This is a genomic window from Calidifontibacter terrae (genome assembly GCF_054778835.1).
This window is the reverse complement of sequence record NZ_BAAGZF010000001.1, coordinates 227,630-285,300: the sequence shown is the minus strand read 5'-3', so window position 1 is coordinate 285,300 and position 57,671 is coordinate 227,630. Positions and strand designations below refer to the sequence as shown.

Genomic DNA, 57,671 nt, shown 5'->3' with positions numbered 1-57,671 from the left:
CGCAATCGATCTTCAGGCTGAGCACCGGGCGATAGCCGCCCTTGTCGTCCCGCTGATAAGCGTTGCTGCGCAAGGTCGCTCGGATGGTGCCCCGGAAGGCTCGCAGGATGCGGTCCTGGTCGAGGCTGGCAACGTCGCCCAGCGCCTCGTCGATCTGGGCGTGGATCGACTCCTGCTCGGCCGCGCGGTCACCGGCGCGGGCCGGGTCGTGGCGGGCCTGGAAAAGTTCGACCAACAACCGGGTGATTCCGACGTTCGCCGTCAGCGCCTGTTCGACGTATTCCTGGCTGAACGGCAATCCGACCTGACGCTGATAACGCGAGATGGCGCGCAAGATCGTCAACTCGCGAGTGGTCAGTCCGGCGCGTAGCACCAGCGCGCCCAGACCATCGCTCTCTGCCTCGCCTGCCCAGACGGCGCCGAAGGCCTCCTGGAAACGTTCGCGGATCTCAGCGGCCTCGTCACCCTGACCCCACCACGCCGCGTCGGGGGCCCGGAGCCCGAAGTCGTAGATGTGGATGAGTTCGCCGTCGGCGCGATGCATCGAGTAGGGCCGCTCGTCGGTGACCTGAACGCCCAGGTCGGTGAAGATGGGCATCACATCGGTCAGGACCACAGCCGACCGGCGGAACAGCTTGAACCGGCGCTCCTTCGGGTCAGCGTTCGGTTCGCGGTAGAGCGTCAAACGCGTGTCATCAGCGCCGGCGAGCGCCTCGATGTGGCGCAGGTCGGCCACTCCCTGACGCGCGCCGAAGTCCTCCTTGTAGGCCTCCGGGAACGCATCCGCGTAGAGGCTCATGACACGCGCGGACGCGTCGGATCCGTCCTCGTCACGGGAGAACTGGCCCAACTGCTCCGACCACGTCTGTGTCGACTGAAGGAGGTCACGACCGAGCTTGTCCTGGTCGATCAATGACAGTTCGGTGCCGGGCATCACGCGCACGACGAAGTGAATCCGGGCCAGCTCAGCATCGGTGACGTTGGTGGCGTATTCGACCGAGTCGGAGTTGTAGGCCCGCTCCAGGATCGCCGCCATGGCCAACCGCGCCCGCGTGGTGTAGCGGTCGCGCGGGATGTACACCATGAAGCTGGCGAAGCGGCCGTATTCGTCGTCGCGGTGCAGGACGTACGGGGTGCGGCGCTCCTGCACCCGCATCACCGTCGTCACGACCGACTTCAATTCGTTGGTGCGGATCTGGAACAGCTCGTCCCGTGGGTAGGTCTCCAGCACCTGCAGCAGGTCTTTGCCGGAGTGGCTGTCCGGCGCGAAGCCGGAGTCGGCGAGCACAGCCGCCGCACGTTCGCGCAGGAGGGGCACCCGGCGTACGGACTCGACATAGGCAGTCGAGGAGAACAAGCCGAGGAACCGGCGTTCACCGATGACCTTGCCTTGGTCGTCGAACACCCGGATTCCGATGTAGTCCAGGTAGGCGGTGCGGTGGACGGTCGCGCGCGAGTTCGCCTTGGTGATGGTCAGCAGGTGCGGTTCACGCGCTGTACGACGTGCCTGCGGGGTCAGCCGACTGAACGACTGCGACTCCGGAGTGTCATAGCGCAGGATGCCCAGACCCGACCCGGCGACCGGCCGCAACACATCCTCGCCATCGACGACGTCGAGCGTGTATTCGCGATAGCCCAGGAAGGTGAAGTGTTCGTCGGCGAGCCAGCGCAAAAAACCTTGGGTTCGCTCGATGATGCCGCGTGGAACGGTCGCCGGGGGCGACGCTTCGAGGTCGGCGATCACGGCCTCGCAGCGGCCGCGCATCCGTTCCCAGTCGCCGACGGCGTCGCGGACGTCGTCGAGCACTTCGTGCAGGGCGGCGACCAGTTCGTCGTCTTCACCGGCGTCGACGCCCAGGTCGATCTGCAGGTGCATCCACGATTCGGCGATGGCATCCATCGCGGCAGGATCGTCGGCGCGCTGCTCTTCGATGTCGAGAACCTCGACCAACTCGCCGGCGGCATCGCGGCGAACCCAAATCTGCGGGTGGACGATCAGGTGAACCCGGCGCCCGCGCCTGGCCAGTTCGGCGGTGATCGAGTCGACCAGGAACGGCATGTCCTCGGCGACGATCTGCAACACCGGATAGCTGCAGGACCAGCCGTTCTCCCCGCGCGGGTGAAGCAACTGGATGTTGGCGGTGCCCTGCGGGCGGACTTTGGCAAGATCCTGGTGGGACAACAGGATTCCGCGCAGATTGTCCGGGCCCATCTCGGCCAGGTCGTCGTCGGCGAGGTGTTTGTAATAGCGATCGAAGAACCACTCGGGACACCCCCTCGACGCCTCGGCTCGGGCAGCGCTCTCGCGCAGGATGTCGTTCCGGAGTTGACCAGACATGACTTCGAAGAACCTCGTGGGTGCGTCGGTATGACGCACGTCGTTGTGCGCCATTTCTGACTGTAGCGCCCGGCCCGGAGCGCCTCCATCCGACCTCGTCCTGTGCGAACACCGACCAGAGCTCCGGCTCGTCGTAACCTGTCCCTCATGCCCGCGCCCCCGTTGCACGACGACGTCCGCCGCCGGTTGGTGTCGATCGTGCCGACGATGCTGGCCGTCCACGCGGAAACGGTGACTGACACCACCACCCGAACCCTCGCCATGGCGGTCGAACATGTCGCGGACGGGCTGCTGGCTTGGCATGACGCGCTGATCGGTGGAACACCACCACATCTAGCGCTGGCTGCCGGCATGGACACCGTCCCCACCACGTTCCGCCCGCTCAACGCCGGCGCTTACGTGACCACCGAACTAGCTGGCGCGAGTCTCGACCTGCGCCGCTGCGGAGAGTTGCTGCAGAGCGTGGTCGACCAGGTCAGCGACGACACGTTGCGTCCCACCGGCCAGGCGCTCGCCGATGTAGTGCGCTCCATCTCCGAGCTGCTTCAAGTGCACGTCGAGGAACTACGCGCTGTGCTGCCAGGGCGCGGTGACGTCGGCGGCGCGGCCAAGGACGTCCGAGCGGCGAAGGTCGCGCGAGCAGAACGCGTGCTGCAGCGCCGGCTCATCGCTACGCTGCGCGGATGAAGATCGACCGCGACTGGACCCTCCCCGCCGACGCCGACACGGTGTTCGCCATGCTCAGTGATCCGGAATACCAGCAGCTCAAGACCGACGCGACCTCGACCGACGGTGGGTCGATCGAGGTCACCCCGACCGACTCCGGCGCCGACATCACTATCCGCCGACTGCTTCCCACCGATGCCTTCCCGGAGAACATCCGGGCCATGGTCGGTTCGACGATCACCGTCGTCGAGACGCAGCAGTGGGGTGCTCGCGCCGACGACGGCAGCCGCTCGGCCGCCCTCAAGGTCGTCGTCCGAGGCACCCCCGCCTCCATGAGCGGCACCATCACCCTCGCGCCGGTTTCGGCAGACGAAGCGCGCATCGCCATGGCCGGCGACCTGAAGGGCGGCATCCCGATCATCGGACGCAAGATCGAAGAAGCCGCCGCTCCCTCGTTCAAGCAGGCGCTCTCGAACGAGGAAGCGGTCAGCCGGAAGTGGATCGCCTCCCACTGAGGCTCACCACGCGCTCACCCCGCATTCACCCCATGTGCGGGTAAGCGTGTTCGGTCGGGGGAACGAACGTTTCCTTGATCGACCGTGCACTGGTCCAGCGCATCAGATTCTGCGGCGCGCCCGCCTTGTCGTTGGTGCCACTGGCCCGCCCACCGCCGAAGGGCTGTTGGCCGACCACCGCGCCGGTGGGCTTGTCGTTGATGTAGAAGTTGCCGGCCGCGAACCGCAGCCGGTGACTCGCATCGGCGATGACCCGACGGTCGGTGGCGAGGATCGATCCGGTCAGCGCGTAGGGCGCCACCGACTCCAACTGGTCCAAGACCTTGTCGTACGACCGGTCCGGGTAGACGTGGACGGCCAGGATCGGGCCGAAGTATTCGGTCGAGAACACCTCGTGGGCCGGGTCGGTGACCTCTAGGACGGTCGGGCGCACGAAGTAGCCGACCGAGTCGTCGTAGGTTCCGCCGGCTAGCACCTCAATGCCGCTGTCGGCGTGGGCCCGGTCGATCGCATCCTTGTGTTTGGCGAAGGCCCGGTCGTCGATCACCGCACCCATGAAGTTCGACAGATCGGTGACGTCGCCCATCGGCAGGCCGTCGGTGATCGACACCAGATCTGCCTTGATCTTCTTCCAGAGGCTCGCCGGAACGTACGCGCGTGAGGCCGCGGAACACTTCTGCCCTTGGAACTCGAACGCGCCGCGGATCATCGCGGTACGCAGGACGTCCGGGTCGGCCGAGGGGTGAGCCAGGATGAAGTCCTTGCCACCGGTCTCCCCCACCAGCCGCGGGTAGGTGCGGTAGTTCGGCAGGTTCGCGCCGACCTCCTGCCAGAGGTGCTGGAAGGTCGGGGTTGAACCGGTGAAGTGGATGCCGGCCAGATCGCGGTCGGCGAGTGCGACCTTGGACATGTTGAGGCCGTCGCCGGTGACCAGGTTGATGACGCCCGGCGGCAGACCTGCCTCCTCGAGCAACTCCATGGTCAGCTGAGCGGCTCGCTGCTGAGTCGGCGAGGGCTTCCACACCACGGTGTTGCCCATCAGCGCCGGGGCGGTCGGCAGGTTGCCGGCGATGGCAGTGAAGTTGAACGGGGTGATCGCGTAGACGAACCCCTCGAGCGGGCGGTGATCGGTGCGGTTCCAGACGCCACGGGAGTTCGCTGGGGGCTGATCAGCCAGGATTTGGCGGGCGTAGTGAACGTTGAAGCGCCAGAAGTCGATCAGTTCGCAGGAGGCGTCGATCTCGGCTTGGTAGGCGGTCTTGCTCTGCCCCAGCATGGTGGCCGCGTTGATGCGCGCCCGCCACGGTCCGGCCAGCAGATCGGCCGCCTTCAGCAGGATCGCTCCACGGTCGTCGAAGCTGAGATCGCGCCACCCGGGAGCGGCATCCTTCGCCGCCTGCACCGCTGCCTGCGCGTCGGCCACCGTTGCATTCTTGAGAGTGCCCAGAACCTTGCGGTGGGCGTGCGGTTGACGCACCGCGATCGCGCGGCCACCGCCCATCACGCGCTTTCCACCAATGGTGTGGGGCAGGTCCACCTGGTCGGCGGCCAGCTCAGCGAGCGCGACCTCGATCCTGGCTCGCTCCGGGCTACCCGGCGCATAGTCGAGCACCGTCTCGTTGATCGGGGTGGGCGTGGTGGTCACTGCGTCCATGAAAGGGGGCTCCTTGTGGGTGCGGATGGACAGAGGTCGTGTCCACCATCGTCGCAGAGCCGAACGTCAGTGCGCGCTCAGCAGGCCACGCAGCAGGTTCAGTTCTGTCGCGTCGAACCAACTCAACTCGATCTCCGCATCGGGTTCCGACTCGTACGCAGCCAGATCGATCAGGTGAAAACTGGCGAATCGAGCTAACGGAAGGGGCCCGCGAATCTCGACTTGGGCATCACCGGTGTCGGCCAGCACGGCCGCGGTGGCCAGATCCGCGGCACCCACCACGAGCACGCCATGACCGATGGCGTAGGCGGCCGCCTCCTGGCAGGCCGCGAACTCGTGCACCTCGACGTCGTCACCACCGACGGCGGCACGCACCGCCTCGGTCACCGCGAACGCTCCCAAGGGCGGACTCGGCAGCTGCCGGTCACTGGCCAGCGCGGCGAGGGCCGCGTCGTCCAACGGCAGGTAGATCCGTTCGGTGGTCATGGTGATCTCCTCAGCTGTCCGCGACGAGTTCATTGACGGCCTCGACGATGCATTGGCCGAGCATCTCAACGTCGGACATCGCATCGCGGTCGGCGGTCAGACCGAAGAACATCCGACCGTTGTACGACGTCAGCCCGATCGCCAGAGCCTGCCGCTTCGCCAGCGGGATGACCGGGTAGGACTCGGTCATCTTCGCGTCGGCGGCATAGAGGTCATGCTGCGGGCCGGGAACGTTGGTGATCACCAGGTTGAACATCCGACGCGACATCGCGCCGCCCAACCGGGCGCCCAGGGAGTGGATGGTCGCCGGAGCGAAGCCAGCCAGGCTACTGAGCGACCGCGCCGACACCGCCGAACGCGAATCGACCTGCTGCTGCATCGAGTAGGCGACCTGATGCAGGCGCATCCGCGCATTGGGTTCCCCGACCGGGAGGTCGACGAAACAAGCAGTCACCTGCTCCTGCTCGGCGGACGAACCGGCTGCGGCGTCGCGGTGGATGCTGACGGGGACCATCGCGCGCACGGTCGCGCCGGTGTCGACGGCTTCTCCCCTGGCCAGCAACCAGGCGCGCAGGCCGCCGGTGATCGCGGCGAGGACGACGTCGTGGACGGTGACGTGTTCGTTGCTGTTGCCGCGGGTCACGTTGTTGCGGACCCGTTGATACGCGGCGAGGTCGGTTTCGAGCATCACGTAGCGCCGGTAGGCCCCGACATGGGCGCGTAGCGGGCTGTCCGGCGCCGGCCGGGCGGCGCTGCGCGCGAGGGTGCCGACCACGTCGACGGCTCCGGTGACCACCCGTCGACCCAAATCATCGACGTTCGTGACCACCTTGGCGGTGTCGCGCACGACCTGTCCCGGCCGGCGTACGAGCGTCAGGACATTGTCGGCGAGAAGTTCCAGCGCGGTGGGCGCGGGTCGCGGCTTCCAGGTGTGGGGAATCTCGTCTTCGCGCCCGGCCCCCAGGTCGACGATCACCTGACCGATGTCGATGGCGTTGACCCCGTCGACCAGCGCTTCATGGGTTTTGGTGACGATCGCGAAGTTGCCGCCGCTCAGACCCTCGACCAGGTAGAGCTCCCAGAGTGGACGGTCGCGATCGAGGGCGCGGGACTGGATCCGGCCGACGAACTCCTCCAACTGAGCGGGGGTTCCCGGCTTCGGCAGGGCGGACCGCCGCACGTGATAGGTGATGTCGAAGTTCTGGTCGTCGACCCAGAGCGGGTTGCTGATCCGCACCGGAGCCAGCTGGACCCGCTGCCGATAGCGGGGCACGAACGCAATACGGTTCGCGACGAGCTTCAGCAGGTTGTCGTAGTCGAAACCGCCCTCGGGCGGCTCGAACACCATCACCGACCCGACGTGCATCGGCGTGGTGGCGTCCTCCAGATATAGGAAGGACGCGTCGAGGGAACTCAATCGGTCGGCCACGCGCGCCAGTCTCTCACCCGGTGCGCTGCCATCGCCCTGAGCGCCGGATACCGGTCTGCGCCGGTGGCCTTCCACCGAGCTGACGGGCCAGCGTTGCGATCGCGCGCAACGCCACTGACCCAGGCGCGTGTTCGTGCAGGGTGCGCCCCTCCAGCAGGGCAGCGCCCAGGGCGTCACGGTCGTCCGGGACCAGCAGCGGGTCGACCCCGGCAAACCGAGCCAGCGCATCGCGTACGGCGGATTCGGCGCCTCGGCCGGACGCTGCACGCCCGACTTTGGTCACCACGATCGTCGGCTCCACTGAGGTCATCCCCGGCAAGTCCTCCAAACTGCGCACCAGCCGGGTGAGTCCGATCGGGTCCGCGGCGGCCACGACGACGACCGCGTCGGCTTGCTCCACCACGGTTCGGGTGGCCATGTTGCGTTGCGGGGCGAGGGTGTCGTAGGACAGTTCCTCGTCGGTCTCGATCGGGGGCGCGAGGTCCACCACGATGTGGCGGTGCAGGGCCCGCGCGGTCGACAACACGTTCTCCAGCGCCGCCGCTCTCAGCTCCGGCCAGCGGTCGGCGCGCGGCAGGCCGGTCAGGATCCGCAAATGCGGGGAGACCAGCGGCGCGACCCCGGCGAAGGAAATTGTGTCGAGGCGACCCGCTTCGGCCAGCCGCGTCGCGGCAGCCACTCCCGGCGCCTCGTCGAGCACGCCGAACAATTGGGCTTGGCTCGCACCGTACGTGTCGGCATCGAGCAGCAGCGTATCGTCGCCGCCCGCGGCCAGCAGGGCAGCCAGGTTGGCTGCGACGACCGAGCGTCCGGGAGCGCCACCTGTTCCCCAAATAGCAATGATCCGGCCGCGATCGTCCGCCGTGTTCTGGTCTTGGTCGTCCCCCGGCTCCCGCAGACCAGGCGTCGAATCGACCGGTTGGGCCAATGCTGCTGGAGCCGACGAAGCGGCGCGCACCACCGCGGCCACCAATTCCTCGCCCGCTACCGAATCGAGCAGGACATCGGACACACCCCATTCGCGCAGTCGCCGCTCCCCCGCTTCATCGGAGTGGACACCGAGGAGGGCGACACCATGCCGACGTACGTCCTGGATGCTCGAGCGATCCAGGCCGGGCAGGTCAGCAGAGACAAGCGCAACGTCGGCATGACCGGCCGCGCAGACGGCAACGACCTCCGCCAGGTCGACGCAACGACGCACCAGACTCAACTCGACGGACCCGCCGAGCAACGCCGCCAGTCGGGCCTCAGCCGCCGCTGTGACACCGGTGATCACCGCGATCGTCATCAGTCACCCTTCATCGGCGACCCGGCGGCCGGCACCAGGGTGATCCGCGATCCACCGTTCATGGCGGCAATCAGCGACGCCACTTTGCTCTCTGGGACCAGCACCGACACTTGGTCGCCACCGGCGGAAACGCTGAGGCCGGAGCGGTCACCTGGGACCCGTTGCACCATCGCCCGCTCGACCTCCCGGCTGGGTGGCCGGAAGTCGTCCGTTGCTGTGCTGCCCGGGGTCTTGGCGGCGATCCATACGTCGACGACCGAACCTCGTACGAGGGCGGCGGCTCCCGATCCGCCGACCGGCAGCGCGATCGAACGCACACCAACCGAAGCCACGGAGCCGACGGCACTGCGCGGCAGCAGTTCGCCCGCACGCACCTCGCGCAGCACGGTTCCGCCGGGGCGCGCCGCACCGACGAAGTAAGCCTGTCGTCCGGTGTCGAGTCGCACCTTGACGACCTCGACGTCGTTGACCCCCACGGTGTCGCCTGGCAATAGGACGTGTTTGGCGCGAACAACTTGCACCGAATCGTCGAAGTGGGCCAGCGTCAGCGCTCCGGCGAGCATCGCGACCAACACCATGATGACGCCGGCCACCAGCCGCCCGTCTCGCCACGACGGCCGTCGCATCCGGTTTGCCACGCGGTTGCCGCTGGGTTCGTCCTTGTCGGTTCGTCGTTCTGCCATGTTGTTCCTCCCATGCCCGGCCCGCGGCCGAAACTCCCGCGCACATGATGAGTGCAGTTCCACGGCGTACGGGGAAATGCACAGGTAAAGAGTTCGCCAAGTCGTCCCTGCCGTCGCATGAGTCACAATGGACGCGTCACCCCCCGCGCCGGCTCACCACCGACACCCGTGAACACCGAGAGGAACGCCGTGCCGACCCGCTTTCTGCAGATCACCGATGTCGCCGAAACCCTCAACGTTTCGGCCCGGCAGGTCTACGCACTGATCAACAGCGGTGAACTCCCGGCGATCAAAGTCGGCAAGTCGTGGCGTATCGAAGCGGCCGAGCTGGAGTCCTACATCGATCGCGCCTACGCGGACACCCGAACGCGTGTGGAGTCCGGCACCCTCACCGAATCTGACTGAGCCGAATCTGACTGAGCCGAATCTGACTGCGCTGCAGCGCGATTCCTGCCCATTAACGGTCAGGAGATGCGGCGAACGACCGCGATCGACGCCCACGGGATCGTCTGCCGACTGGTCACCACAGCCGTCCGGCGTACGGCGTCGGCAGGATGCAACGCCACGTCCAGGTGATCAGCGCCCACCAGGTCAATCGTGCCGATCCACACTCCGGCGTCAACGTCGTGAACTGCGACGACGCTGCGGTCGCGAGAGATGCCGCGCAGGGCGACTCCGAGGCCGAACGATCGGGTGATCCCGCCACCGGCATCAACCCGGCGCGGCAGGTCGCTGACGCCGCGGATCGCGGCGGTGGGCAACACCGCGGCGCCCCGCCCAGATTCCTCCACCGCGACCCAGTCACGCCCGACGTCCGTGAGTTGGCCGGTTACCTGACCGGCCTTGGTGTGCAACACCACCGACTTCCCCAAACCGGACGCCAATCGGTCGACCCAGCCGATCCCCGCCCGTTCGGAGCGCACCAACTCGGCGATTTCCGCGGCCCGTTCGCCACGGGCGGCCTCTTGAAGTTGGGCCTCAAGGTCGGCGAACAGGTCATCCCAGCGCATGGCGGGAAGGGTATCCCGCCACATCCGCCAAAATTCGATCCTGTTAATCCCCGTTTCTGCTCCGTGATGACGTTTAGTGTCGCTTTATGACCTCTCACGACATACTCCGCCGACGGGCGCGCAGCCTCGCCCGGCTGTTGACGGCCGGAACGGCCGTGGTGCTGATCGTTCTGGCGCGGGTGCCCTTGCCCCTGCCAACAGACGGGCCGACCGGAGTCTGGGTGACCGCGCTGCGGTGGGCGTTGGTCGTAACCCTCATCTGGGCCGTCGCCACCTGTGCGAGCGCCGCCCACCATCTGCGCGAAGAGCGTCGCCAGGCTCCTGCGTCGCAAATGACGGGGCGCCTCGTCGCACTGCTGCTGGTCGTTGCCGGATGGACGATGAACGGATCGGCCCAGGCGACCACCAGCGCGGCGCCGGTCGCGGCTGTTCGAGTCTTGCCCGCACCCGTCGACCCGCTGATGGGACCGATGGCACCGATTCCGCTACCAGCCCAGCAGCCTGCCAACTGCGCACAACCGAGTCCCGACTGGTTACCGGCCAAGCCACCGGCAGTCCGGCCGGCCGATCGCGACCCCCTGATGATGTCTTGCACGCGAGACTCCGACGAGCCGGCGACAGTCGTCGTACGCCGGGGCGACACGCTCTGGTCGATCGTTGCCCGCCACCTCGGACCAGGGGCCGACCCCGAGACGATCGCCGTCGCCATCCCCACCTGGCATGCCACGAACCGCGCGGTGATCGGCGCCGACCCGAATCTGCTGCTGGTGGGTCAAGTGTTGAGCGTCCCGGCCGCCGGGGGCGCGTCATGAGCGCCATCCCCGCCGTCGAGCCGGCCCCCATCTTGCTGCCGCCCATCGCGACTCGCCCAAGCCATCTGCGCCTGGTGGGCCAAAGCGCCCTGGCGGTGGACTTCCGTTGCCGAACCGAGGATCCGGAATTCGGACCACAGGGGACGCCCACTGCCGCCCTCCCCGATCCGGCGCAGTGGTCGCATCGAATGCTGCTCGGCTTCCTGGAGGTGTGGAGTGGCCTGCGGCCGCCGAACCAGATCGAGGCCTGCTTCGGCCTGGAGATGCGCGAACGAATCCGGCGCGCCCATGCCACTGCTGCCCGTCGCGGCGCCAGCCGAGCCCATCCCAGCAGGGTGCTCCGCATCCGAGTCTGCGAGCCGGCCGACGGCGTGGCCGAGGTGTCAGCGGTCGTGCAGGATCGGGGCCGGGTGCACGCGATCGCGATGCGCCTCAACGGATGCGATGGTCGCTGGCGGGTGACCCTGCTGGAAATGGCATGATTGCAAACACTTCTTTGCAAATGTTTCTTTGCGGTCTACCCTGGTGCCATGACCGACCACCAATTGCGGCCCGACGTCGCTCAGTTGCGCGCCCTTGGCCATCCGGTCCGACTTCGCATCATCGGTCTGCTGCGCAGCGATGGTCCGGCGACCGCAACCGGCCTGGCCACCCGGCTCGGGCTGAACAGTGGCGCCACGTCGTATCACCTGCGGCAACTCGCCCAGGCCGGGTTGATCGAGGACGACCGCGATCGTGGCGATGGCCGCGACCGCTGGTGGAAGGCCTCCCACGACCGCACCTACACCTCCAGCGCAGGGGTCCAAGATCCCGCGGCACTCGCGGCCCTGCGCGGCTACCACAACACGGTTGTTGCGGCGATGCAGGGCCACGTCGATGAGTCGGTGGCCGAACGGGCCGACCTCCCCCTCGCCTGGCAAGACACGCTCGACGCGAGCGACTGGCGCATCACGCTGACCCCGGCTCAGGCCGACGAGGTCTCCGAACGCCTGCACCGAGTGCTGGATGAGGCGATGGTCGAGTTCGCCGACCAAGAACACAACCAACCCGACGGCGAGCCCGACGACCTCGCGCCGATCGTGTTCCACCTCCACGCCTTCCCGGCACCCGGAGCGATCACCGCTCCCGGAGCCGATAGATGAGCCGCCGCCCGTTCGTCGGACTCGTGATTGCCGAGGCATGCTCGGTGACCGGTTCCCGGCTGGCCCAGATCGCGGTGCCCTGGTTGGTGCTCACCCTCACCGGATCGGCCACCTGGACCGGCGCGGCCGGCTTCGTCGAGATGCTTCCCTATGTCGTCGGGAAGGCGCTCGGCGGACCAATCATCGATCGAATCGGCGCGAAACGCGTTGCGGTGTGGTGCGATTCGATGAGCGTGCCGCTGATCGGCGCCATCCCCTTGGTCCACGCCACGGGTCACCTCGGGCTTCCACTGATCTCGTTCATCGCCGCGCTCGTCGGCACCGTACGAGGCCCGGCCGACGGCGCGAAATCGGCATTGGTCCCGGCGGTAGCCCGCGATGGTGGCCTGCCACTCGAACGTGTCACCGGTGTGCTCGGCACCGTCGAACGACTTGGCAGCAGCCTCGGCGCCGCGTTCGCCGGCGCCCTGATCGCGGCCATCGGCGCCGCCCCAGCCCTTGCGCTGGATGCTGTCGCGCTCGCGCTCTCGGCCCTACTGGTCGCGCGTACGGTCCCGGCTGCTGAACCCGCCACCACGCACGAGCCGTACGCAGCAGCCTTGCGCGGCGGTTGGCGTTTCCTGCGTACGGACGCGGTGTTGGTCGGGATCTCGACGATGGTCGCCCTCACCAACCTGCTCGATCAGGCCTACTCCGCGGTGTTGCTGCCGGTCTGGGCGCGCGAGACCGGCCATTCGGTCGGCACCGTCGGGCTGCTGTTCGCCGTCTGGTCGGCCGCGTCGGTCGGCGGGGCCATCATCGCCGCGCTGACCGGCGAGCGACTACCGCGCCTGCCGGTCTATCTGGTGGCTTTCCTGTTCGCCGGGCTCCCCCGCTTCGCCGCGCTGGGCAGTGGCGCTGGCCTGCCCATCGTTCTGGGCGTCCTGGTGATCGGCGGGTTCGCTTCCGGGTTCATCAACCCGATCCTGTCGGCGGTGGTCTTCGAACGAATCCCGGACCATCTCCTGGGCCGGGTGAGCACCCTCAATACAGCGCTGTGCTGGTCGCTGATCCCGTTCGGTGGCCTGCTCGGCGGCCAGCTGATCAACACCGGAGGCGTGCGGAGTGCGCTCTGGGTGGTCGGCGTTGCCTACTTCGCGGTGACCCTGCTGCCCCTGGTCCATCACGGCTTCCGCGGTTTCAGCAGTCGTCCCCTGGCAGCTGCAACGCCGAAGTCCGCGTGAATTGCTCACGCGGACTTCGTCGTTGATCTGAACCCGGACCTGCCGGGCGCTCACGTCACTTCTTGGTCTTCTGCTTCTTCTTGGCCTTCGCCCGGGCTCGGCGCTCCGCGCGCGGCAGGCCGCCGTCCTCGTCGAGCATCCGACCCTCTTCGTCGACGGCGTGAGAGTGGGCTTGGCCATCTTCGCCGGGCGCGGTCAACGTCATCTTCTCGCTCGAACGCTGGGGCAGATTCGCCTTGACCTCGTTCGGGTCGACATCGACATGGAAGAGGTTCTGCACCGCTTCCTCCTTGATGCCGTCATTCATCGCCGAGAAGAGCTGGTAGCCCTCCCGCTGATACTCGACCAGCGGGTCGCGCTGGGCGAACTGGCGCAGGCCGATGCCCTCCTTGAGATAGTCCATCTCATAGAGGTGCTCGCGCCACTTGCTGTCCAGCACCGACAACACCACGCGCCGCTCAACCTCACGGGTGACCTCCTCGCCCCAGGCCTGCTCGCGCGCGTCGTAGGCGTGCTGGGCGTCGGAACGAATCTCCTCGGAAAGGACGTCGGCGGTCAGGCCGCCACGGCCACCCACTTCGTCCTCGATCTCCTGGATCGTCAACGTGATCGGGTAGAGCTCCTTCAACGCGCTCCAGAGCTGGTCGAGATCCCAGTCGTCGGAGAATCCGGCAGCCGTGGCACCGTCGACGTAGGCGTCGACGACGTCGTTGATGAACCGACGGACCTGGGGCTCGAGGTCTTCGGTGCCCTCAAGCACCTTGCGGCGCTCGTCGTAGATCGTCTCGCGCTGGCGGTTGAGAACGTCGTCGTACTTCAGCACGTTCTTGCGGATCTCGAAGTTCTGCGCCTCGACGCTGGTCTGCGCGGAGGCGATCGACCGGCTGACCATCTTGGATTCGATCGGAACTTCGTCTTCGATCCGGGCGCTCTGCATGAACCGGTCGACCAGGGCCGCGTTGAACAACCGCATCAGGTCGTCCTGCAGCGACAGGTAGAACCGACTCTCGCCCGGGTCACCCTGACGGCCGGCGCGACCGCGCAGCTGGTTGTCGATACGGCGCGACTCGTGACGTTCGGTGCCCAGAACGTAGAGGCCACCCAGTTCGAGCACCTCGGCATGCTGCGCCTCGACCGACTTCTCGGCCTTGGCCAGCGCCTCATCCCATGCGGCTTCGTATTCCTCAGGGGTCTCGACCGGGTCGAGACCCTTGCGCTTGAGCGCCGACACCGCGATGTGTTCGGGGTTTCCACCGAGCATGATGTCGGTGCCTCGACCGGCCATGTTGGTGGCAACAGTGACGGCGCCCTTGCGGCCCGCCTGGGCGATGATGTTCGCCTCCTGCTCGTGGAACTTCGCGTTCAGCACCTCATGCGGGACACCCTTACGGCGCAACTGCTCCGAAAGGTATTCCGACTTCACGACCGAGGTGGTGCCGACCAGGACCGGCTGGCCCTCCTTGTGTCGCTCGACGATGTCGTCGACGACCGCTTTGAACTTGGCTTCCTCGGTGCGGTAGATCAGGTCCTGCTGGTCCTTGCGGATCATCGGCTTGTTCGTCGGGATGGTGACGACGCCCAGTTTGTAGATCTGGTGCAGCTCGGCGGCCTCGGTCTGGGCCGTTCCGGTCATGCCGGAGAGCTTGTCGTACATCCGGAAGTAGTTCTGCAAGGTGACCGTGGCCATGGTCTGGTTCTCGTTCTGGATCTCCACACCCTCCTTGGCCTCGATCGCTTGGTGCATGCCCTCGTTGTAGCGGCGACCGGCCAGCATGCGGCCGGTGTGTTCGTCGACGATCAGGATCTCGCCGTTCGCGACGACGTAGTCCTTGTCCTTCTTGAACAGCTCCTTGGCCTTGATGGCGTTGTTCAGGTAGCCGATCAAGGGGGTGTTCGAGGCTTCGTAGAGGTTCTCGATGCCGAGGAGATCCTCGACCTTTTCGATCCCCGACTCCATGATGCCGACGGTCTTCTTCTTCTCGTCGATCTCGTAGTCACCGTCGCCCGGCTGGTTCTCGCCGGCCTTGTTCGGCGCGCAGTCGAGGTGCTCGACGATCTTGGAGAACTCGACGTACCAGCGGGTGGCACCGTCGGCCGGACCGCTGATGATCAGCGGGGTGCGGGCCTCATCGATCAGGATCGAGTCGACCTCATCGACGATCGCAAAGCTGTGGCCGCGCTGCACCAGTTCGTCGGTCGACCACGCCATGTTGTCGCGCAGGTAGTCGAAGCCGAACTCGTTGTTGGTGCCGTAGGTGATGTCCTTCAGATACTCGGCCCGGCGCTGATCGGGCGTCATCGACGACAGGATGCAGCCGGTCTCCAGGCCCAGCAGTCGGTGGACACGACCCATCAGTTCGGACTGGTATTCGGCGAGGTAGTCGTTCGTCGTGACGACGTGGACTCCCTTGCCGCTCAACGCATTCAGGTAGGACGGCAGAGTCGCGACCAGGGTCTTTCCCTCACCGGTGCGCATCTCGGCGACGTTGCCGAGGTGGAGCGCCGCTCCACCCATCAGCTGCACGTCGAAGTGTCGCTTGCCAATCGTGCGGACGCTCGCCTCCCGGACGGCGGCGAACGCCTCCGGCAGCAGGTCGTCAAGGGTTTCCCCGTCGGCCAGTCGCTTCCTGAACTTGTCGGTCTCTTCGCGCAGTTCTGCGTCGGTGAGGCCCTTGAAGTCGTCCTCCAGCAGGTTGACCTGCGTCGCGAGGCCCTGCAGTCGCTTGACGGTGCGACCTTCTCCGGCCCGCAGGACCTTCTCGACAACCTTCGGCACTTCTTGCTCCTCCGTAGTGGACAGACCCATCAAGACTAGACGCCCAGCGTGGGCCGGCAGACCAACGGCCCTCGGGCGGCCAGGGTTCCCGCTCGTTATTGAGTCGCGCTTCGGCGCTGGCTCTGATTGGTTGGCAGTATGCAGGCTGCCCAGATTCCGCTGCTCACCGACGGTCTCGTACGGCTGCGCGCCCACCGCGCAGACGACGCCGCCGGACTCATCGCCTTCGCGAACGATCCGCGAGCCATGCGCTGGGTCCCGCTCCCCCACCCGTACGGGCCCCAGCAGGCCGGCGAATTTCTACAGCGAACCCGCGCTCACTGGGCCGATGACCCGGCTCACCCGGTGTGGGCGATCGAGGTCGACGGGCGATTCGCCGGGGGTATCAACCTGCACCCACGGGGGCCCGGCAGCTACGAGGTTGGTTTCTCCGCGACGCCGGAGGTCCGAGGCCGCGGCATCGTCGGCCGGGCAGCAGCGTTGGTTTGTGACTACGCGTTCGCAGAACTTGGCGCGAAGACCGTCACCTGGCGCGCTGCCCGCGGCAACTTCGCCTCTTGGCGGGTGGCCTGGTCGGCCGGATTCGCGTTGGACGGGTGGGTTCCGGCGATGCACCACGACACCTTGGGTGAGCACCTTGATGGGCTCTGGTTCGGTCACGTACATGCCGAGGAGCCGCGCTCTCCGCGACATCCGTGGTGGGAACCGGCGGGGCTGAGCGGCGAGCGGGTGGTGCTACGCGCTTGGCGCGACGACGACCAGATCGAGGCAGGGCCGGCCAGCGACGTCAGGATGACCGCGCAGGACCTGCCGACCGCCGCGACCTTTGCGGACTGGCTGCTCGACCGGCGTGAAGACATAGCTGCTGGCCGTGCCGTGCACTGGTGCATCGCCGACCGGGAAACCGACGGTGCGCTCGGCCACCTGCAGATCGGTCAGCTCAACGAGGAGTTCATCCGTGGCAGCGGCGCGGTCGCGTATTGGCTGTTACCGGCCGCGCGCGGTCGCGGCCTCATCCAGGAGGCCCTCGACCTGGCGATTCCGCATGCCTTCGCCCCTCGCACTGATCTGGCGGGCATCACCGGTCTGGGCCTGCGCCGGCTGCAGGCCGGCATCGACAGTCGCAACCGGGCCTCTCGGCGCACCCTGCTGCGAGCGGGCTTCCGGTTCTGGGGCTCTGAGCGTGAGGTGCTGGGCTACGACAGCGACCACGGCCACGACGCCGAGTCGTTCGAGTTGCTCGCCAGCGATGACCGAGACGGTCAACGCGTCACTCCGCTCGAGGTGCCCGAACTATGCACCGAACGGCTGCTGCTGCGCGCCTGGGGTCCAGCCGACACCCCGCGCCCCGACCAGGTCACCGATCCCGACGCGCGGCGCTTCATGTCGAACGAATTACCCACTGCAGCAACTTTTCCGGCCTCGCTGCGCCGCCGTGAGCAGGCCTCAGACCGGGGCAACCAACTCAGCTGGTGCATCACCGATCGAGCGACGGGCGACGTGCTGGGGAATGTCGCACTGTTCTCGATCGGCGATGGCACGGCCGGAAACGCCGAGCTGGGTTATTGGTTGTGGCAGTCCGCGCGGGGCCGCGGGATTGCGGCCGAGGCGGCGGCCGCGGTGGTCGAGCATGCCAAAGGTGCCATGGGGCTGACGCGGCTACATGCGGAGACCGACCTGGCGAATATCGCCTCCCAGCGCATCCTGCGGCGGCTGGGCTTCGAGCAATGGGGCACCGACCATGCCGCCTACACCAACGCCGACGGGTCGGTCACCGATGGCGCCCACTTCGAGTTGCTCGACCGGGAGTAACTCCGGCTCAGCCCTTCAGGGCGGCCTCGATATCGGCGACTAGCTCTTCGGGCTTGGTCGTCGGCGCATAGCGGGCGATCACCTGACCATCGCGACCGATCAGGAACTTGGTGAAGTTCCACTTGATCCGGCCGCCGAGGAGGCCACTCTTGCTGGCGCGCAGCCAGGCGTAAAGCGGGTGGGCATTCGCGCCGTTCACCTCGACCTTGGCCATCATCGGGAAGGTGACGTTGTAGGCGGTGCTGCAGAAGGTGGCGATCTCCTGCTCGTCGCCCGGCTCTTGATGACCGAACTGGTCGCACGGGAATCCGATGACCGCCAGGCCACGCTCACTGAACTGTTGGTGCAGCTGCTCCAAGCCTTCGTATTGCGGGGTGAAACCGCACTTGCTGGCGGTGTTGACGACCAGGACAACGTCACCGAGGTAAGAGCCGAGGTCCACGGGTGACCCGTCGATGGTGGTCGCGTCGAAGTCCGCAATGGTTGTCATGTCAGCCACGCTAGCCCCGTCCGATCAGGTCGGGTCAGGCACTGCCGGCTCGAGCTCGGCCACCGGCTCGCCGATCTTGACCAGAACCACACCGGCGAGGATGAGCAGGCCGCCGGCCAGCTGCACCCAACCGGGCTGCTGGCCCAACAACAGGCGGGCGTAAGCAAGCGAGAAGAGAACCTCGAGCAGCGCAACGAAACTCGACACTCGCGAACCAAGCGCCCGCGAAGCGGCAATTCCGCTGACGTAAGCCAGCGCCGCAGTGACGACGCCGAGAGTGAGAACAACGACCCACCACGGGGTGGTCATGCCCTCAAAGGCGACCGCGGAACCCGACGTCGAAAACGGGGTCAGGCCCAGCAGGCAGGTGATCGCTAGACCAATCGACCCCACCCACAGACCCCCACCGGCCAAGACCAGCGGCGGCAGAGTCGATTCCTTCGCGCCCAGCACGAAGTAGGTCGCGGCCCCAACCATTGCCCCCAGCGCCCACAGCATCCCGACGACGTCTGCCGACGCGCCGGACACAAGGTCCAGCACCAGCACCAACCCCACGATCGCGACGAGCGCACCGCCGGTGGTGAGGGCGCTGGGGCGTTGCCCGTGACGAACCCAGAGGTAGCCGACGACCACGATCGGTGCGACATATTCGACGAGCAGCGCCATCGCGACCGGCATGGTTCGTACGGCGTAGAAATAGGTGACCTGGCAACCCGCCACCGCGACGACGCCATAGGCAACGACCAGACCGGCGTTGTCGCGCAGCAGCCCCCACCGGCCGTGCAACGCGATCGCCGAGGGCACCGTCAACACCACCGACGCCACGGTGATCCGCAGCAGTACGGCGGCGGCCGGCGACCAGCCGGTATCGAGCAGTCCCCGCGCGAGGCTGCCAGACATGCCGAACGACGCGGCCGAGATCAGGGCAAAAAGCAGGCCCGCCCGGGCCGGGTTCGCAACCCGCGCGTCATGAGTCACAGCAGCCATGACACATGACGCTAGGGCGATCCTCGGTAAGGTGTCAACATGCGCTTTGCTCATGACACCGAGCCCGCCCTGCGGGCCGCCGTGGTGCTGGTCAATTCGGCATCCGACCCCGACACGATGAGCTCGCTCGAGCAGTTGCGGGAGTTCTATCGCGCCGAGGGCTACACGGGTCGACCGCCGCGAACGAACGCGGACCTCGACGGCGTACGGCAGGCGCGTCCGCGGCTGCGCGCGCTGCTCACCGCGCAACGTGACGAGGCCGCAGATCTGGTGAACGAGATCCTCGCCGACATCACCACCAGCCCGCGGTTGCGTCGCCACGACGACCTCGACTGGCATCTGCACATCGTCGATGACAACGCGGACCTGCACGTTCGAATCCTTGCCGAGACCGCAATGGCGGTGACCGACTTGATTCGGGCCGACGAGTTGAGTCGTCTGCTGGTGTGCGCAGCGGAGGACTGCGACGGGATCGTGCTGGACCTCACGCGCAACCGATCGAAGATCTTCTGCTCCCCCAGCTGCAGCAATGGCACGGCAGTGGCCGCCTACCGCGAACGTCAGCGGAAGGCGGCCACCTGAGCCGTCGGGTCACTCGTCGCCGATGGTGACCAATTCGGCTTCTTCGACAGAGCCGCGCCGGGGCGCGCCATGGCCGGCCTCACGGTCGACGTGGGCGTAATCGGCTCGACCCGAGACGAGCAACAGCCCACCAAGGATGACCGCCACGGCACCGATCCAGAACGGAAGGTGCACATTGTGTTCACCGACCTTGCTGGCCAGGTAGGGCGCGATCGCGCCGCCACCGAAACGCACGAAGCTGTACGCAGCCGACGCCACCGGACGCTCGACCGGCGCCGCCTTCATCACCAGCTCGGTGACCAGCGTGTTGTTGATGCCGAGGAAGAAACCGGCGACGACCACACAACCAGCCAGGACGAAGCGATGGTCGGTGAACACGGCCATGACGGCGAGTACCACCGCGAATCCGGCGAGCGCCGTGCAGGTGGCTGTGACCGTTCCGATCCGTCGCTGCACCCATGGCGCCACGAAGACCGAGGACAACGCGAGCAACACACCCCAGCCGAAGAAGACGAAGCCGACCTGAGTCGCGGTCATCTCCAGCGGGAACGGGGTGAACGCCAGGAGCGTGAAGAAGCCGAAGTTGTAGAGCAGCGAGGTGAGGGCGACGCGCAACAGCGCGCGGTGACGCAATGCGCGCAACGGCTCGAGCACCGAACTGGACTTCCCCGAAGGCGGCGTCTCGGGCAGCAACACGGCCACGACGATGACCGCGATGACCATCAGGACTGCGACGCCGAAGAACGGGCCGCGCCAGGAGATGGCGCCGAGTTGGCCACCGATCAACGGCCCGGTCGCAATGCCAACCCCGAGGGCGGCTTCGTAAAGGATGATCGCTTCGGCGATCGAACCGCTGGCGGACCCGACGATCGCCGACAAGGCGGTGGCCACGAACAGCGCGTTCCCCAGGCCCCAGACCGCGCGAAAACCGACCACTCCCCCGATGGAGTTCATCATTCCGGCGGCGCCCGAGCCGACGATGATCACCACCAGCCCAATCAGCAGCGTGCGCTTGGCGCCAAAGCGGCTACCCACCCATCCGGTAATGAGCATCGCCACCGCCGTGACGGCCATGTAACTGGTGAAAAGCAACGACACCTGTGACGGAGTTGCTCGCAGGTCGGCAGCGATGGATTTCAGGATCGGGTCGACCAGCCCGATACCCATGAACGCAATGACCGAGGCAAACGCGACGGCCCAGACCGATTTCGGTTGACGCCACACAGCAGTCAGGGCTCCTTTCAAGAGGACCCGACTACTGTATAGCTACACTATCTATACTTCAAGCAGGCAGAACCACGTCGCTCAATTCCAGCCAGTCGGCCATCGATCGCAGGTTGGCCACCAACGCTTCGCGGGCGCTCGCGGGCGTCGACGGCTCCCATCCGATGCGCAGGGCGCGCAACGCGCTCTGGCCACGGTCCGCTTTGAGATCGACCCGTCCGACCAACTCGCCGCGATGCAGGAACGGCAGGACGTAGTAGCCGTGGATCCGCTGCTCGGCGGGGGTGTAGATCTCGATGCGGTAGTGGAAATCGAAGAGCTCGTGGGCGCGTTCGCGCTGCCACACCAGCGAGTCGAAGGGACTCAGCAACGCTTCGGCTTCGCTGCGTCGCGGCCGCTTCGCCTCGGCATGCAGATAGACGGGTCGCTTCCAGCCGCGCACCTCCACAGGCCGCAGTTCGCCGTCGGCCACCAATTGATCGATCGCCGGACGAGCTTGAGCCCCCTTCAATCTGAAGTAGTCGCGTAGACACAGTTCACTGCCGATGCCGTGGGCTCGCGCGGCGATCCGGATCAACTCGACGAACGATTCCTGCGCCGATGGGCGGGCGGCGGGAACGGCCGCCGCCCGGGCAGCCACCGGGAAGGTGCGTTCGACCGAGGCATAGCGGCGTTCAAACTGGGAGGTGCGCCCCGCGCTGGTGATCCGGCCGGCCCAAAAGAGATGTTCGAGCGCGCTCTTGACCAGGCTCCAGTTCCATCCCCAGTTGTCCTTCAGTCGTGGAACGTCGTGTTCGAGCCGCGCCTCCACCTCACGAGCGGTCAACGGACCTTGCCGCAGGACCTCTGCCTCGACGGAGGCCACCAGCTCTGGATGCTCAGCGGCGACCCGCTGCATTCCACCCCAGGAATCGGCGTCGGCGCGGCGCATCCGGAAGTCGAGATGCGGCCAGGTCGTCGGCGGAATGAGGCTCGCCTCGTGGGCCCAGTATTCGACCACCCGGCGGGGAGCCACGTCACGCGCACGATCCAACAGCGTGGTGTCGTAGGGGCCGAGCCGGGAGAAAAACGGCAGGTATTGGCTGCGCGCGAGCACGTTGACGCTGTCGATCTGGACGATCCCAACGCGGTCGATGACCCGCTGGACATGACGAGTTGTCGCCTCTGAGGGCGCCGGCCGTGGGTCGTGGAAACCTTGAGCAGCCACCGCGATTCGACGCGCCTGCGCCTTGCTGAGGGTCTCCGTCGGAGTGTGGACTTCCATGGTGCTCAGCAGCGTACGGCCGACCGGTGACAACCACACCGGAGCGCCGGCCGAACCGAAGGGTTCGACCGGCGCTCACTCATTGGTGGTCGGGGGCGCTCAAGCAGATTCGCCGTCGGCCATTTCCTCGTGGACATCCAGCGTCAGGAGTCCGTAGGACCAGCCTCGGCGGCGGTACACAACCGCAGGCTTGCCGGAGTCGGCATCGTGGTAGAGGTAGAAGTCGTGGCCGACTAGTTCCATGGCGTTGAGGGCCTGGTCAACGGTCATCGGTGCCGTGACGTGGACCTTCTCGCGCAACTCGACCGGGCAGTCCGCGTCGCCGCCAAGTTTGGCGATGTGATCGGGCAACGGCTCCTCGGCTGCCGACTCGATCGGTATGTTCTCGGCGTCGGCGAGTCTGGCCGTCGCGTCGTGGACCGACTTGGGTGTGCGGTGGTTGCCGTGATGGACCCGGCGCTTGTCATGCTGGCGACGCAATCGCTCACCGAGCCTGGTCATGGCGAGGTCGAGCGCGCCATAGGGGTCGTCAGCGCTTGCCTCAGCGCGAATCACGACGCGCTTGCCGAAACAGGTGATCTCCACCCGGTCGGCCTCTTTAGCCAAGCGGGGATTGGGTTCGTGGGACACCACGATTTCGCAGCGGGTGACCCGGGGGTCGAACTGCGAGACCTTCGAGAGCTTCTCCTCGATGTGGCGCTGAAAACGTTCCGGGACCGATGTGTGTCGACCGGTGACGGTGATCTCCATGAAATCTCCTCTGGTGAAAACAAAGAATCTTCGGACCTCACGTCCATTCCTCCGTGGCCACCACCCCCTCTCCGGGGCCGGAAACACAGCGGCGTTGCGACCACGAGGTGTCGCAACGCGCTTCCATGGCCCAACGCTAGCCCGCGGTGTCCGGGGAGTAAACAATCGGTGACAACGGGTTCTGTGAAGGCCCTCAATGCCGATCCAGCCGCAGCGTTGTCGCCGCGATCGCGAGCGCAGTCACCGACGTCGCCCCCGCGTCGCGAAGGGCCCTGGCCGACTCGGCGACGGTGGCGCCGGTGGTCACCACGTCGTCCACGAGCAGACATGCTCGACCGGCGACAGCGTGGGCTCGGAAGACACCGCTGAGGTTCGTCGCGCGTTCATCAGCTGACAGCCCGCCCTGGTCGGCGGCCGAGCGGGTGAAGCGTAGGCAACCCGTCGGGGCGAGTTCCAAGTGCCGAGGCGACCAGGCGCCACGAACCAGATCGCGGATCGGAACACACCCCCGCTCGCGCCGAGAGGAGGCCCGCGACGGCGCGGTGACGACCATGAGACGGCGCTCCGCGACCGCTGATCTGGTGTCGGAGTCGTGGTTCAACAGGCCGGACAGCCCGGCGCGCAGCAGCGCGTGCAGCGGCCCGGCCAGATCCCGGCGCCCGTCCTTGTACGCCGGGATTGCGCCACGCACCGGTCCGGCATAGTCCGCCTGAACCCAAGTGGCAGGCAGGTCGACCCCGGGGCGATCAACCCAGCCGAGGCTCTCCCGCGCGACGATGCCGGCCACCGTACGGTCGCAGTGTCGGCACCACCGGGCGCCCGGCACCGCGCAGCCACAACAGGTGCGCGGCACGCCCAGCTCCAACGTCGCGTCCAGGACCACGGTCAGCAGATCTCGCATTCCCGTAGTGCACCCGGCGGCCGGTTCAACCGCCAGCGCTGGCCACCGAACTGTGCAGATCACGCTCCGGGAGCCACGACACCGACCGTGTTGGGGAGGGTTCGCCAGCCACTGCCGACCCGGGCGATGACGGACGGGCGATTGGTGACGACGTAGACCTCGGAATCGCCGCGACCGGTGCCGATGATCTGCTGCGCACCGGGCACTTCACCCATCGAACTCGGGAAGCCGTTCAAGGGGACCTCGATCACCTGGGGCGACCCCTTCTCGACAGAGGCGCCGATCACCGCCAGCGTCACATCGTCCAACCAGGCGACATCGGCGACGTCGTAGACCGTGCGCGACACCACGACCGGGGTGGACAGGGCCGTCGGTTGGCCGTTGGCGTCGCGGACTACGTAGGACATCTGCAGCGTGGTCTTGCCCTTGCCGTCACCGGTCACCACCGCGACGCGTTGGCCGTCGCCGGCGACGCGGAGCGCAACGATCTGCGGGTCCTTCAACCACGGCACCGAGATCGGTTGCGGTCGGGCGGCCTGGCCAGCGGTGGTGTCGACCATCCACACGCCGGATCCGCTGCTGGTGGTGCGGTTCGGGCCGGTGTTGGACAGCGCGGTGCCACTGATCCACAACTCCCCCAGATCATCGAAACTGGGCCGGGTCAGCAGGCGAGCGAAGGTCGGGACCACGGCGACCTTGGTCGACCTGTCCCACCGCCCGAGGCTGTTGCGGTCACCGCTGACCCCCGCGAACTGATGTCCGTCGGCGGAGGCGGCCAGGAGATACCAGTTACGGCTGAGAATGGGTAGCGGCACGTTCTTCAACGGGTGGGTCGCCTCGTCGTTGGCCGACTCGTCGAGCCACGACAAGGTGTCACCGGTGCGGGTCAGCACCCCGTCGTTGGACGGCGTACGAAGTTCGTAGCCGACGTCGCTCGGCACCACCGGCGCGTCGGGCAGGGAAGCGGTGTCGAGGCGGGTGCCGCCCACCGTCAGTTCCACACGACGCACCCCGGACACCTGATTGAGGGTGGCCATCATCGCCGCCCAGAGTCCGGTTCGGCTGGGACTGTCGGCGCGCATCACGCCAGTGGTGAGGTCAACACTCGCGGTGCCGTCAGCGGCGACCGGCACGGCATCGACCGCGAGACGAGTACCACTGGGCACTCGGTTGAAGGCTGGTTGGGCGCTGCCATCGGACTGCTCACGCGGGAACCCGCGAAGCACGGCTCGAGCCAACGCGGTCGGCAGACCGGGCGCCGTGAAGTATTGCTCGTCGGGAACCAGCGTGTGCGTGAGCGTCTCTGCGAGATAGACGCGATACGGGGTGTAAATGCGCTCGAAATCGGTCTGGGTCAAATAGGGCCCGAAGTCGGCAGGCAAGCCGGAGATGCGCCACTCGCCGGCCACCTTCGCCAGGCTGAGATCGATCGTTCGCTGCTTCGGAGTGGCGTAGTCGATCAAGTGGCCCGTGTCGTCCAAACCAGCCACCGAGGTTGCGGTCAAACGCACCGATGTCGGCGACAACTGGGTGGTGATGAAGTCAGATTCACCACGGTTAATCGCCACTTGGGCCCCGGGCGCCCAGGTTCGGTTGGCCGTCGATGCCAAGAACTCACGCGCGACCTTGTAGTCCTCATCAACGCTGCCGGTAGCGCGCAGGAATTGGCGGACGATCTCCACCGGGCTCTCGCCGCCCTGCGGACCGTAGAACTCGACATTCGGACCAGGCTCGGAGGGTTCGGCGGTGATGGCATCGCGCGCGCTCACCGCACTGGTCGTGGGCAGTCCCGCACATCCCGCGAGCAGACCGACCACGAGCATCAACGCGAACCAGCGCAGCGCTCTCATTGCCGCTCTCCGTTGGTGCGTCCGAGGGTGAGGCTGTTGCCCTCCGGCATGACCTGACCCACTTGGGAGTCATCGGGAGCAAGCGGCAGCGGTGATCGGGTGATCGGCACACCCGGATTGCGCGGCAGCGTGAGCCGGAAGGTGCTGCCCTGCCCCGGCTCGCCCCACGCCTGCAACCACCCGTCGTGCAACCGGGCGTCCTCCAGCGAAATGGAAAGGCCCAGGCCGGTGCCTCCGGTCGTACGCGCTCGGGCCGGGTCGGCCCGCCAGAACCGATTGAAGACGCGTACGGCGTCGCCCGGGTTGAGTCCGACACCGTGGTCACGCACCGTGACCGCGGCGGCCGTGGCGTTCGTGGCGATGCGGATTTCGATCGGCTTGCGTTCGCCGTGTTCGATCGCGTTGGTGATCAGGTTACGCAGGATGCGCTCGATCCGACGTTCGTCCATCGGCACCACGACGGAGGAATTGCCCAGCACGTACAGCCGGGTTCCGTTGCGCTCGGCGAGCACCTTGGAAGAGTCGACGACCCGGTCAGCGACTTGGCGCAGATTGCCTGGTGTGAGAGTCAATCCCGTTGCGCCGGCGTCGAATCGGCTGATCTCGAGCAGGTCGGTGAGCAGGCCTTCGAACCGGTCGAGTTCGCGGCTGAGCAGTTCGGCGGAGCGCGCGACCGGCGGTTCAAACGCGGCGCGGTGATCGTGCAGCATGTCCACCGCCATCCGGATGGTCGTCAGCGGGGTGCGCAGTTCGTGAGAGACATCGGAGGTGAATCGTTGCTGCAGCGTGGACAGATCTTCCAGCTGACGGATCTGGCGTTGCATGCTGTCAGCCATCGCGTTGAAGGAGCGCGCGAGTCGGGCCAGGTCGTCGTCGCCGCGCACATCCATTCGCTCGTTGAGCGCACCCGCGGTCAATCTTTCGGAGACGTGGGCCGCCTGCCGAACCGGGCTCACCACCATCCGGGTGACCAAATAGGCCAAGGCGGCCAGCAGCACGATGAGGGCAACACCGCCGGCGGCGAAGGTTCCCTTGACGATGTTGAGGGTGGTGACCTCGGCGTCCATCGGATAGATGAAGTAGATGTCGTAGGCGCCGGCGTTCGGGATCGTCACCCGGGAACCGACCAGCACCGCCGGAACCTCGGGGTCGCCGTCGTTGGCGAACGCGCCCTGCGGGACGGTGATGATTTTGACCTGCTGGTGGTCGGGGTCGGCCTGCAAGGCCTCTTTGATGTCGTCGGGAATCATCGACTCGCTGGTGCCCGGCGAACTCAGTTTCGCAACGGGCTGGGCCTGGTTGCCCACTGACTTCAGCAGCACCACCCGTCGGGAGAGGTCGTCGCCGGGCGAGCGAACGCGCTGCACCGTGTCATAAGCGAGTTGGCGCAATGAGGTGAGGTCGGTGTTCGGGGTTCCCGACAGGTAGGCCTGCGCGTCGGCCCGCTTGGACTGGGTTTCGGCCTCAGAGGATCGCATTTTGGAGTCGACCAGGCCGGTGGCGATCCGCTGATACATGTAGGAGCCCAACACCAACGTGAACACCGCACCAGCGAGCGCGGTGGTCGTGACCACGCGGGTGTGCAGCGATCGCCGCCACCGGCGCGCGATCCAGCGACCGACAGCCCGCATCGCGTTCAGCGCATTGCGAACCGCCCGTACGGGGGCCGCGGCACGGGCGGTGTCAGCTGCTCGGTCCGGCTTTATAGCCGACTCCTCGGACGGTCAGCACGATCTCGGGGTGTTCGGGGTCCTTCTCCACCTTGGAGCGCAATCGCTGCACGTGGACGTTGACCAGTCGGGTGTCCCCGGCATGGCGGTAGCCCCACACGTTCTCCAGCAGTACCTCGCGGGTAAAAACCTGCCAGGGCTTGCGAGCGAGCGCAACCAGCAGGTCGAACTCGAGCGGCGTCAGGCTGATCGGCTGGCCGGCGCGAACTACCGAGTGACCATTGACATCGATGGTGAGGTCGCCCAGCGAGATCGTCTCGACCTCTTCTTCCTCGCCTCGACGCAGGCGGGCCCGAACACGCGCGACCAACTCCTGCGGCTTGAAAGGCTTGTTGACGTAGTCGTCGGCACCGGCTTCGAGGCCGCGGACGACGTCGACGGTGTCGGTGCGGGCGGTCAGCATGACGATCGGCACCGTGGATTCGGCGCGGATCAGTCGACACACCTCGACCCCATCGATACCGGGCAACATGACGTCCAGCAGAACAACGTCGGGCTTGGCATCCCGGAACGCCTCGAGCGCGCCGCTGCCCGTCGCACAGTGAGAGACCTGCAATCCCTCACCACGCAGGATGATGCCCAACATCTCGGCCAACGACGGGTCGTCATCGACCACGAGCACACTGTGCGTCATGTCCACCCTTCCAGAATCACGATTCGGAACATTTTCACACACCTAGTTCGGTTTCCCTCGCCGCGGCGCGAACCCCGCGTCGGGAGGCTCACCCCGCGGGATGCACGAGGCCGATGGCGCAGGCTTGCGCAGCGCCATCGGCCTCAACCGCAACGGAGCGGCAAATGTGATCAGTACCGGTAGTGCTCCGGCTTGTAGGGACCCGCGACGTCGACGCCGAGGTATTCCGCCTGGCCCTTGGTCAGCTCGGTCAGCTTCACACCGAGCGCGTCGAGGTGGAGCCGGGCGACCTTCTCGTCGAGGTGCTTGGGCAACGTGGTGACGGTGGGCTTGCCCTTGACATCGACGTAGTCCTCGGCCTTCTCGAACAGTTCGATCTGGGCGATCGTCTGGTTCGCGAAGGAGTTGGACATCACGAAGCTCGGGTGGCCGGTGGCGTTGCCCAGGTTCATCAGGCGACCCTCGGACAGCACGATGATCGAGGAGCCGGACTCGAAGGTCCACTCGTGAACCTGCGGCTTGATCTCGGTCTTGGTGATGCCCGGGATCTTCGCGAGGCCAGCCATGTCGATCTCGTTGTCGAAGTGGCCGATGTTGCTGACCACCGCCTTGTTCTTCATCCGCGACATGTGGTCGGCGGTGATGACGTCGTAGCAACCGGTGGTGGTGACGAAGATGTCGCCGTATTCGCAGGCTTCGTCCATAGTCACGACCTGGAAGCCCTCCATCGCTGCTTGGAGCGCGCAGATCGGGTCGACCTCGGTGACAACGACGCGAGCGCCCTGACCAGCGAGCGCCGACGAGACACCCTTGCCCACGTCGCCGAAGCCGGCGACGACGGCGACCTTGCCACCAATGAGAACGTCGGTCGCGCGGTTCAAGCCGTCAATCACCGAGTGGCGGGTGCCGTACTTGTTGTCGAACTTGCTCTTGGTGACCGCGTCGTTGACGTTGATCGCCGGGAACAGCAACTCGCCGGAGCTGGCCAGCTCGTACAAGCGGTGTACGCCGGTGGTGGTCTCCTCGGTGACGCCCTTGATCTCGGCGCCGACTTTGGTCCACTTCTGCGGGTCCTCGGTGAGCGTCTTGCGCACCAGATCCTTGAAGACGGAGAACTCTTCGGAGTCGTCCTGCGTGGTCGGCGGCACCTGACCGGCGGCCTCCCACTCGGTGCCCTTGTGGACCAGCATGGTGGCGTCGCCACCGTCGTCGAGGATCATGTTGGCCAGCTCGCCGCCGGGCCAGGTGAGGATCTCGTTGGTGCAGTCCCAGTATTCGGGGAGGGTCTCGCCCTTCCAGGCAAAGACCGGAACGCCCTGGGGGTTCTCCGGGGTGCCGTTCGGGCCGACGACAACGGCAGCAGCCGCTTCGTCCTGGGTGGAGTAGATGTTGCAGGAGGCCCAGCGAACCTGCGCGCCCAGCGCGGTGAGGGTCTCGATGAGAACCGCGGTCTGCACGGTCATGTGCAGCGAACCGGCGATGCGCGCGCCCTTGAGCGGCTGGCTGTCGGCGAACTCCTCGCGCAGGGCCATCAGGCCCGGCATCTCGTGTTCGGCCAAACGCAATTGGTGACGGCCGGCCTCGGCGAGGCTGAGGTCCTTAACCTTGTAGTCGAAGGACATAAGTGTCCCTGCTCCTTCTGTGTGACTCGGTGGACCCGGCGCGCCCTTCTGGGCTTCCTGCGGGTTATCGCCCACGCCGGCAACCCCGAGGATACCGAGGCATAGCCAAGCTGCCGAACTGCCTCATCGCAGCGCGGGAATCTCTGCACCGACGTCGTGCAGGTGATGAGCCAGGTCGTGGAGCAGATAGCGCCCGAGAGTGAGCACGCTGAACTTCGAGCCGTTCGACCGCACGCCGGCCCGATCCCAGGCGGCGCCGGGCGGGACCGCGTCGTAGGCATCAGCAAGGCGCTGCGCCGCGTCGGCCAGGGCAGGCGCCAGGACCTGCGGGTCGACGCTCGGGTAGTCACCATCGATCGCCGCTTGGTCTTGATCCCAATCGGCGAAGTTGGGGTTGTCCATGGTGAGCAGGAGTGCCAGGCGACGGTCGAACACCCGACACACGTCGGCGATGTGGGCGCCGTATTCCACCGGCGACCAGGTTTGCGGATCGGGGCGGCGGCGCGCGCCGGGCTGACTGACCACCTGCGCCCACGGAGCGGTGAAGGCGCGGACCGCACCGCCAATGGCTTCCCCGTCGACCGACGACGCCTCGAATCCGCAGTCAGGGCAACGCTGTTCGAGAGTCCAGGTCCAGTCTTTGGTGTCGGCCGCGACCCGGGAGCTGCGGTGGTAGCCAGATGGTTCGCCTCGCTTCACGTCACCGCGATAGCGCCGATCGCGCAGTTCGGCGACATAGAGCTCGTGATCGGGAGCTCCGACCGACGCGGAGTAGTCCAGCTCCGCCTGCACGTCGTAGGGCACCCGTACGAACTGAACCCCGAACGGCGCGGGCGCATCGCTGTCGTAGCTGCCCTCCAGGATCACGTAGACCGGCACGTTGTCATCCAGGGCATTGCCGACGCTGCCGGTGTTGATCAGGGTGAGACCGAGGTCGGTCTCCAGGAACGAGTCGTGGGTGTCGCCATAGGCGACGACCGTCGGAAGTGGTCCGTTGCCGGTGGCGGGCGTGTTCTGGAACATTCCGCGGAACTCGACGTCGTCGTGGTCGAACCGCACTCGGGTGTGGACGCTCGTCGCGGAGGCGTGGAACAGCCGGATCCGGCGGCCGCTCATCGTGAAGTCGTGACTGAACGGCAGCGATCGCAACCACTCCCCCTGGCCCGGACCGAGTTGATCACGCCACCAGGCCAATGTGGGGTCATAGGCCGACCCTGGGAACACACTCGGCTCCGGCAGGAAGTCATCCCAGTTACCCAGGATGTTGACCTCGCAGCGCTCCTGGCAGATCTCGACCACCTCGCGGCCGCGCGGACCCTTGCCGACGTAGTCGCCCAGGTTGAAGATGCGGTCGATGCCACGCGCATCGATGTCGGCAAGCACCGCTTCAAGGGCGGTCAGGTTGCCGTGGACATCAGAGATGAGTGCGATCCGCTCCATGCCGGTCAGCGTACGACTGCGCACCGACAGCGTCGGTTCGGCCTTTTCCCGTTTCCCAGCAGGGCGGTCAGTGCGCCCCGGCGGGTGCGGTGTGCGTCTGGTCGTCGTGGTGGAAGAAGGTCAGGACGATCGCGGTGATGATGCCACCGACGACCAGACCCACGACGGCGCAACCGAGGGTATTGGTGAGCCAACCGAGCGCCCCGCCCACCGCGCCGGTCGCGTCGGCGACGCTGTGTTCGAGGTGGTGCAACTGGGCGTACGGCCACTTCCAGCCGACATCGTCCAGCCCCATCAGCAGAATGTGACCGCCGACCCAGAGCATCGCGGCGATGCCGACCGTCGACAGCACGCTGAGCACCTTCGGCATTCCGGCGACCAAGGCTTTCCCGAGCGACCGGGTCGCCTCTTTCTTGGTGAGGTGGAGGCCGACGTCGTCCATCTTCACGATGATCGCGACGACGCCGTAGACGAGCGCGGTGATCAGCAGCGCGACGATCACCAGAATGATCAGGCGGGAAAGGAACGGCTCATGGTCGACTTCCTTGAGCGAAATAACCATGATCTCGCTGCTCAGGATGAAGTCCGTACGGATGGCGCCGGCAGTGATTTCGTCCTCGGACTTGCCCTCGCTGGACTCCTCGTGCCCGCCGCCGCGCAGCGCCTCCCAGAGCTTCTCGGCGCCTTCGAACGACAGGTAGGCGCCACCAATCATCAGGATTGGCATCACGATCCAGCCGACGAACTGCGACAGCAGCATGATCGCCGGGAGGATGAAGATCAGCTTGTTGCGCAGTGAGCCGATCGCGATCTTCTTGATGATCGGTAGTTCGCGCTTGGGGTCGATGCCTTCGACGTAGCGCGGGGTGACCGCCGTGTCGTCGACGACAACGCCGGTCGCTTTGACGCTGGCGCGGGTCGCCGCCGCCCCGACGTCATCGATGGATGCGGCCGCGGCGCGCGCAAGCGCTGCGACGTCGTCGAGGAGTGCTGCGATTCCGGCGGCCATGGGTGCCATGGTACGGAATGCGGCGACGGTTCCCGAACGTTCGCTGTGAGCCTTAGCCGTCGAGTCGCGTACGCGGCGGTTCGCAGACTGACCCGCGGCAGACGTACGCCGTCGGATGACCGTCGGTGGTGTTCTTGCCGATCGCGATGGGCAGGGTTGATCCCCCGTCGGTCACCACGACGGGACCAGCAGCAGCGCGGGAGACCTCCGCGACGAATCGGTCTCGGGCCGCGCCCGGTTCGCCCACCACGACGGCGCAGGGATTGCCCTCGGCGATTCGGAGGGCCGCGACGAGGGCCGATCCCGCGAAGCGTGGGGCGCGGGTGATCAGCTCGGTCGCGGTCCGCAAGGCGGCGTCTGCTCGTTCGGCGTAGGAGTCGTCGGCGGTCAGCGCGGCGACGTCGAGCAGGGCGTTCACCATCGCCGACAGACCGGAGGGACTCGCGTTGTCGCTGCCGTCACGCGGGCGCGACACGAGGGCATCCGCATCAGAGCCGGTGTCGTAGAAACCCCCGTCGTCGGCGCCGAAGAGCGCGATTGCGTTGTCCAGCAATCCAATTGCCGCGTCGAGATGACGGGTCTGCCCGGTCGCTCCGGCCAGCCGCGCAAGGGCCCCGGCGAGCTCGCCATGATCCTCAAGGACGCCGAGCGGTCGACCGACACGACCGTCGCGCGACACCCGGCGCAGCCGGCCGTCGACGAGGTGGGTCTCCAGCAGGTGATCCGCGGCTCGTTCGGCCGCTGCGACGAATCGAGGTTCAGCCAGCGTGAGCCCAGCTGCGAGGAGCCCGTCGATCGCCAGTCCGTTCCATCCGGCGACGACCTTGTCGTCCCGAGCTGGGCGGGTGCGGCGGTCGCGCGCGACCTGCAGTTTCGTACGCACTCGGTCGAAGCGATCCGTGTCGTCGGGGTCTTCGAGCAGTTGCAGGGTGGAAGCGCCCTCCTCGAAGGTCCCGGCCGCGGTGACGTTGAACGTCGTTGCGGCCCAACCCGCTTCCTCCCCCAGCGTCTCTTGCAGATCGGTCGGGGTCCAGACGTAGAAGGTGCCCTCCACCCCATCGGAGTCAGCGTCGAGTGAACTGGCAAAGCCGCCCTGGCCGGTCAGCAGCTCAGCCAACATGAAGTCGGCGGTCTCGCGCGTGATGCGATCGGAGAGCGGATCCCCTTGTCGCGCAAAGGTGTTCAGCAGCTGGGCGTTGTCATAGAGCATCTTCTCGAAATGCGGGACCACCCACTCACGGTCGACGCTGTAGCGCGCGAACCCACCACCGACCTGGTCATAAATCCCGCCCCGAGCCATTGCGTCGAGCGTTTGCGACCGCATCTGGTCAGCGAGTGGCGTTTTCCGCAGGCGGAGGAACTCCAACACCATCGACGGCGGGAACTTCGGAGCGCCGCCGAAGCCGGAAAATTGCTGGTCGAAGTCTGCCTGCAGGAGCGTTTCGGCAGTGTCGAGTGCATCTGCCGGGATCGGAAGGGCATGCGCCGCGGCCCGATTGAGGAACTCACGCAGTGCCTCAGTCGAGGCGCGTACGTCGTCTCGTCGGTCAACCCACGCCCCCGACAGGAAGGTCAGCACCTGCTCGAACGACGGCTGCCCGTGGCGCGGTTGCGGCGGGAAGTAGGTGCCGGCGAAGAACGGCAGCCCCTCGTGATCGAGCACGCAGGTCATCGGCCACCCGCCGTGTCCGGCCATCGCGGTCGTGGCCGACATGTAGACGCTGTCGAGGTCGGGTCGCTCCTCGCGGTCCACCTTGATATTCACGAACCGCTCGTTCATCAGGGCGGCGGTCGCCGGGTTCTCGAACGACTCGTGAGCCATCACGTGGCACCAGTGACAGGCGGCGTAGCCGATGGACAGCAGGATCGGTACGTCGCGGCGCTTCGCCTCCGCGAAAGCTCCGGCGCTCCACTCCCACCAATCCACCGGATTGTCGGCGTGCTGGAGCAGATACGGGCTGGTCGCGCCGGCGAGTTGGTTGGCCATGAGACTCCGAACTTACGTGTCAGACCGGCGTTAGCGGGACGAAGGGCTTCTCGGGCAGCGTCACGGTGACCGGCTGCCCGGGCCGCACCTCGCCGCCGCGTTCAACGACCGCCATGACACCCGCTTTGCGAATTACTTCAACGCTCGTGGCCTCGGGCGACGCCGTCGACGGAGCCGGTTCGTCGGTGGGCGTCCCGTCGGCGCGAGACAGCACCACCTTCAACAGCCCGGGCTCGAACGTGTTGATCTGTGCGCATGGGTTGCGCAGACCGGTGAGCCGAACGACAGCGTCGCCGAAGTCCAGGAGCGTGTCGGTGGGCAGGGCGAGCAGGTCCAGGTCACGGGTCAGGACGTTCTCCCCCAGGTCGCCCGGGTGCAGCTCGTAGCCCATCGTCTGCGCGTCGACGAACAGTTCGGACGGGATGAGGTGCACCTGGCGCAGATTGAGCTGATTCGGGTCGCGGCGAACCCGGGAACGGTGTTGCACCAGGGTTCCGGCGTGGGCATCGCCGACCACGCCGAGCCCGGCAACGAGGGTGATGCTGCTGGTCGGGACCTTGGAAAAACGGTGCAGCTCGTCGCGGCTGACAGAAACTACCTGCGGCTGGCTCACCTCAACAGGCTAACCGCTCACTGGGCTCGACCACTGCGCCCGCCACCGCCGATGACCAGCACGGAACTGCTGTCGAAGCTTTCGCCACAACCGGCGCACCGAACCATGCGCTCTCACTTCGCTGGTCGCCGGACGGCGCATCGACTGGGCCAACGCGCGCAATTGCGGAGGCAACGCCATTGGTCGGTTCGTCGAGGATGACCAACTCCGGATCGCCGAGCAGCGCCGCGGCGATCCCAAGCCGCTGCTTCATGCCTAGCGAATAGCCGGCATAGTTGTCGTTACCGCGATCCCCAAGTCCGACCAGTTCTAGCAGCCCCGTCGACGTCCCCAAGCGCTACGAGCTGCGTCCGGTCGACTATGTGATCGTGCGCAACCCGTGGGGTTCGACCCCGGAACCCGGGCGTCGACTGCGGCCGGCGATTCCAAGCGTACGACATCAGTTGCTGGCGCGACGTCCCGCTCGGAGCCGGCCTCGGCTAACGCCTCGCCCGGCTCAACCAACGGGGCTGGGGGTCAGTCGAAGTCGAGACCCAGCAGGGCGTTCTCGACGACCTCCGCCATCGCCGGGTGGATCCAGTACTGCGCCCGGGCGAGGCCGTCGGCCGACTGCCCGAAACTCATCGCCTGCACCAGCGGCTGGATCAGGGAACTGGCGTCGGGGCCCATCAGATGCGCGCCGAGCAACTGGCCGTTGCTGCGGTCTGCCACCAACTTCACGATGCTGGTGGCGTCTTCCATCGCCCAGCCGTAGGCCGTGTCGCCGTACTTCTGCGTCTTGGTCGTGACCGAGTAGCCGGCGTCGCGAGCCTGCTGCTCGGTCAGGCCGACGGTCGCAATCTGCGGGTGGGTGAAGATGGCGGCCGGGACGAACCGGTGGTCGAACTCGTGCAAGTCATCGGGGTGACTCAGGTTGTGCGCGACGGCCCGCGCCTCGAGGTTCGCGACGTGCTTGAGCTGGTAGGGCGAACTGACGTCACCCAGCGACCACACGCCCTCGGCGGAGGTGCGGCCGTACGGGTCGACCGCCACCCGACCGTCGTCGGCGAGATCGACGCCCGCCAACTCGATGCCGTTCGGCACGAGCGGCGCCCGGCCGGTCGCCACCAACAACAGGTCCGTCGCCAGCTCGCTGCCGTCCGACAACGTCAACACCGCTCCGTCGCCTTCGGGACGCAAGGCGCTCACGGTCGTGTCGCGCCGCAGGTCCCAGCGCTGCGCGGCCAACTCATCGAATGCCTCGACGAGTTCATCGTCCAAATGACGCAACATCCGTGAACTGCGAGCCAGTACCGTCACCTCCACGCCGAGCGCGGAGAAGACGTGGGCGAACTCGGCCGCGATGTAACCGCCGCCGACGATCGTCATTCGCCGCGGAAGTTCGTCGATCCGCATGACGTCTTCGTTGGTGTAGTAGCGCACACCGCTGTCGCGGATCTGCTGCGGGACCACGGGAGTCGAGCCGGTGGCGATCACGATTTGATCTGCGGTGAACCGTTGGGCGACGCCCTCGACGCCGACCTCGATCTCGCGGGGACCGACGAACGACGCGGTGCCAAGGAACGCTGTCGTGTTCGGGCCGTCGACGCGGTAGTTGCGACCGCCCGCCTCAATCGGATCGATCCGGCCGAACACCCGGTCGCGAATGTCGCGCCAGCGAACCCCATCGATGCGGGCATCGATGCCGTAGCGAGCCGCCTCGCGGATCGAGGTAGCGACCTCCGCCGCGTAGACGAACATCTTGGTCGGGATACAGCCCACGTTGAGGCAGGTGCCGCCGAAGAGGGCCTTCTCCACAACGGCAACGCGTTTGTCGTCGAAGTCGGGGGTGATGACGGAGTTGCCGGAGCCGGTGCCGATGATCGCCAGGTCGAAGTGCATGCCTCGATCATCCTCCCCGGCCGGACCTACGCCCCTTCGGGCACTAGGTCGACGATCGCCTTGATGCTGCTGGCCACGTCCGCGAAGGAGGTAGTCAGCGGCGCGAGGCCGAGCCGAATCCCGTCGGGCTCACGGAAGTCAGGCACCACCCCGGCCGACCACAACTCGCGGTAGACCCGGCTGAAGTCGGGGTGCCCGAGAGTGACGTGACCACCGCGTACGGATGGGTCGCGCGGGCTCTGCAGCTCGACGCCGCGATGGGCCAGCAGGGCGTCGTACATCTCGATGGTGAACCCGGTCAGGGCCATCGACTTCTCCCGGATCGCGTCGATCCCGGCGCGTGCGGTCAGCTCGACGCCGGCACGCACGGGCACCATGCCGACCACCGGCGGGGTTCCGCTGACGAAAGACCGAATGCCTTGTGCGGCAACGTATCCCGGGCCCATCGTGAACGGATCCTGGCGACCCATCCACCCTTGTACGGGTTGCCGGAAGGTCTCCAGGTGACGGCGCGCGACATAGCCGAAGGCCGGCGCGCCCGGGCCGCCGTTGAGATATTTGTAGGTGCAACCGACCGCCAGGTCGACCCCGCAGTCGTCGAGTTGCGTCGGGACCGCACCCACGGAGTGGCAGAGGTCCCACAACACGTAGGCACCGGCTTGATGCACCAGGTCGGTGATCGCCGGCATGTCGGCGATCCACGCGCTGCGGTAGGCGACGTGGCTCAGGACCACCAACGCCGTACGCTCCCCCACCACGGCCGCGACCTCGTCGAGTGTCACCCCGGCCAGCGGGTCGGGCTCGATCCACCGCAGCGTCATCCCGCGCTCGGCGGCGATTCCTTCGAGCACGTATCGGTCGGTCGGGAAGTTGCCGGAGTCGAGCACGATCTCGTCGCGACCCGGGGCCGCCGCGGCACAACCGGCACGGGCCAGTTTGTAGAGCATCACGGTCGTCGAGTCGGCGACCACGGTTTGCCCGGCAGCGGCGCCCAGGCAGGCGGCACCGATCAGATCACCGATCGTCTCGGGCCACTGCATCCAGGGGGCTTCGCCGTCGGTCCAGCTACGGATCAGGCTGCTGCCCCACCCATCGGTGATCAGTCGGGCAAGTTCCTGCTGCGCGACCTTGGTCGGCCGACCCAGTGAGTTGCCGTCGAGGTAGGCCGCGACCGCGCCGTCGGCCGGTTCAACGAACTCCGAGATGCACCACGCCAACGGGTCAGCCGCATCCGAGTCGGCTGCGCGGGCGATGAATTCGTCGATCATGCGTCGCCTCCGATGGTGCCCTCGGCGACCCGACCGCGTACGGCGTAGAGCTCGGGGAAGAAGCTCTGTTCCAGGGCCCGTCGCAGAAACGGAACGCCCGCGCTGCCGCCGGTGCCCCGGCCGAAGCCGATGATGCGCTCAACGGTCTTCAGGTGTCGGAACCGCCAGTGCTGGAAGTTGTCCTCCAGGTCCACCAGTTCCTCGCAGGTTTCGTAGATGTCCCAGTAGGTCTGCGGATCGCGATAGACCGCCTCGAAGACGACCGTCAGATCCTCAGAAGGCTCTCGCGGCAGCGACCAGTCACGGTCGAGATGCTGCGCCGGAACCGGCAAACCGCGACGGGCAATCAACTGCAAGAACACGTCGTACAACGACGGCTCGTGCAACACGGTCGCGAGTTCTGCGGCTTCCGGGCGGCCTTCGAAGACGCGCAACATGTCGGGGTTCTTGTTGCCGAGCAAGAACTCGACCATCCGATATTGCAGCGACTGAAAGCCACTCGACGATGCCAGAAACGGGCGGATCCCGGCATATTCGCTCGGGGTGAGGGTGGCCAAGACCGACCACTGCTGGGTCAACGTCGCCTGAATGTGCTTGACCCGCGCGAGCCGCTTGAGCGCGGGCGGCAATTGATCGGCTGCGATCAGGTCGCGCGCCGAGCGCAACTCGTGAATGACCAACTTGAACCAGAGCTCACTGGTTTGGTGCTGGATGATGAACAGCAACTCGTCATGTTGCGGCGGCTGCGCCAGGGGGTGTTGCGCATTCAGCAGGGTGTCTAGATCGAGATAGTCGCCATAGGTCAGATCGCTCGTCACGCCCCGAGCGTACGACCCATGCTTCGCTCGGAACCACCCATCAGCTCGTCGCGTCCACCACCCGGCGGGAGCGAATATCTGTACCTCCTGCACCGTCACTGTAAAAGGAGCGTTTCGTGCGCCGCATTCTGTCCCTCCTGCTGTCGGTGTTCGTGGCCGCGGTGGCCGCCCCGACCACGTTCAGCGGTGCCGCCGACGCGTGCGCTTGTGGGGCCGTGATGGTGCCGGCCGGCGACACCAGTCAGGTCACCCAGGAGAACGTCTTGCTGACCCAGGCCGCTGGCCGCGAGACGATCACAATGAGCCTCGACCTGCGCAGCAGCGCACCCGACGCCGGCCTGGTGGTGCCCACGCCGACCCCGGCCGCGGTCACGCTCGCCGATCCGAACACTTTCTCGGCCCTGGCCCGGATCGTCCAGCCCGTTGAGCGAACGCGACATCACTTCGTCGGCGGTCGTTCGCCCTGGTTCGGGGATCAAGACGGAAATGGCGCCACCTCGCGCGGACCTGCTTCCGGTTCGGTCACCGCGCTGTCCACGGTGAACCTCGGACCACTCGAAGCAACCACCCTGCGCGCTGACGACCCGACCGCCCTCCGTAGCTGGTTGACCACCCACGGCTACGGCATCCGACCCGCGGTGCAGCAGCTTTTCGACCTCTACGTCGCTAAGAAGTGGACCTTCGTCGCCTTGAAGCTGACTCCGGAAGGCAAGACGCTGACCGGTGAATTGCCGCCGGTGGCGATGACCTTCGACAGCAAAGAGCTGGTCCACCCGCTGCAGCTCTCCCGCGCCGCCGCGAACACCCAGCGGGTGCGCACCTACGTCGCCAGCGATCACAAGACCCGTCGCACCGATCCCACCGCCAGGACGACGTCGATCACCGCGTTGTACGCGGGGCGCCCGTCGAGCGCGAAGATCCCGACCGCGCTGCGCTCGACGTTTGCTGCAGCGCCCTATCTGACCGCCTCGGAGCAGGTCTTCGACCAGCCGAAGGCCCAGATCACCAGTGATCTTTCCTTCGGGCAGGCACCGGACGACACCCCGTACACCCGCATCATCTGGCACGACAGCTACCTGTTCAGCTGGGACGAACTGGTGGTGCTCGGGCTGGTCGTCGCCGCGACCGGTGGTGTTGGCGGGATGCTGATCGTTCGGCTGCGCCGCCGCGCTCAGCGCGGCACTGCTCAGTAAGGCTGGGTGCGGTCGCGAAGGTCCGCGACATGCGGTGACACGGCTGGGTCAATCCCCAGACCGATCGCCAAATAGGTGGCGATGTAGTCGACCATCAACAGGTGATCGGCCAGTCGGACGATCGGGTGGCCCTGCTCGGCGACCACCTCGGTCACCTTGCAACCGGCGCCACGGGCACCGGTCAGGACCGCCTCGGTGAGCCGCACGCTCGGTTCGTCCGGCGCGGCGTCGCGCAGCATGAGCAGACCCAGCCGAGGCTGCTCGGGTGCGTCGAGGAACGGGTCAGCGAAGATGTCGGCCGCTCGTTCCCGGCGGGAGCCGAACCCGCCACCGGCGGTGAACGGCCCGTCGAAGCAGGCGACGATCTGTGAGGCGGCATCAGGCAACTCACCATGGATGGCCGGGATCCGCGAGGTGCGGCTCAGCATCGATGCGGCTCGCCCGGCGGCGACGCCGGTCAGCGGGCCGTCGCCGAGCACCACCGGGACGGTGGGCGCCAAGGTCGCGGCGGCCAGCTTGGCCGGATTGACGAACGAGGCCGAACCGGGACGACAGTCGCTGGCCCGTTGATCCAGACGCGCAGCCGCCTCGAGCAGAGCTGAGTCGGGAGCATCGATAAGTCCGAGCGCGTGCGCCCCTTGCAGAACCGGTGTGAGCATCGACCACAGCGACACCCGGGTCGACTGGCGACCGCGGCCGACCGGAACGTGGACCCCGCGAGCCTGCCGACAGACATCGGCAAGGGGCGAGTCAGGCTCGCCGACGGTCAACAGGGATGCGCCACGACGAGCGGCCTCGATCGCGATCGCCACGGGTCCCGGCGCCTTGCCGGAGAGGGATACCGCGATGACGAGATCGAGCGGACCGACCCATCCGGGCAGCGGGGTGTTGCGGCGTACGGTCACCGGCACCGGCGATCCCGGCTCCGCCAACAGCGCCAATACCTCGGCGACCACAGCAGTGCTACCCAATGCCGCCACCAGGACCGCGCGCGGGCGTTCGCCGTAGGCGACGTTCTCGATGCCGGCCTCGGCGCCGAGGGTCAGCGCCTCGCGAAGCTGAGCTCCGGCTGACGCGAGCGACCGCAGGGTGTCCCGGCTGTCGCGGCGGGCGAGCTCGGCGGGATCATCGACCCAGGATTCCTCGAGCTCGGGCATCGGCTCAGGCCTGGAAGATGCGGGCTTCGTCGGCGAGGAGCACCGGGATGCCGTCGTCGATGCGGTAGCCGCGCCGCTGGCCGGGCTTTTCGCAGTCGCCGGCGCATTGCAGCTCCGGGCCACCGGTCGGACTGGTGCCGTCCAGCAGTTCCTGGCGGCAGACGGGGCAGCGCAAGATTCCGCGCAGCCAACCGTCGATCGGATCGCTCTGAGCACTCATCGGGGTTCTCCTTCGATCTGCCGGATAGCTGCCAGGGCGCCGTCGCGCACCCGGGCCATGGTCGCCTCGTCTGCGGCCTCCACGTTCAGGCGCAACAGCGGTTCGGTGTTGCTGGCCCGCACATTCAGCCACCACATCGGCTCTGCGTCGTGAGCGAGGGTCACCCCGTCGAGCGTGTCCGTGGTGAGTTCGCCCTGGGCGTTGGCCCACGAACGTACGCGCTCGGTCGCGGCCGCCTGGTCGTCGACCAGCGAGTTGATCTCGCCCGAGGCGGCGAACCGCGAGTAGGCGGCCGTCAGCTGCGACAGCGGCGCGTCCTGCTCACCGAGCGCGGCGAGGACGTGCATCGCCGCGAGCATGCCGGTGTCGGCGAACCAGAAGTCGCGGAAGTAATAGTGCGCGGAGTGTTCGCCGCCGAAGACCGCATCGTGTTCGGCCATCTGCGCCTTGATGTAGGAGTGTCCTACTCGGGTGCGCACAGTTCGCGCACCCGTCGCGCCAACGATCTCGGGCACGGCGCGCGAGGAGATCACGTTGTAAACCACGGTGACTTCGGCAGCGTCGGCCCCTGCCGCAACGGCTTTCGCAACCTCGCGGCTGCCGACGAGGGCGGTGACCGCCGACGGATTGACCGGCGCCCCGGTTTCGTCGACGACGAAGCACCGGTCGGCGTCGCCATCGAAGGCCAAGCCCAGATCGGCTCCGTGTTCGACGACCGCCGCCTGCAGGTCGCGCAGGTTCTCCGGCTCCAGCGGGTTGGCCTCGTGATTGGGGAAAGTGCCATCGAGTTCGAAGTAGAGCGGGACGATCTCCAGCGGCAGCTCGGGCAGTCCCGCGCCTGTTCCCAGCACCGCCGGAACCGTGTGGCCACCCATCCCGTTGCCGGCGTCGACGACGACCTTGAGCGGGCGACCACCGGACAGATCGACTAGTCCGCGCAGGAACGCGGCGTAGTCGGCCAGAAGGTCGCGTTCGGTGATCGCACCGTCGTCGGCTGCCGGGAGGTCATGCAGCGTGCCGCGGTTGAGCGTCCATTGCGCCAGGTCGCGCACCTCCGCCAACCCGCTCTCCTGACCAACCGGCCGGGCACCGGCGCGGCAGAGCTTGATCCCGTTGTAGGCGGCGGGGTTGTGGCTCGCGGTGAACATCGCGCCAGGCATGCCCAACGCGCCGGAGGCGTAGTAGAGGCCGTCGGTCGAGCAGAGTCCGATCAGCGTGACACTGAGCCCGTGAGCGGCCGCACCTTCGGCGAACGCACGCGACAGTTCCGGCGAGCTGGGTCGCATGTCGTGACCGATGACGATCCCGCGCGCCCCCTCTGGCAGCGCAATTACTTGGGCGAACGCTGATCCGAGCGCCGTGGCGACCGGTGCGTTCAACTGTTCGGGAACCAGGCCTCGTACGTCGTAGGCCTTGACGAAATCGCTCAGTCGGACTGCATTCACGAGGTCAGCGTAATGCGGTCAGCGGGCACGGACCACGCGCAGTCGGACTGGCGCCGGCTCGGCGTCCTCGTCGTCCTGCGGGATCGGGGCCGGCCGGCCGGCAGCGCGCACCGCGTCGGCCAAGGCCAGCAGGTCGTCTTGGGTCGGCTGCGGCTCGGAGTAGTCGATCGGCAGCTTCACGATGTCCCACCCGCGCGGCGCAGTGAGTCGACTCGCGTGTTGGGCGCACAGGTCATAGGCGTGGGGCTCGGCATAGGTGGCCAGCGGGCCAACCACCACGGTCTGGTCGGCGTGGACATAGGTCAGCGTTGCCACGGCGCCCTGGCCACAACCCGCACGAGCACATCGACGCTTCAACACGAACACACCATTCTCACGCAGCGAACTGTAGGTCTCGCAGCGCAGTTCGTCGGGGAGCCACACCGTACGACGGTCGTGCGACGTGTCACTGGCGCCCCACGTAGGCTGGCGGACATGGGCAACGACAGGCACGGCCGCGGTATGCGCGGCCCGCTCGCCTGGCCACGGGTACCCGCGATGCGCACCCGTGGGCAGAAGTTCGACGAGATCGTTCTCGACACCTTCGAACGACTCTGCGATCGCCCGAAGCTGCGTACGGTCGCCGTCGAGTTGGCGGTAGAAGACGTTCCGCCGAGCGATCCGGCGCCGTGGGAAGACCAGATCGCTCTGGCGCGTACGTTTCCCGCGGAGCGGAACCTGCCGGCGCGAATCGTGGTCTACCGGCGCCCGGTCGAGACCCGGGCCACCGGTGAGCAGGATCTCGCCGAACTAGTCCACGTGGTGCTCACCGAGAACCTCGCCGGCCTGCTCGGCGTGAACCCTGACGACCTGACCGACGACTGACATCCCCGACCCGAAGGACGACCGACGTGTCCGATGCCGCACTCCCGCCCCCGCTCCTGCCGGGCCTTCCGACTCTTGGCCGGTTGCCGGTGCTCGTCACCGGCGGAACCGGCACCTTGGGCCGGGAGGTCGTGGCCGAACTGGTCCGCTCGCAGGTGCCGGCTCGGGTTCTGAGCCGCAGCTCTGGCGCGAAAGAGCCGGGGGTCGAACGGGTCGTCGGCGACCTGCGTACCGGAGACGGTTTGACTGAAGCGCTCCAGGGCGTGCAGGCGGTGATCCACTGCGCCAGCGACCCGCGTCACCCCGATGAGGTCGATATCGACGGCACCCGCCGGCTCACGCTGGCCATGCTCGAGGGCGAACCGGCCCGCCTTGTGCACGTCTCGATCGTCGGATGTTGGGACAACCCCTTCCCCTACTACCGCGCCAAGGCGAAGGCCGAGACGATCGTCATCGAGTCCGGGCTGCCGCACACCGTGGTCCGCGCCACCCAGTTCCATTCGTTCGTACGCACCGTGTGCGCCCCGCGCGGCGGATTCGGTCTGTCGGCCACGCAGTTGCGCTTCGCGCCCGTCGACCCGCAGTGGGTGGCCCGCACGCTCGTCGACGTCGCCCTCGCCGACGACCCGGTCGCCGGACCGCTGGAATTGGCCGGCCCCGAGGTTCTCAGTGGTGCAGACATCGCGCGGCTGACGGTGCACGTTCGCGGCGGAAAACTACGGCGTACGTTCGAACTCCCCGCCGTCGGCGGGGTGCTGAAGGCGTTCTCGCGGGGATCAAACCTGCCTGGTCCGACGGCCCGCCGCGGCGGATCGACCTACGCCCAGTGGCTCACCGAGCAGGACTGAACACCGGGACTGGGTTCGAGTCGACGTGCTAGTCGACGCCGGCAGTCACGTCGCGCACTGTGGCGGCGTTGACAACCGGTTCGACCGGCAGGATTTCCAGCAGGTCGCCGTCCTTCGACCGGCCGCTGACCACGACACCGGCATGCGTCGGGCCGCCGGAACGCGGCGTGATCCAGATTGCTGAACTGTCAGTGACGTCGAGCTTGACCGGCCGATCCGCGGGGACGGTGATCGTCTGCGTGGTGGCCCCGGTGACGACCTCGACCCGCTGCGCGCGGTCGTTCGGGGCGATGACCAGCTCGGCCGACAAATCGCTCGGCAGGGTCGGCAGGGCCAGCCCGCCAAGGGCGGTGATCGGGTCGCTCGCGCTTGCCCAGGCGAGGTCGGTGGTGCCGGTCGATCCGGTGACGGCAAGACCGGCCGCGACAACCGGAGCATCGGCGGTGACCCGCACCGAGTAGGTGCCTCGCCCGGCGCCGGTCAACGGCACCGCGCTGGAGGTGCCGGCGGTGAGGTCGCGCACCTCGTCGGCGACCACATTGCCGGAGGCGTCGATGGCTTGCACTCGAACGGTCGCGTCGTCGCGGCCCGGAACTGCGACGCGTACGTCGGGGGCACCGGCCACGACCGCGAATGCAGGGATCGTCTGGTCCTTCGACGGCGGCGCTATCGGCCCAGCCAACGACTCGCCCGCGCGCCGTTCGCCCACCATCAGCACGTCGGCGACGGTGACGGCGACCGGTCCCCCGATGCTGGTGACGTGGAGCATCGCGTCGGTGAGGTCGGTGTCGAAGTCACCGATGCTGATCACCCTGCGGTCATGCGGACCGACCACGACATCGGAGCCACCCTTGCCGGCGACGGGCCCCTGGCGGCCGACGACCACCGCATCGACGGTGATCGCGCTGCTCGACGGATTGGTCAGCACCACCCGATCGAGGCGACCAACTTGGTTGCCGCCCAACGGAACCCATGCGTCGTTGACCGGCGACTGGCAGGCCTGCATGGCCAAGCCGGCGACGGTCTTGTCGGTGTCGATCGCGAACTGGGTCGCGGTGACACCCAGCGCCGATCGTCCGGTCCCGGTGAGCACCGCAGAGACGGGCTTGTCGATCGTCACCGGATCGGGCGCGCTGCGGGTGGCGGTGATCGAGGGGGTAATGCCGGTAGGGGCGGAGTCGATGCGCAGGCTTCCGGTATCGGAGCCACCTTGCACCAACTTCTCCGGCGCCACCGCGGTCGACAGGCTCACCCGCTGAGTGAGGTTCGCGTCGAAGCCGGGGGTGCCCGGGCGATCCGGTCCGGCGCAGACCTGCACCGCTTGCAGCGCGGCCGAGGACCGATCGGCCGCTGCCACCTGATCCGAGGAACGCCCCCAGTCGGCGGTGACGTCGGCGTGGGATGCGCCCGCCACGATTCCGGCGGCCGCACCCACAATCAGCAGGCTGCGCAGCGGGGCGGCCAGCTTCACCATGCGCGCCGCCGCGAGGCGCGGTTGCCAAAGGGCAACGCTCCGAAGCCGACGAACGCGAGCAGCGCCAGTTGCGCCCACCGCGTTGTTTCGTACGTCGGCAGGGCCTCGATCCGCAGGTGAGCCGAGCCGGGCGGCACGGGATAGCCGACAAGGCCGCCGGTGGTGACCGAACGGACCGTGCGTCCGTCAACGCTCACCCGGTTGGCCGAACGCCAGCCAGGCAATTCGGAGACAACGAGCTGGCGGCCAGCGGCACCGGCCGGGATGCGGGTGTCGGTGATCGCATGCCAGTCAGTGGAGGTGACCTCGCTCAGCGGTCGACCGGCACCATCGGCGAGCAGGAGCCGGCTGGCCGCGACCGACCCGGCAGACGGCGACGGGCTGGGCGAGACCCGCCACATCGATTCGGTCGACACCGAGTTCATTCGCACCAAACCGCCACCGGTTTGCATCGACTGCGCCACCTGTTGCTGGCCGACGGGCGCGCCGCGGACCACGACGTAGCCGATCGCAAGCGACCGCAGATCGTCAGCCAGATCGCTGCCACCCTGACCGGTGACCAAACGGGAAACCACCGCGCCGGTGGGCGCGCCGCTCACCGCGGTCGCCGGGTCGAAGTCGGTGACGGGCAGGCCGGTTTCGCGACCAACCAGGCGGTAGCTCACCGACCCGTCGGCCGTGGTCGCCAACACCAAGACTCGCACCGAGCGTGGCCCGGTCAGTTGACTGTCGAGCACCGTTGGCAGCACCGCGTGGGAGGGGTGCAGCGTGGTGACCTGAGAGTTCCACGCTCCGAGCCCGGCGACCGTCAGCGCGGCGAGCGTCGCGAGCGCGGCGGTGAGCGGGTTGAGAACCCACCCGGCCCGACGGCCGCGACGCACGGCGCCCAGGCCTTCCAACGCGAGCGCGGCGCAACCGAGGGCGAAGACGTCGAGCGGTAGCCCGGCCCACGGGGATCGGGGGGCCGCGTCGACCGTCATCACGTGGAGATGGGGGGCGAGCAGCGCACCGGTCAGGCCGAGCAACGCAACAACGGCAATTCCAATGACGCTGCGGGTGCGGGCCGGCAGAAGCATTCCCAGGACCGCGAGCGCCAGCAGCGGCAGGCCGAGCAGAACCGGGGTCGACCCCGGACCGCCGGGGTGGAGCAGGGCGACCTGCCAGTGGTCGACCGCCGGAGTCGACCCGGTGACGAGACCGCCCGGGCCGGCGAACAGGTGGCGCCAGTCGCCGAGGATGACCCGGGTCTGTGCCCCGAGCAGACCCCATGGGAGGACAGCAACAACGACGCCACGCAATCGGGCCCAGCCGGGACCGAAGAGGGCAACGAGAAGACCGCCGAAAGTGGTGAAGACAAGCAGCAGCGGGGCGTAGGCCCCGAGCAAGGCGATCGCCAGAACGGTCGCGAAGGTGATGGTGCCGGAAGCGCGTCGGCGGCCGACGGCGACAATTCCAGCGAACGCGAGTGGCGCGACGACGTGGGCCATCGCGGGGCCGAGCCGGCCTTGCGCCGAGGCGGTGGTGGCAGTCGCCGTGGTCGCCCACAGCACCGCGACGATCGCGCGCGGCCAGGTGTCGTGGGTCAGGATGCGGCCGGCGCGGTAGGCGGCCAAGCCGGAAAGCGGGATGGTCAGCGCGAGCAGCCACATGACAGCGGTCGCAGCGGAGGTCGCCCACTGCAAGCCCGGAAGGTGGCCGATGAGCCATGCGAACGGGGCGAGTGTCGGGAGGTATTCAGCGACCTGGTTGGGACCGCCGAGCCCGGCGCCGGTCCACGCATCGCGGTAAAGCCGCCACACACCACCAGCGTCGCTGCCGAACGCGCGCAGTTCGCCGCCGCTGATCCCACCGGCCCGGCCTTGGAAAGATTGAGATCCGAGCAGATGGCGCCATTGCACGCCAGCGACGACCAGCAACAGAAGAACGGTCCAGAGGCCGGGATTACCCAAAACTCGGTGTCGCCGACTGGGCGCGGCCAGCGCCACGGCGCCGTCGTCGACCGGCCCGGTCTCCCCCACCCCGGCGTCAACCAGTCGGCCAGTTCGGGATGAACCTTCGACGGTCAGAGCACCGAGCACCGACTCGCGAGCGCTGACCCAGGCCGCACCGGTGCCGACGAACAGCGGCGCTAGATGACGCCGCCGGGCAGTGGCTCGTCCGAAGAACCGGCCGCGAGCGCCACCGATCCGCCCGACACCCAAAGGGGCCAGGCTCTGCGCGAACTCCGCAACGGCACGCCGTGGGCGCTTGACCACCAGCATGACCAAGCCGAGCAAGACGCTGGAGATGAAAACCCACACGCTCATCAGCGGCCAGCCCAGCAGGGAGGAACGGGCCAGCGCGACCTGTCGGTGGCGCCGCAGGGTGCGCGGGCTGCGCGGGGCCGGGAGGTCGGGGTCACCGTGGCGGCGGCCATCGTCGGCGGTGAGATCTTGGTGGACGATCGCTCGTGGCACCACGACCACCTGGTGGCCGGTGAGGTGGGCGCGCCAGCAGAGATCCAGCCCGTCACCGTCGCCGTCGAACGCCGGATCGAATCCGCCGAGCGAGGAATAGACGTCACGGCGGATCATCAGCCCGCTGCTGCTCACCGCGAGAACGTCGGATCGCCGGTCGTGTTGGCCCTGGTCGAACTCGCCCTGCATCCGATCGCCGATGTGGCGACCGGTGCGGGTCACGTCGAGACCGACGTTCACCAACTGGCGGGTGCCGAGCTCGCGGACCTTGCAACCGGCCACACCGACCCGGCTGCTGTGGGTGACGGTGTCGACCAGCGCCACGAGTGCTTGCGGTGCCGGAACGCTGTCTTCGTGGAGGAGCCAGAGCCATTCGTGTTTGTCGCGCGGCCGGATCGGGCGTTTATCGGCGCGGGTGCGGGTGCGCTTGGTGACCACGACGTCTTCGCCGGGGTCGGGCAACGACTCGACGGCGATGTCGATGGTGTCGGCGAAGGTAGCTGTCGGGGGCGCGACCACGACGGAGGTGCCAGGCAATTCGGCCCGCAGCGTCGGATGCGAATCGACCCACGCGCGCGCGCAGCGATCGGGGGTGGTGTCGATGACGATGAGTCGTTCGGGACGACGGTCCTGCGCAAGGACGGCGTCGATGGTGTCGCCGAGATGACCGTCGGGGTGGCGGGCGACCAGCAACGTCGTGACGCTGAGCCGCGGCCCGGTGTCTTCCTCGAGGTACGGCGACCCGGGGTTGTCGACCGAGGTGAGTGCAGGGGTCACCACGAGGAACGGGTCAGACTGCGCGCTTCTTCAACTTCCGGCGTTCGCGCTCGGAGAGCCCGCCCCAGATGCCGAAGCGTTCGTCATTGGCTAGCGCGTATTCGAGGCATTCGGCGGTGACTTCGCAGCCGACGCAGACCTTCTTGGCCTCGCGGGTGGAGCCACCCTTCTCGGGAAAGAAGGCCTCCGGGTCGGTCTGCGCGCACAGCGCGCGCTCCTGCCAACCCAGGGCCCCTTCATCATCGGCCTGGTCGTGCAACGGGAACAACGAGAACTCCTGCACTTTTCCTCCTCGACCGAAATGACAACGGTGTTATTCAACGCGTGTCTTGCTGGGTAAGTCAAGCCCAAAGAGGTACAAGACCTACCGCTACCGGCGTGTCGAGGTTGAAGTGCGAAACTGCCGGACATGCGCATCACTGCTCTCGCCGGAGGTATTGGCGGCGCCCGTTTCCTGCGCGGCCTGCGCCGCCACCTCGACGCCCGTACCGACGGCCCCCACGACCTCACGGTCATCGCAAACACCGGCGACGACATCACCCTTTACGGGCTGCGAATCAGCCCGGACGTAGACACTTTGCTCTACACCCTGGGCGGTGGAAACAACGAAGCGCAGGGCTGGGGTCGCGCGCAGGAGACGTTCGCGCTGCAGGCCGAACTGACCGCGTACGGCGTGCAGCCGCAGTGGTTCGGACTCGGCGACAAGGACCTCGGCACCCACGTCGCCCGCACCCTCTGGCTCGGCCAGGGCGCGACATCGTCCCAGGTCACCGCCCGCTTGGCAGAGCGCTGGGGGCTGCCGCAGCAGCGCATCACGCTGCTGCCGATGACCGACGAACCGGTCGAAACCCACGTCGTGGTCGAACGCGACGGCGAGCAGTCCGCGATCCACTTCCAGGAGTGGTGGATCAAGGAACAGGCGGCGATTGCGGCCCAGCGTTTCGTGGTGGCCGGAATGGACCGCGCCACCGCGGCGCCGGGTGTTCTCGACGCAATTCGTAGCGCCGACCTGGTGATCCTGCCGCCGTCGAACCCGGTCGTCTCGATCGGGATCATCCTGACCGTTCCGGGGGTGCGCGACGCCCTACGCGGCACCTCCGCACCGGTGGTCGGGGTCAGCCCGATCGTGGGTGGCGGACCCGTGCGCGGACACGCCGACGCCTGCCTCGCGCCGCTCGGCGTAGAGGTCTCTGCGCAGGGTGTCGCCGGCCTGTACGCCGACTTCTTGGATGGTTGGCTGGTCGACGAACGCGACACGTGCACCCTGCGCGACGCCCAGGTGCGGTCGCTGCCACTGCTGATGAAGGACCCCGAGGCCACCGACCGAATCGCGGCGACCGCGGTCGAGCTCGGACTGGAACTGCGCGCGTGACCGCTGCAGCCGCGCTCACCCTGCTCCCGGTCGAGGGCATCGGCGAGATCACCGCCGGCGATGACCTGGCCACCATTCTCTGGTCGGCGCTGGGCGAACTGCGCGCCGGCGACATCCTGGTCGTCACCAGCAAGGTCGTCTCCAAAGCGCTTGGGCTCTACGCGCCCGCCGGTCTCGATCGAGGTGAATTGGTGCTGGCGGAGTCGACGCGGGTGGTGTCGGAGCGTACGACGACCACCGGCTTCACCCGGATCGTTGCCGCCCGCTCGGGGCCGGTCATGGCCGGCGCCGGCATCGACGCCTCCAACTCCGACGACGAGCGCCTGCTGCTGCTCCCCCACGACCCCGACGCGGTGGCCCGCGACCTGCACGCCGCGCTGGCGGCGCTGGCGGGCCACGACCGTTTCGGCCTGATCCTGTCGGACACCTCGGGACGCGCCTGGCGCGCCGGGGTCACCGACTTCGCCCTCGGCAGTCACCACGTCGCGGTGCTCGAGGATCTGCGCGGTCTGGCCGACACCCACGGCCGCGACCTCGCGGTCACCATCCGCAACATCGCCGACGAGATCGCGTCAGCCGCTGACCTGGTGAAGGGCAAATTGCATCGCGTTCCGGCGGCAGTCGTGCGCGGTCTTGACAGCTTCGTCGGCGGCGACGGCGACGCCGCGACGCTGGTGCGCTCAGGCCCAACGGACTGGTTCGCGCTCGGCCGCGCGGAATCCGTACGAGATGCGCTGGGCGTCGCGCCCGGCTCGCCCCTCGCCTACGAAGCGGGAGTGGAGTCCGTTCATCCCGAAGACCTCGGCGCGCGCGTCGGGCGGGCGTGGTCGGTGACGGTATTGCCCGAAGAGGAACCCGAGGCCGTTGCGCTGGACGGCGGTGACCGGCGGTGGCGGGTGATCTGTTCTGACCCCTACCTACTCGGGCGGAGCGTTGCGCGCTTTGAGGTCGCTCTTGCCGGCGAGCGCCTGCGGTCGCAAGCGGTCTCGCGCGGTGAGGACCACGTCGAGTTGTCGCTCACCGACCGGTGACCGGCGGGGGATGCAATTCGAGGTCGGGCTCGAGGTGAATCTGCATCCACTCGGTGGCCCCGTAGGCTTGGGCCCATGCCAGACACCGTTGCGCCCGGCCCCGCCCAGCTGATTCCCGGACAGGACTTCGTGCCGGTCATCCTTGGCGGCGACCGACTCGGCTACAGCCTCGCCCGCTCGTTCCACATGGCCTACGGGTATCGCTCGATCCTGGTGTCGCGGATGGTGTCTGGGCCGATCGCCCACAGCGACCTGGTGGTGCACCAGTCGATCTCCGCGCTCGAGGACCCTGATGCGCTGGTCCAGACGCTGCGCGCGCTCGCGCCGAAGGTCGGATCGCAGAAGCGGCTCCTGCTGGCCACGACCGACCACATCGTGAGCGTGCTGGCGCGGGTCAAGGATCAGCTGGCTGACCTTTATGTCATCCCCTATTCCGCGCCCGGGCTGATCGACCGGCTCACCCGCAAGGAGAACTTCGCGCAGCTCTGCGCCGAGCTCGACATCGCCCACCCGGCGACGGTCGTCTACGACGTCTCTACTCACGGCAGCGACACCGCGCTGGCCGCGCTCGACACCCTGACCTACCCGGTTATCGCCAAGCCGTCGAACGCCGAGGCGTATTCGAAGGTGAAGTTCACCGGGAAGGCGAAGGTTCACTCCGCTGGTTCCCGCGCCGAACTCGACGATCTGCTCGGCCGGTTGGCCGGCAGCGGCTACACCGACAACTTCATCCTGCAGGACGTCATCCCCGGCGACGACCAGGGCATGCGCATCCTCACCTGCTACGTCGACAAGCACTCGAAGGTGAAGTTCGCCTGCTTCGGACAGGTTCTGCTGGAAGAACATTCCCCCGACACCATCGGTTTCCCGGCCGCGATCCTGACCACCGTCGACCACGAGGCCGTCGCGCAGGCGACCCGACTGCTGGAGTCCGTCGGCTGGGTCGGTTGGGCGAACTTCGACCTGAAATACGACCCGCGGTCGGGGCGCACCGTCTTCTTCGAACTCAACCCGCGGCTGGGCGGAACCAGCTTCTACATCACCGCGGCCGGCCACAACGTGGTCGAGTGGTACGTCGACGAATGGGTCAAGGGCGAGTCCTACGCCGACCGACCGATGGTCGAGACCAGCAACGAACACGTCTTCACAGCGGTCCCCGTACGACTGCTGCGGCGCTACATCACCGATCCCGCGACCAAAGCGAAGTTCAATGCTCTGGTGAAGGCGGGCGAGGTCACCAACCCGTGGTTCTACAAGGCCGAGCGCAACCCGCGCCGCTGGCAGTGGATCGTGTCGAACCAACTGAACTACGTGCGCAAATACAAGCGCTACTACCCCGAACCGAAGGCGCTGGTATGAGTCACCCCGACATGAGCAGTGCTGACTCGACCTTCTCCGTGCGCGACGACGCCGCCTGGGCCTCCCCCACCGTCGGCGTTATTGGTGGCAATGGCCCGGCGGCGACCGCGTTGTTCCAAGACGTGCTCGTTCAGTTGACTCCGGCTCACCGCGACCAGGACCACCTCGATCTCGTGGTGCTGGTGCACTCCAGCCAGCCCGACCGCACAGCTCACATCCTCGACGCGAGCGAGCCTGACCCCGGTCCGGTCCTCGCCCGCGACGCCGCTCGGCTAGATGCGCTGGGCACCGACTTCACCGTGATTCCGTGCAACACCGCTTACCACTTCCTCGACGAGATCGCCGCTGCGACAACGCAACCCGTGCTGTCGATCGTCAAGGAGACCGCCAAAGCTGCGGTGTCTGCGACCGCTGGCGGGACGGGCCGGATCGGAGTGCTTGCCACCGACGGCACCCGCGCGGCAGGTGTCTACGAGCGGGTCATCACCGAGTTGGGCGCGACCCCGGTGTTCCCGGGCGAGGCCGACCAAGCGCTGACCATGTCAGTCATCTATGACGGGGTGAAGGCGGGCGGGGAGATCGATCTCGCTGGGCTCGAGGGCGTCATCGAGCGCCTGCTCGGGGTCAGTGACGTCGTCGTGTTGGGCTGCACCGAACTGTCGGTGATCTACGCCCAACAGCACTGGCAGGACCGCCCCCGGATCGTTGACTCGATCGCGTCGCTCGCTGCTGCGACGTTGCGCGCCGCCGGCCGCTGACCCCACCTCGACCCGCGCCATAGTGGTCACCAGCGGGTCGGTAGGTGCGTCGGCACGCTCATCCGTGGGCCGTGCCGCTCCGGGCCAAGCCCGGACGAGGTCACCAGGTATTGCACCCGGAACCGATGTCCTTCGTACGGGGCCAAGAGCCGCTGCAGTTCGTGGTCGTCCACCGGCGCGCCCGTGAGCGCCTGCCCGATCTGGCGAGCCACGTGATAATCGCCGAAACTCACCGCGTCGGCATCCCCGAGCGCGCGCTGGGCGACCTCGGCCGTGGTCCACACGCCGATCCCGGGCACCGACCGCAGTCGGGTCCACGCCTGCTCGCGCGGCAGATCGACGCACTGCTCCAAACGAGCGGCCACCCGCATTGCGCGCATCACCGTGTCGGCCCGCTGCGCGTCGACGCCGGCACGGATCCACTCCCAGGAGGGGATGCTTGCCCAACCCCGCGCATCAGGCGGGACCCACAACCCGAGATCGGCTGCCGGCCCGGGAGCGGCCGACCCGAAGCGATAGACCAACTGGCGGTAGGAGGAGAACGCCTGCTTGCCAGTGACTCGCTGCTCGAGAATCGCCGGGACTAGCGAGTCGACGATCAGGTTCGATCGCCCCATTCGCCAATCCGGTTGTCGCGCAGCAGCTTCAGCGACGATCTTGTGGTGGGCGACGAACCCGTCGGGGCGGTCATCGGCGCCGAGCAACGCGGGCAACTGGCTTAAGAACCAGGCCGCTCCCGGCCCATGGGCGCTAGCCACGACCCGGTCACCTGCGCTCTCGCGAACCAACCGCAGGTGGGCGCTCACCGGGCCATGCGGCGTCACACATGCGCGCCAGATCCCGTCAGGTGTGGTGCGCCAGGTCGGATCGCCACCACCATGGCGCAGACCACCGACGATCGCGCCCAGCGGAATCCGGCGCCCGGGGGCGAAGTCGGACTGCTCCACTACCGCTTGCGGAAGGTCAGCAGCGCCAGCCCGAACGCACCGTCGGCGCCTCGCTCGGCAGAACGGGCGCGTTGCACGTCGCTCAGGTCGAGGTCGCCGACCAGCTTCAGCCCCTGCTCGTCCATCCGCGCGGCCAGCGACCGCAGGTCGGCCACCGAGAGTCCATCGCGCGCACCACCAACCTTGGTCGTGACCGTGATCAGGCCACCGCGCCGCAACGCCCAGGAAGCACGGGTGAGGTCTTCGTCGATCTTGTCCGGCGCAGCGGAGTGGGGGTGGAGTCGTACGACGTGGTCGACCGATCCAGCTGCCACCTGGCGGCCGACGACCTCCGGACGGGTGACATCGACGCCGAGCGGTTCGAACCCGACGTGGCGAGCCCAGCGACTGAAGGTCGACCGAGACCCGACGGGGTCGACCACGACCGAGCGCTTCGAACCGTCGTCGACGACCCGTAACAGCGCCGCGAGAGCGCCGAGCGACGCCCACGCGCTGGTGTCGTCGATCGTTCGGGCCAGGCCCAGACGGCGTGCGAAGCGACGCGCGGCCCTGGCCTCGCGCCCATCGGTCAGCAGATTGGTGAAGCGAATGTGGTTCAGATCGCTGGCGCGAACCGGTCCGTGACCCTCGGTCAGGGGCAGCCGGGCCGCGGTATCGCGGGCTGCCTGGCGGGCCCGCGCCGCGGCGCGGGTGACCGGTTCGGGTGCGGTGAACCGGTTGGTGCCGATGCTCGACTTCACACCTACGACCCTAACCCCGACCACCGACCGACGTCGGTCACCGGCGGCAGATAGGTGGCGAGCAGGGCCCGCTGATCTGCCCCGAGTTCGGTGTCGAGGTGCTCCAGTCCGGCGACGGTCAGCCGGCTCGCGGGCACGCCGTACAACGTCCGTAAGTTCAGTAGAGCGGTGCTGGTGCCGCCGACGACACCGGCCGCATTCACGACCCGCGCATCGCGTTCGGCCAGCAGCCCGCCCTCGATCACGGTCATCCCCGCGTAGGCGCCGGGCGGCTCTGCCGGGTGCGGGCGTACGACCAGCGTGTTTCCTTGTGCGGCAACGACATCCGCGACCTCGTCGAGATGCGCGCGGTAGGCCCCGGCGGTCAGCAGACCGAGTTGGACCCACGGTTGGGTCAGCATCACGACCTCATTCGAGCGCGGCCCGACGCTCACCCCACGACGGAATTCGTCGGCGATCTGTTCGTTCAAGGCCCACTCGCGGGCCTTGTCGTACATCGCCCAGCGCTGCCCGGTCAGGGTCCTGCTGCCGGCCTCGACGGCAACGGCCCGCGCGGTGCGCCAGGGTTCCCGTACGCCCTGCCGCCGCCAGGCCGCGCGACGGGTCGCCAGGCCGCCGTAGGTTCCCAATCCCTCGTCGGTGACCACGACTCGTACGCTCCCGCGTGGCTGCGCGCGTTTCAGCCGCAGCCACGGCTTGAGGCCGGGGGCACCCACCGACAGGTAGGTGAGGTCCGCCGGCACATCGGCTGGGACCGCGTCGCGCATGACGACCGTGAGGCGAGGGTCATCGGGGAAGGCGTCGCGCACGTCCTGCTCGCTGACCGCCGCGTTGCCCAGGAACCGGCCACCGCCGACGTAGTCAACGTCAATCTGCGATTCCTCAGTCAACGCCTTGCGCAGGAAGGCTGCCAAGTGGATCAGGTGGGTGCGGCTGCGCACCCCAGTGATCAACACGCGCATCAGATCACCGGCGGGCGACCGGCCCGGGTGAGGGCACCGACCGTGCGCCAGGACATCGGTCGACGCGGGCCGGCGTCACTTCGTACGCCCTCGGCAAAACCCTTGAACCAGGTGCGCAGGGCGTCCTTGTCGTGAACTCGCAGCAGGGTGACGCCGGTCCAGGCGCCGAGGTAGACCGGCACCAGGGGCGCCGGCAGATTGCGCTTGGCGACCCAGACCCGGTTGCGGGCGTTCATCCGGTAGAACACCGCGTGGCGAGCGGGGCTGGTGGCGGGGTGGTTGACGATGATCTGCGGGGCGTATTCGATCCGCCAGCCGGCGTCGAGCAATCGCCACGCCAAGTCGATTCCCTCGTGGCCGTAGAAGAAGTGGCCTGGCCAGCCACCGACCTCCTCGAAGGCCTGCCGGCGCACCATGAACACGGCTTCCCAGAACCAGGTTGCCGGTCCTGCCTTGCCGCCATCGGTGACGTCGAATCGGGGCGTCCAGCGGCGCGGCGCGGGCTTGCCGTCGGGGTCCAAGCCGCGCGGCTGAGCAACCGCGATCCGAGCGTCGACGTCGATCACTTCGACCAAGCGGCGCAACACGTCGGGGCTCGGCAGGGACGCGTCGTCGTCGTAGAAGTAGAGGTAGTCGCCGCGCGCTTCGGCAGCGCCGACGTTGCGGCCCTGCGGGATGCCCAGGTTCTCCGGCTCGTGGATGGTGCGGACCCAGTCGGGAAGACCGGTTGGCTTCCAGCCGTTGCCGACCAGCACCACGTCCAGCTCGACGCCTTGCTGGGTGTGCAGACTCGCCAGCGCGGTCGCCAACTCGGCCGGACGGTCGCCCATCGACAGCAGGACGACACCCACCCGGGGCAGCGGTGACGACACGTCTTCTCCTTCGATTACCGGCTCAAGCTCGCCTGCCTAGGCTACGGGTGAGACGGGCAAGCACCAGCACCCGATAGTCGTCGACCGCCAGGAGGCACCCGATGCACCACCGTCCGACCCGCTGGGAACGCAGCGATCACAGCGGCTATGGCGAAAGGTTCGCCCAACTGCACGCCGACGGCACCGACATCGAGGGCGAGGCACGACTGGCCGACACCCTTGCGCCGCGCGGTGCGCGCATCCTCGACGCCGGCTGCGGGATGGGCCGGATCGGTGCGGCCCTGCGCGCCCGCGGACATCAGGCGTACGGCA

Annotated in this window: 53 protein-coding genes and 1 pseudogene (2 of these 54 running past the window's edge); 17 read left to right on the top strand and 37 right to left on the bottom strand. The window is 67.5% G+C overall.

All coding sequences use genetic code 11. The features are described from left to right. Positions 1–2,338 carry the beginning of an NAD-glutamate dehydrogenase gene (locus tag ACYU98_RS01375; RefSeq protein ID WP_460466383.1) on the bottom strand. Its footprint begins 2,510 nt before the window's first position, so 2,338 of the gene's 4,848 nt are visible here — the first part of the coding sequence; it begins with the start codon at positions 2,336–2,338; its stop codon lies beyond the left edge, outside the window. Between the two features lie 147 nt (positions 2,339–2,485). Between ACYU98_RS01375 and ACYU98_RS01370 the strand changes: the two genes are divergently transcribed. Further along, positions 2,486–3,025, top strand: coding sequence for a hypothetical protein (locus ACYU98_RS01370; protein ID WP_460466382.1), 540 nt, complete (start codon positions 2,486–2,488; stop codon positions 3,023–3,025). Further along, the gene (locus ACYU98_RS01365) at positions 3,022–3,519 is read left to right on the top strand and encodes a DUF2505 domain-containing protein (protein ID WP_460466381.1); all 498 of its coding nucleotides are present in this window, start codon (positions 3,022–3,024) and stop codon (positions 3,517–3,519) included. The genes ACYU98_RS01370 and ACYU98_RS01365 overlap by 4 nt, the downstream gene beginning before the upstream one ends. Positions 3,520–3,544: 25 nt before the next feature. On the opposite strand, the gene pruA is transcribed toward ACYU98_RS01365, so the two are convergent. From pruA to ACYU98_RS01340, 5 genes are all read right to left on the bottom strand, one after another. Further along, on the bottom strand, positions 3,545–5,173 hold the full coding sequence (gene pruA, locus ACYU98_RS01360; RefSeq protein WP_460466380.1) for an L-glutamate gamma-semialdehyde dehydrogenase: 1,629 nt from the start codon (positions 5,171–5,173) through the stop codon (positions 3,545–3,547). A 66-nt stretch (positions 5,174–5,239) separates the two neighbouring features. Continuing rightward, positions 5,240–5,659, bottom strand: a complete 420-nt coding sequence (locus ACYU98_RS01355; RefSeq protein WP_460466379.1) for a DUF6912 family protein — start codon at positions 5,657–5,659, stop codon at positions 5,240–5,242. A 10-nt stretch (positions 5,660–5,669) separates the two neighbouring features. Next, positions 5,670–7,088 carry a WS/DGAT/MGAT family O-acyltransferase gene (locus ACYU98_RS01350; RefSeq protein ID WP_460466378.1) on the bottom strand — a complete coding sequence of 473 codons (1,419 nt, stop codon included), beginning with the start codon at positions 7,086–7,088 and terminating at the stop codon, positions 5,670–5,672. A gap of 13 nt (positions 7,089–7,101) precedes the next feature. After that, positions 7,102–8,376, bottom strand: coding sequence for an AAA family ATPase (locus ACYU98_RS01345; protein ID WP_460466377.1), 1,275 nt, complete (start codon positions 8,374–8,376; stop codon positions 7,102–7,104). Continuing rightward, on the bottom strand, positions 8,376–9,059 hold the full coding sequence (locus tag ACYU98_RS01340; RefSeq protein ID WP_460466376.1) for a hypothetical protein: 684 nt from the start codon (positions 9,057–9,059) through the stop codon (positions 8,376–8,378). Before ACYU98_RS01340 ends, ACYU98_RS01345 begins: the two co-directional genes overlap by 1 nt. Before the next feature lie 168 nt (positions 9,060–9,227). Here ACYU98_RS01340 and ACYU98_RS01335 point away from each other — a divergent pair, with 168 nt between their 5' ends. Then, the gene (locus tag ACYU98_RS01335) at positions 9,228–9,464 is read left to right on the top strand and encodes a helix-turn-helix domain-containing protein (RefSeq protein ID WP_460466375.1); all 237 of its coding nucleotides are present in this window, start codon (positions 9,228–9,230) and stop codon (positions 9,462–9,464) included. A gap of 59 nt (positions 9,465–9,523) precedes the next feature. Here ACYU98_RS01335 and ACYU98_RS01330 read toward each other — a convergent pair whose 3' ends face one another. Next, on the bottom strand, positions 9,524–10,069 hold the full coding sequence (locus ACYU98_RS01330; protein WP_460466374.1) for a hypothetical protein: 546 nt from the start codon (positions 10,067–10,069) through the stop codon (positions 9,524–9,526). Positions 10,070–10,155: 86 nt separating this feature from the next. Between ACYU98_RS01330 and ACYU98_RS01325 the strand changes: the two genes are divergently transcribed. Genes ACYU98_RS01325 through ACYU98_RS01310 form a run of 4 tightly spaced genes read left to right on the top strand, consistent with a single transcriptional unit; the run spans position 10,156 to position 13,246 of the window. Next, positions 10,156–10,881: a LysM peptidoglycan-binding domain-containing protein gene (locus ACYU98_RS01325; protein ID WP_460466373.1), complete on the top strand. Its 726-nt coding sequence runs from the start codon at positions 10,156–10,158 to the stop codon at positions 10,879–10,881. Continuing rightward, positions 10,878–11,363 (top strand): Rv3235 family protein, encoded by a 486-nt coding sequence (locus ACYU98_RS01320; protein WP_460466372.1) that lies wholly within the window; start codon positions 10,878–10,880, stop codon positions 11,361–11,363. The genes ACYU98_RS01325 and ACYU98_RS01320 overlap by 4 nt, the downstream gene beginning before the upstream one ends. A 48-nt stretch (positions 11,364–11,411) precedes the next feature. Continuing rightward, a complete protein-coding gene (locus ACYU98_RS01315) occupies positions 11,412–12,023 on the top strand; it encodes an ArsR/SmtB family transcription factor (RefSeq protein ID WP_460466371.1) in 612 nt (203 codons plus the stop codon). Next, positions 12,020–13,246, top strand: a complete 1,227-nt coding sequence (locus ACYU98_RS01310; RefSeq protein ID WP_460466370.1) for an MFS transporter — start codon at positions 12,020–12,022, stop codon at positions 13,244–13,246. Before ACYU98_RS01315 ends, ACYU98_RS01310 begins: the two co-directional genes overlap by 4 nt. Before the next feature lie 55 nt (positions 13,247–13,301). Here the strand turns inward: ACYU98_RS01310 and secA are convergent, their stop codons facing one another. Further along, complete coding sequence (secA, locus tag ACYU98_RS01305; RefSeq protein WP_460466369.1) at positions 13,302–16,022, bottom strand: preprotein translocase subunit SecA; 2,721 nt, start codon at positions 16,020–16,022, stop codon at positions 13,302–13,304. Positions 16,023–16,160: 138 nt separating this feature from the next. On the opposite strand from secA, the gene ACYU98_RS01300 reads away from it, so the two are divergent. Next, positions 16,161–17,834, top strand: coding sequence for a GNAT family N-acetyltransferase (locus tag ACYU98_RS01300; protein ID WP_460466368.1), 1,674 nt, complete (start codon positions 16,161–16,163; stop codon positions 17,832–17,834). A 7-nt stretch (positions 17,835–17,841) separates the two neighbouring features. Here ACYU98_RS01300 and ACYU98_RS01295 read toward each other — a convergent pair whose 3' ends face one another. Then, complete coding sequence (locus ACYU98_RS01295; RefSeq protein ID WP_460466367.1) at positions 17,842–18,324, bottom strand: glutathione peroxidase; 483 nt, start codon at positions 18,322–18,324, stop codon at positions 17,842–17,844. Between the two features lie 24 nt (positions 18,325–18,348). Next, positions 18,349–19,311, bottom strand: coding sequence for a DMT family transporter (locus ACYU98_RS01290; protein WP_460466366.1), 963 nt, complete (start codon positions 19,309–19,311; stop codon positions 18,349–18,351). Between the two features lie 39 nt (positions 19,312–19,350). On the opposite strand from ACYU98_RS01290, the gene ACYU98_RS01285 reads away from it, so the two are divergent. After that, entirely contained in the window at positions 19,351–19,893 is a 543-nt protein-coding gene (locus ACYU98_RS01285; RefSeq protein WP_460466365.1) for a CGNR zinc finger domain-containing protein, read from the top strand. 9 nt (positions 19,894–19,902) lie between these two features. Here the strand turns inward: ACYU98_RS01285 and ACYU98_RS01280 are convergent, their stop codons facing one another. From ACYU98_RS01280 to ACYU98_RS01205, 16 genes and pseudogenes are all read right to left on the bottom strand, one after another. Then, the gene (locus ACYU98_RS01280) at positions 19,903–21,117 is read right to left on the bottom strand and encodes an MFS transporter (protein WP_460466364.1); all 1,215 of its coding nucleotides are present in this window, start codon (positions 21,115–21,117) and stop codon (positions 19,903–19,905) included. Positions 21,118–21,175: 58 nt separating this feature from the next. Continuing rightward, complete coding sequence (locus ACYU98_RS01275) at positions 21,176–22,381, bottom strand: winged helix-turn-helix domain-containing protein (protein WP_460466363.1); 1,206 nt, start codon at positions 22,379–22,381, stop codon at positions 21,176–21,178. Positions 22,382–22,480: 99 nt separating this feature from the next. After that, positions 22,481–23,131 (bottom strand): ribosome hibernation-promoting factor, HPF/YfiA family, encoded by a 651-nt coding sequence (gene hpf / locus ACYU98_RS01270; RefSeq protein ID WP_460466362.1) that lies wholly within the window; start codon positions 23,129–23,131, stop codon positions 22,481–22,483. 193 nt (positions 23,132–23,324) lie between these two features. Further along, positions 23,325–24,032, bottom strand: a complete 708-nt coding sequence (locus ACYU98_RS01265) for a ComF family protein (protein ID WP_460466361.1) — start codon at positions 24,030–24,032, stop codon at positions 23,325–23,327. 59 nt (positions 24,033–24,091) lie between these two features. Continuing rightward, positions 24,092–25,882, bottom strand: a complete 1,791-nt coding sequence (locus ACYU98_RS01260; protein ID WP_460466360.1) for an LpqB family beta-propeller domain-containing protein — start codon at positions 25,880–25,882, stop codon at positions 24,092–24,094. After that, the gene (mtrB, locus tag ACYU98_RS01255) at positions 25,879–27,513 is read right to left on the bottom strand and encodes an MtrAB system histidine kinase MtrB (protein WP_460466359.1); all 1,635 of its coding nucleotides are present in this window, start codon (positions 27,511–27,513) and stop codon (positions 25,879–25,881) included. The genes ACYU98_RS01260 and mtrB overlap by 4 nt, the downstream gene beginning before the upstream one ends. A 52-nt stretch (positions 27,514–27,565) precedes the next feature. Next, complete coding sequence (gene mtrA, locus ACYU98_RS01250; RefSeq protein ID WP_460466358.1) at positions 27,566–28,246, bottom strand: MtrAB system response regulator MtrA; 681 nt, start codon at positions 28,244–28,246, stop codon at positions 27,566–27,568. Positions 28,247–28,416: 170 nt separating this feature from the next. Beyond that, a complete protein-coding gene (ahcY, locus tag ACYU98_RS01245) occupies positions 28,417–29,868 on the bottom strand; it encodes an adenosylhomocysteinase (protein WP_460466357.1) in 1,452 nt (483 codons plus the stop codon). A gap of 123 nt (positions 29,869–29,991) precedes the next feature. Next, on the bottom strand, positions 29,992–31,308 hold the full coding sequence (locus tag ACYU98_RS01240; protein ID WP_460466356.1) for a metallophosphoesterase family protein: 1,317 nt from the start codon (positions 31,306–31,308) through the stop codon (positions 29,992–29,994). A 67-nt stretch (positions 31,309–31,375) separates the two neighbouring features. Beyond that, the gene (locus ACYU98_RS01235) at positions 31,376–32,317 is read right to left on the bottom strand and encodes a DUF808 domain-containing protein (RefSeq protein WP_460466355.1); all 942 of its coding nucleotides are present in this window, start codon (positions 32,315–32,317) and stop codon (positions 31,376–31,378) included. A gap of 52 nt (positions 32,318–32,369) precedes the next feature. After that, the gene (locus tag ACYU98_RS01230) at positions 32,370–34,304 is read right to left on the bottom strand and encodes a thioredoxin domain-containing protein (protein WP_460466354.1); all 1,935 of its coding nucleotides are present in this window, start codon (positions 34,302–34,304) and stop codon (positions 32,370–32,372) included. 19 nt (positions 34,305–34,323) lie between these two features. Further along, the gene (locus tag ACYU98_RS01225) at positions 34,324–34,917 is read right to left on the bottom strand and encodes an MOSC domain-containing protein (protein ID WP_460466353.1); all 594 of its coding nucleotides are present in this window, start codon (positions 34,915–34,917) and stop codon (positions 34,324–34,326) included. A 163-nt stretch (positions 34,918–35,080) separates the two neighbouring features. Beyond that, positions 35,081–35,233, bottom strand: a pseudogene (locus ACYU98_RS01220) (ATP-binding cassette domain-containing protein); the annotation flags it as partial. A gap of 200 nt (positions 35,234–35,433) precedes the next feature. Next, complete coding sequence (gene mtr, locus ACYU98_RS01215; RefSeq protein WP_460466352.1) at positions 35,434–36,798, bottom strand: mycothione reductase; 1,365 nt, start codon at positions 36,796–36,798, stop codon at positions 35,434–35,436. 26 nt (positions 36,799–36,824) lie between these two features. After that, positions 36,825–38,066, bottom strand: coding sequence for a kynureninase (gene kynU / locus ACYU98_RS01210; protein WP_460466351.1), 1,242 nt, complete (start codon positions 38,064–38,066; stop codon positions 36,825–36,827). Then, positions 38,063–38,884, bottom strand: a complete 822-nt coding sequence (locus ACYU98_RS01205) for a tryptophan 2,3-dioxygenase (protein WP_460466350.1) — start codon at positions 38,882–38,884, stop codon at positions 38,063–38,065. Before ACYU98_RS01205 ends, kynU begins: the two co-directional genes overlap by 4 nt. A gap of 116 nt (positions 38,885–39,000) precedes the next feature. On the opposite strand from ACYU98_RS01205, the gene ACYU98_RS01200 reads away from it, so the two are divergent. After that, a complete protein-coding gene (locus ACYU98_RS01200; protein WP_460466349.1) occupies positions 39,001–40,077 on the top strand; it encodes a DUF2330 domain-containing protein in 1,077 nt (358 codons plus the stop codon). On the opposite strand, the gene ACYU98_RS01195 is transcribed toward ACYU98_RS01200, so the two are convergent. The 4 genes from ACYU98_RS01195 to ACYU98_RS01180 are packed head-to-tail and all read right to left on the bottom strand — an operon-like array spanning position 40,071 to position 43,259. Further along, entirely contained in the window at positions 40,071–41,234 is a 1,164-nt protein-coding gene (locus ACYU98_RS01195) for an SIS domain-containing protein (protein ID WP_460466348.1), read from the bottom strand. The two genes, ACYU98_RS01200 and ACYU98_RS01195, sit on opposite strands and share 7 nt — an antisense overlap. 4 nt (positions 41,235–41,238) lie before the next feature. Further along, entirely contained in the window at positions 41,239–41,454 is a 216-nt protein-coding gene (locus tag ACYU98_RS01190; RefSeq protein WP_460466347.1) for a Trm112 family protein, read from the bottom strand. Next, positions 41,451–42,899 (bottom strand): phosphomannomutase/phosphoglucomutase, encoded by a 1,449-nt coding sequence (locus ACYU98_RS01185; RefSeq protein ID WP_460466346.1) that lies wholly within the window; start codon positions 42,897–42,899, stop codon positions 41,451–41,453. The genes ACYU98_RS01190 and ACYU98_RS01185 overlap by 4 nt, the downstream gene beginning before the upstream one ends. A gap of 18 nt (positions 42,900–42,917) precedes the next feature. Then, entirely contained in the window at positions 42,918–43,259 is a 342-nt protein-coding gene (locus tag ACYU98_RS01180; RefSeq protein WP_460466632.1) for a DUF3499 domain-containing protein, read from the bottom strand. A gap of 114 nt (positions 43,260–43,373) precedes the next feature. Here ACYU98_RS01180 and ACYU98_RS01175 point away from each other — a divergent pair, with 114 nt between their 5' ends. Then, positions 43,374–43,763, top strand: a complete 390-nt coding sequence (locus ACYU98_RS01175; RefSeq protein ID WP_460466345.1) for a metallopeptidase family protein — start codon at positions 43,374–43,376, stop codon at positions 43,761–43,763. Between the two features lie 26 nt (positions 43,764–43,789). After that, positions 43,790–44,611 (top strand): SDR family oxidoreductase, encoded by an 822-nt coding sequence (locus ACYU98_RS01170; protein ID WP_460466344.1) that lies wholly within the window; start codon positions 43,790–43,792, stop codon positions 44,609–44,611. Positions 44,612–44,639: 28 nt separating this feature from the next. Here ACYU98_RS01170 and ACYU98_RS01165 read toward each other — a convergent pair whose 3' ends face one another. Genes ACYU98_RS01165 through ACYU98_RS01155 form a run of 3 tightly spaced genes read right to left on the bottom strand, consistent with a single transcriptional unit; the run spans position 44,640 to position 49,601 of the window. Beyond that, on the bottom strand, positions 44,640–46,085 hold the full coding sequence (locus ACYU98_RS01165; protein WP_460466343.1) for a DUF5719 family protein: 1,446 nt from the start codon (positions 46,083–46,085) through the stop codon (positions 44,640–44,642). Next, on the bottom strand, positions 46,079–49,321 hold the full coding sequence (locus tag ACYU98_RS01160; protein ID WP_460466342.1) for a glycosyltransferase: 3,243 nt from the start codon (positions 49,319–49,321) through the stop codon (positions 46,079–46,081). The genes ACYU98_RS01165 and ACYU98_RS01160 overlap by 7 nt, the downstream gene beginning before the upstream one ends. A 10-nt stretch (positions 49,322–49,331) precedes the next feature. After that, on the bottom strand, positions 49,332–49,601 hold the full coding sequence (locus tag ACYU98_RS01155; protein ID WP_460466341.1) for a WhiB family transcriptional regulator: 270 nt from the start codon (positions 49,599–49,601) through the stop codon (positions 49,332–49,334). Between the two features lie 126 nt (positions 49,602–49,727). Between ACYU98_RS01155 and cofD the strand changes: the two genes are divergently transcribed. From cofD to cuyB, 4 genes are all read left to right on the top strand, one after another. Next, positions 49,728–50,690 carry a 2-phospho-L-lactate transferase gene (gene cofD / locus ACYU98_RS01150; RefSeq protein WP_460466340.1) on the top strand — a complete coding sequence of 321 codons (963 nt, stop codon included), beginning with the start codon at positions 49,728–49,730 and terminating at the stop codon, positions 50,688–50,690. Next, a complete protein-coding gene (locus ACYU98_RS01145) occupies positions 50,687–51,721 on the top strand; it encodes a coenzyme F420-0:L-glutamate ligase (RefSeq protein ID WP_460466339.1) in 1,035 nt (344 codons plus the stop codon). Before cofD ends, ACYU98_RS01145 begins: the two co-directional genes overlap by 4 nt. Positions 51,722–51,796: 75 nt before the next feature. Further along, complete coding sequence (locus tag ACYU98_RS01140; RefSeq protein ID WP_460466338.1) at positions 51,797–53,080, top strand: carboxylate--amine ligase; 1,284 nt, start codon at positions 51,797–51,799, stop codon at positions 53,078–53,080. Continuing rightward, positions 53,077–53,838, top strand: coding sequence for a cysteate racemase (gene cuyB, locus ACYU98_RS01135; RefSeq protein WP_460466337.1), 762 nt, complete (start codon positions 53,077–53,079; stop codon positions 53,836–53,838). The genes ACYU98_RS01140 and cuyB overlap by 4 nt, the downstream gene beginning before the upstream one ends. 26 nt (positions 53,839–53,864) lie before the next feature. Here cuyB and ACYU98_RS01130 read toward each other — a convergent pair whose 3' ends face one another. The 4 genes from ACYU98_RS01130 to ACYU98_RS01115 are packed head-to-tail and all read right to left on the bottom strand — an operon-like array spanning position 53,865 to position 57,359. Beyond that, entirely contained in the window at positions 53,865–54,785 is a 921-nt protein-coding gene (locus ACYU98_RS01130; protein WP_460466336.1) for a DNA-3-methyladenine glycosylase family protein, read from the bottom strand. Next, entirely contained in the window at positions 54,785–55,525 is a 741-nt protein-coding gene (locus tag ACYU98_RS01125) for a hypothetical protein (protein WP_460466335.1), read from the bottom strand. Before ACYU98_RS01125 ends, ACYU98_RS01130 begins: the two co-directional genes overlap by 1 nt. Positions 55,526–55,527: 2 nt before the next feature. Further along, positions 55,528–56,487 (bottom strand): polysialyltransferase family glycosyltransferase, encoded by a 960-nt coding sequence (locus ACYU98_RS01120; RefSeq protein WP_460466334.1) that lies wholly within the window; start codon positions 56,485–56,487, stop codon positions 55,528–55,530. Then, complete coding sequence (locus ACYU98_RS01115) at positions 56,487–57,359, bottom strand: glycosyltransferase family 2 protein (RefSeq protein ID WP_460466333.1); 873 nt, start codon at positions 57,357–57,359, stop codon at positions 56,487–56,489. The genes ACYU98_RS01120 and ACYU98_RS01115 overlap by 1 nt, the downstream gene beginning before the upstream one ends. A gap of 101 nt (positions 57,360–57,460) precedes the next feature. On the opposite strand from ACYU98_RS01115, the gene ACYU98_RS01110 reads away from it, so the two are divergent. After that, positions 57,461–57,671, top strand: the 5' portion of a protein-coding gene (locus ACYU98_RS01110; protein WP_460466332.1) for a class I SAM-dependent methyltransferase. It continues 410 nt past the right edge of the window; the window shows 211 of its 621 coding nt (coding positions 1–211); it begins with the start codon at positions 57,461–57,463; its stop codon lies off the right edge, out of view.

Coding starts and splice junctions, on each gene's coding strand:
- ACYU98_RS01370 (WP_460466382.1), top strand. CDS start 2,486: ATGCCCGCGCCCCCGTTGCACGACGACGTCCGCCGCCGGTTGGTGTCG.
- ACYU98_RS01365 (WP_460466381.1), top strand. CDS start 3,022: ATGAAGATCGACCGCGACTGGACCCTCCCCGCCGACGCCGACACGGTG.
- pruA (WP_460466380.1), bottom strand. CDS start 5,173: ATGGACGCAGTGACCACCACGCCCACCCCGATCAACGAGACGGTGCTC.
- ACYU98_RS01355 (WP_460466379.1), bottom strand. CDS start 5,659: ATGACCACCGAACGGATCTACCTGCCGTTGGACGACGCGGCCCTCGCC.
- ACYU98_RS01345 (WP_460466377.1), bottom strand. CDS start 8,376: ATGACGATCGCGGTGATCACCGGTGTCACAGCGGCGGCTGAGGCCCGA.
- ACYU98_RS01340 (WP_460466376.1), bottom strand. CDS start 9,059: ATGGCAGAACGACGAACCGACAAGGACGAACCCAGCGGCAACCGCGTG.
- ACYU98_RS01330 (WP_460466374.1), bottom strand. CDS start 10,069: ATGCGCTGGGATGACCTGTTCGCCGACCTTGAGGCCCAACTTCAAGAG.
- ACYU98_RS01325 (WP_460466373.1), top strand. CDS start 10,156: ATGACCTCTCACGACATACTCCGCCGACGGGCGCGCAGCCTCGCCCGG.
- ACYU98_RS01320 (WP_460466372.1), top strand. CDS start 10,878: ATGAGCGCCATCCCCGCCGTCGAGCCGGCCCCCATCTTGCTGCCGCCC.
- ACYU98_RS01315 (WP_460466371.1), top strand. CDS start 11,412: ATGACCGACCACCAATTGCGGCCCGACGTCGCTCAGTTGCGCGCCCTT.
- ACYU98_RS01310 (WP_460466370.1), top strand. CDS start 12,020: ATGAGCCGCCGCCCGTTCGTCGGACTCGTGATTGCCGAGGCATGCTCG.
- ACYU98_RS01300 (WP_460466368.1), top strand. CDS start 16,161: ATGCAGGCTGCCCAGATTCCGCTGCTCACCGACGGTCTCGTACGGCTG.
- ACYU98_RS01295 (WP_460466367.1), bottom strand. CDS start 18,324: ATGACAACCATTGCGGACTTCGACGCGACCACCATCGACGGGTCACCC.
- ACYU98_RS01290 (WP_460466366.1), bottom strand. CDS start 19,311: ATGGCTGCTGTGACTCATGACGCGCGGGTTGCGAACCCGGCCCGGGCG.
- ACYU98_RS01285 (WP_460466365.1), top strand. CDS start 19,351: ATGCGCTTTGCTCATGACACCGAGCCCGCCCTGCGGGCCGCCGTGGTG.
- ACYU98_RS01275 (WP_460466363.1), bottom strand. CDS start 22,381: ATGGAAGTCCACACTCCGACGGAGACCCTCAGCAAGGCGCAGGCGCGT.
- hpf (WP_460466362.1), bottom strand. CDS start 23,131: ATGGAGATCACCGTCACCGGTCGACACACATCGGTCCCGGAACGTTTT.
- ACYU98_RS01265 (WP_460466361.1), bottom strand. CDS start 24,032: ATGCGAGATCTGCTGACCGTGGTCCTGGACGCGACGTTGGAGCTGGGC.
- ACYU98_RS01260 (WP_460466360.1), bottom strand. CDS start 25,882: ATGAGAGCGCTGCGCTGGTTCGCGTTGATGCTCGTGGTCGGTCTGCTC.
- mtrB (WP_460466359.1), bottom strand. CDS start 27,513: ATGCGGGCTGTCGGTCGCTGGATCGCGCGCCGGTGGCGGCGATCGCTG.
- mtrA (WP_460466358.1), bottom strand. CDS start 28,246: ATGACGCACAGTGTGCTCGTGGTCGATGACGACCCGTCGTTGGCCGAG.
- ahcY (WP_460466357.1), bottom strand. CDS start 29,868: ATGTCCTTCGACTACAAGGTTAAGGACCTCAGCCTCGCCGAGGCCGGC.
- ACYU98_RS01240 (WP_460466356.1), bottom strand. CDS start 31,308: ATGGAGCGGATCGCACTCATCTCTGATGTCCACGGCAACCTGACCGCC.
- ACYU98_RS01235 (WP_460466355.1), bottom strand. CDS start 32,317: ATGGCCGCCGGAATCGCAGCACTCCTCGACGACGTCGCAGCGCTTGCG.
- ACYU98_RS01230 (WP_460466354.1), bottom strand. CDS start 34,304: ATGGCCAACCAACTCGCCGGCGCGACCAGCCCGTATCTGCTCCAGCAC.
- mtr (WP_460466352.1), bottom strand. CDS start 36,798: ATGCACTTCGACCTGGCGATCATCGGCACCGGCTCCGGCAACTCCGTC.
- kynU (WP_460466351.1), bottom strand. CDS start 38,066: ATGATCGACGAATTCATCGCCCGCGCAGCCGACTCGGATGCGGCTGAC.
- ACYU98_RS01195 (WP_460466348.1), bottom strand. CDS start 41,234: ATGCCCGAGCTCGAGGAATCCTGGGTCGATGATCCCGCCGAGCTCGCC.
- ACYU98_RS01190 (WP_460466347.1), bottom strand. CDS start 41,454: ATGAGTGCTCAGAGCGATCCGATCGACGGTTGGCTGCGCGGAATCTTG.
- ACYU98_RS01175 (WP_460466345.1), top strand. CDS start 43,374: ATGGGCAACGACAGGCACGGCCGCGGTATGCGCGGCCCGCTCGCCTGG.
- ACYU98_RS01165 (WP_460466343.1), bottom strand. CDS start 46,085: ATGGTGAAGCTGGCCGCCCCGCTGCGCAGCCTGCTGATTGTGGGTGCG.
- cofD (WP_460466340.1), top strand. CDS start 49,728: ATGCGCATCACTGCTCTCGCCGGAGGTATTGGCGGCGCCCGTTTCCTG.
- ACYU98_RS01140 (WP_460466338.1), top strand. CDS start 51,797: ATGCCAGACACCGTTGCGCCCGGCCCCGCCCAGCTGATTCCCGGACAG.
- cuyB (WP_460466337.1), top strand. CDS start 53,077: ATGAGTCACCCCGACATGAGCAGTGCTGACTCGACCTTCTCCGTGCGC.
- ACYU98_RS01120 (WP_460466334.1), bottom strand. CDS start 56,487: ATGCGCGTGTTGATCACTGGGGTGCGCAGCCGCACCCACCTGATCCAC.